The sequence below is a fragment of the Streptomyces sp. 17_S59 genome (assembly GCF_056930295.1).
In genome coordinates this window covers 3,637,065-3,694,735 of record NZ_JBXOWD010000001.1, presented here as the reverse complement: position 1 = coordinate 3,694,735, position 57,671 = coordinate 3,637,065, and the positions used below count along the sequence as shown (strand labels likewise).

Here is a 57,671-nt window from a genome sequence, read left to right as displayed (position 1 = left end):
CGCGCCTTCGCGCCCGTGATCGAGCGCAACGGCGGCGGCGCCGTCGTGAACGTCATCAGCGTCGGGGCCTTCGGCGGCACGCCCTCGCTGGGCGCCTATCCGGCGTCCAAGGCCGCCCTGCTCTCGATGACCCAGGCCGTCCGGCAGGACCTGACGCCGCGCGGCATCGGCGTGCACGGCGTCTTCCCCGGCCCCGTGGACACCGCGATGCTCGACTACGTCATCGGCCACGAGCCCGTCTTCGGCGACTTCCCCCGGGCGACCCCGGCCGAGGTGGCCCGGGCCACCGTCGACGGCCTGCGGTCCGGCACCGAGGACATCTTCCCCGACCCCTTCGCCGCCGAGGTCGAGGCCGAGTGGCGCGCCGACCCGCGGGCGCTGGCGGAGCGGCTGGCCGCGATCACCTGACGGCGGCGATCAGCCGACGGCAGCGGGCACCCGGGTGGGTGTGCGGCGCGGTGTGTGTGCGGCGGGGGCCGTCCCGGGGGACGATCGGCCCATGGAGCACTCCCTTCGGCTCGCACAGCAGCCCGAGGCCGACGCGCTGCTCTCGCGCAGCCCGCTGGCCGCCCTGATCGGGATGCTGCTGGACCAGCAGGTCCCCATGGAGTGGGCCTTCACCGGTCCGTACACGATCGCCCGGCGCCTCGGCGGCGACGACCTGGACGCCCACGAGATCGCCGCCCACGACCCCGAGGCCCTGGCGGCCCTGTTCTCCGAGAAGCCCGCCGTGCACCGGTACCCGGGTTCCATGGCGAAGCGGGTCCACCTGCTGTGCCAGTACCTCGTCGAGACGTACGACGGCGACGCGAGCGCGGTCTGGCGCGACGCCGCCACGGGCGCCGAGCTGCTGCGGCGGCTCACCGCGCTGCCCGGCTTCGGCAAGCAGAAGGCCCAGATCTTCCTCGCGCTCCTCGGCAAGCAGTTCGGCGTGCGGCCCGAGGGCTGGCGCGCCGCGGCGGGACCGTACGGGGAGGAGGGGTCCTTCCGCTCGGTCGCCGACATCACCGGGCCCGAGTCCCTGGGCAAGGTCCGTGCCTACAAGCAGGAGATGAAACGAGCTGCCAAGAAGGCAGCCGGGTAGGGCGTGTCCGGCGGGTCGGTACGGGCCCCGCGGCGCGTCGCCGGGCCGCTGCCCCCGGCGGCCGGAAAACTGACCCCATGAGCCCAGCTGCCAAAGCCTTCCTCAAGGGCGGTCCGGAGGACCTGCCCCAGCGGATCGTCCCGATCACTCCGCCCGGCAACGAGCTGAAGATCCCGCACCGCGGCGGATACGAGCACTTCAAGGCCACCGCGCGGCACGAGGAGACGGTCGAGGGCAGGCTGCCCGTCTACGAGTGGTGGGAGCGGACCGAGGTCGCCGAGTAGGGCGGACGGAAATTCGTCGTTCACAGGTCCCAACCATCACTCCCGGTATGCGGCCGATTGTCACCTTCGCGCTCCCGTGCCATGGCTGCGCCGGGAGCCGCTTGCCCGGTAGGCTTTCCGTGTGATCTTCAAGCGCATCGGAAACGGGCGGCCGTACCCCGACCACGGCCGGGAAAGCACCCGCCAGTGGGCGGATGTTGCCCCTCGCCCGGTACGCCTTGACCAGCTGGTGACCACGAAGCAGCAGCTCGACCTGGAGACGCTGCTCGCGGAGGACTCGACGTTCTACGGGGACCTCTTCGCCCACGTCGTGAAGTGGCGGGGCGACCTCTACCTGGAGGACGGGCTGCACCGCGCCGTGCGGGCCGCACTGCAGCAGCGCCAGGTGCTGCACGCGCGCGTGCTGGAGCTGGACTGAGGCAGCCCGAACAGTTGTCGCGGACGGCAATTGGCCCTTTCGGGTAGGGGTCCGCGCAACCCATTGATCATCTAGTAGGCAGCGGCTCCACCCCGCACTACGCTGCGTTCATGAGCATGCTCACCCCTCCAGGCATGGGTGGTAAGTACCGCATCACGGGCCATCGGTTCCCGCACATGCGCCGCCCCCGGAACCGCCGCAGGATCGTGCTCGCCGTCGTCGCCACGGCCGCCGTGCTCGGGCTGGCCGGGTGGGGGACACTCCAGCTGGTCGACGTCTTCGGCGGCGGCAGCAGGACCGAGGCCGCGGCGGCCCGGAAGAAGGACGGCGACTGCAAGAGCGCGCCGGACGGGGCGCGGGCGGCCGGGCACCGGGCGCCGAGGGAGCTGCCCAAGCCCGGCGACATCACCGTCAACGTCTACAACGCCACCCCGCGCGGGGGGCTCGCCAAGATCACCGCGGATGAGCTGGAGCGCCGCGGATTCCGGATCGGCAAGGTCGGCAACGCGCAGGCCGACTACGACAAGAAGGTCACCGGGACGGCGGTGCTGCTCGGCGCCCCCGGCGCGGTCGACGGGGCGCTGAAGGTGCTGGGGACGCAGCTGAGCGGCGCGGAGGCGCGGAGCGATCAGCGGGAGGGGCAGGATGTGGACCTTGTGCTGGGCGATGCGTACAAGGGGCTGACGGGGAAGGAGGAGGCCGATCGGGTGCTGGCGGAGCTGGAGGACCGGGGCGGGGTCGATGCGTCGCCCTCGGGGAGCGCCAGCCCCAGTGCCGGTGGGTCGGCGTCCCCTTCGGGGGGTGCGAGTCCTTCTCCGAAGGGGGCGGCTGGGGCCAAGTGCTGAGGGGGCGGTGTCGGGGCCTCCGGCGGTTCTTTCCCCACCCCGCCCCTTCCCGCTGTATCCGATATGCGGCTCCGCCGCAGGGCGGGGGCTCCGCCCCCGGCCCCCCGGTCCTCAAACGCCGGACGGGCTGAACAGGGTCAGCCAGCCGTGCCGTACATGCGGTCGCCCGCGTCGCCGAGGCCCGGGACGATGTAGCCGTGCTCGTTGAGGCGCTCGTCGATCGAGGCCGTCACCACGGTGACCGGGGCGCCTTCCAACTCGCGCTCCATGACCTCGACGCCCTCCGGCGCCGCGAGCAGGCAGAGTGCGGTGACGTCGTCCGCGCCGCGCGCGATCAGCTCGTTGATGGCCGCGACCAGCGTGCCACCGGTGGCGAGCATCGGGTCCAGGACGTAGACCTGGCGGCCCGAGAGGTCGTCGGGCATGCGCGTGGCGTACGTCTCCGCCTTGAGGGTCTCCTCGTTGCGGATCATGCCGAGGAAGCCGACCTCCGCCGTGGGCAGCAGCCGGACCATGCCGTCGAGCATGCCGAGGCCGGCCCGCAGGATCGGCACCACCAGCGGGCGCGGGTGGGACAGCCGGACGCCCGTGGTGGCGGTGACCGGGGTCTCGAGCCGGACCTGCTCGGTGCGCACGTCGCGCGTGGCCTCGTAGGCGAGCAGGGTCACCAGCTCGTCGGCGAGGCGCCGGAAGGTGGGGGAATCGGTGCGCTTGTCGCGCAGGGTGGTGAGCTTGTGCGCCACCAGGGGGTGGTCGACGACGTGGATCCGCATGACACCGACATTAACCGAGCTTTAACGGGCCGGCTCCCGCCCGTACCCCGCCGACTGTCTGTCGCCGCCCTGGCATCAAACCACCACTTAGGGGGAAAGTGGGCACGTACGCCCGGTCTGTCGCCGGGCGAGGACCTCGGCGCGAGGTGGTGCTGCCCATGGCCGGCCATGACAGGCGAACCGAAGAACCGCGGGAGCCGAAGGAACGCATAGCGCCCGATCGGCCGACAGGACCGGCGACGGGGGCGGACTGCCCGGAGGACCCGGCGGAGGGCTCCGAGAGCGCCGAGGACCGCAGGCGCCGGCGCGCCCAGTTCCTCCGCGAACTGAACGAGGCCAAGGAGCTGCGCGACCGGGTGCAGCCGCGCAGGGCCCGGGCGGCCCGCATGCGCCAGCAGCTGAGAATGCGGACCTTCCGCTGGTAGGCCGCCGGCGGGCCGTCCGGTCCGGTCCGCAGCCGTCCGTACGGACCCCAGGGGGCCGCGCGTGAGGGACATCTCTTCGGACTGCTGCACGACGCAGCGCGGAAGACCTCTCGCAACGCCCGGGTTTCTGCCACGATTCCGAGTGGGCGGGGTGGTCCCCGTCCGACCCGGCACCGCCTATGACCAGTGGGAGAGTCACGGTGTACTTCGCCGCATTGCTCGCGCGCACCGAAGACGGGTGGCTAGCGAGCGACACAGAACTCGACAACGTGGAAACCCTGGCCGATCTCGTCGACCTGGCCCGAGAGGCCGCGGTGGACGACGACACGGTCCTGGCGCTCATCGAGCAGGAGGACTCCTGGTTCGGCGTCGTCCGCGTGGACGGCGAGGACGACCCGCGCGTCTTCGTCTCGGACGCGACGGTCGCCGGCCGCAGCTCGTACGGCGCGATGCTTGTCGACGAGCTGATCGGCCGCGACGACACCGGCGCCGACGATCTCGACACCCTCGACCTCGACGGCACGGAGGACGGCGAGCCCGAACCGGAGGAGGACGCCGACGACGCGGCCGCGGCCGCAGCCATGCCGTCCGGGCCGCTGGGCGACGAGCACCTGCTGTCGGACCTGGGGGTCGACGGCAAGGAGCTGCTCGCCCTCGACGGAGACGCGCTCAGCTCCATCGCCGACATGCTGGGCTGCACCGAGGTCCTGGAGGCCGTCCGCTGACGCCACCCGGACCGGGTTCGCCCACACTGGTGCCATGAACGAAGCCGTCCCGGACCTCTCGCACGAGCGCGATCCCGTACGCGACCCCTGGCTCGCCCCGATGCGGGCCGCCCTGGCGGAGGCCGTACGGGCTCCCGGCACCGGCGACGTGCCGGTGGGCGCGGTCGTGCTGGCCCCGGACGGCTCCGTCATCGGTCGCGGCCGCAACGAGCGCGAGGCCACCGGCGACCCCACCGGCCATGCAGAGGTGCTCGCCATCCGCGAGGCCGCGCGGGCCGTCGGTGAGTGGCGCCTGACGGGCTGCACCCTGGTCGTCACGCTGGAGCCCTGCACGATGTGCGCGGGCGCGATCGTCCTCTCCCGCCTGGACCGGGTCGTCTACGGCGCCGCCGACGAGAAGGCAGGCGCGGCGGGCTCCCTCTGGGACGTCGTCCGCGACCGCCGCCTCAACCACCGCCCCGAGGTGATCGAGGGCGTCCTCGCCTACGAGTGCGCCGATCTCCTCACCCGTTTCTTCCGGGCGCGCCAGGGCGTGTCCGGTGGGCCGGTGCGCTCCCCATGAGCATCGTCACACCGCTTCCCCCGGGAACCGATTTCGGACCACGGCCCACCGTCCGCTAAGCTCTCTCTCGGTAGCGTGTCCGAGCGGCCTAAGGAGCACGCCTCGAAAGCGTGTGAGGGGGCAACTCCTCCGTGGGTTCAAATCCCACCGCTACCGCCAGCAACACCCCTCCAGTCCGTGGAAACGCGGATCGGAGGGGTGTTTTGCGTGCGGCCGGGCGAGCGCGGGTACCGGAGAGCCATGAGCCTGATGGGACGTGAGCGGCCGTTCCTGTACGCCCTGGGGCCGAGCGCTCAGGAAGCGCTGCTGCGCCTCGGCACGGACCGCCGGTTCGAGCCGCAGCAGCACATCCTGTGGGAGAACGGCCGGGACACCCATGTGCTGGTGCTCCTGGAGGGCTGGGCGGTCGTCTCGACGACGACCGAGCGCGGCCCGGCCCGGCTCATCCTGGCGCTGCGCGGCCCCGGGGAGCTGATCGGCGAGATGGCGATGCTCGACGGCTCGCCGCGCAGCGCCACGGCCACCGCGCTCGGGCCGGTGCGGGCGCGGGTGCTCACCGCGGACCGGTTCCGCCGCTTCGTCACGGCCGAGCCGCAGGCCAACGGGCTGCTGATGGCGCAGCTCGCGGCCCGGCTGCGCAGCGCCGACGCGGAGCGCCGCTCGCTCGCCTCGCTCACCGTGCTCCAGCGCCTGGCCGCGCGGCTGCTGGAGCTGGCCGCGCTGCGCCCCTCCCCCACGGCTGCGGAGGCCGTCCTGGTGGACCTCGCCCAGCACGACCTGGCGGACGCGGTCGGCGCCACCCGGGAGGCCGTGGCCAAGGCGCTGCGGCTGCTGCGCGACGCGGACGTCGTGCGCACCCGGACGCGCCGCATCGAACTCGTGGACCGCACGGTGCTGCGCCTGCTCGCGTCGGGCGGGAGCTTCGAGCCCCAAGGCCGTACGTTCTGACGGGAATTGAGTGCCATCTGTTGTCAACCCCCTGGCGTGGGGCTTGCGGTGGCACGCACCGAGCGCGCGTAATTGACGCGTTCCCGATGTTTCATCTCGATGTGTAAACGGCCACATACCGAAGGCGCGAGAGCGGGGATGCTGGCGGGCATCCGAATCGGAGGGGCGTACGGAGATGTACGGATGAGCGACGGTGCTGTCTACAAGTTCCTGATGAGCGTGGACGCGCGGGAATCGGGCCAGTACCTGGACGGCGCGAAGCGGCGGATGCGGCAGCGGATCTACGAATACGCCGAGGGGGCCTTCACCGCGGTCGGCGTGGGGACGGCACTCCTGCACCGGGAGGACCGGGGCGACGGATTCGTCGCCGCCGTGGACGCCAGGGTGCCGCCCGTGCAGCTGGTCGGACCCTGGCTGACTGAGATCCACCAGCGGCTGCTGGCGGGCAACGAGGACCTCGCCAGGCCGCTGGGCCTGCGGGTCGCCTTCCACGTCGGACCGGTGCAGCACGACGGCGAAGGCGTGTCCGGCGAGGCCATGGACCTGGTCTGCCGGCTGGCCGACTCGACCGTGACGAAGGACGTCCTCGCGCACTCCGGGCGGGACCTGGTGTGCGTCGTCTCCGACGCGCTCCACTCGGCGGTGGTCCGGCACGGCGGCCGGTTCGTGGAGCCCTCGGCCTACCGCTCCGCCCGGCTCGTCCTCAAGGAGGGCCCGGTCACCGCGTGGTTCCACGTCCCCGGTGAGCCCCGGCCCGTACTGCCCGGGGACCCGGGCTTCGGGGACGGCGGGGAGCCGCACGCGGCCGCGGAGGAACCACCCCCGCCCACGGAGCCGCCCCCGGACGGAGCGGGGACGGACGACGACTGGCCGGTGCCCGAACACGGCGGCGACGGCGCCCACTTCGGCATACGCGCGCAGCGCGACAGCATCGTCGTGGACCGCGGCACCTTCCGCGGCCCCACCGCCTTCGGCGGCGGCAGGTGACCGCGGACGCGCCGGACGGCCCGGCACCGGCACCGGCGGCCCCCGCCCCGGCACGGGACCCCGGGGACCGGGGGGACCGGGGGGACCGGGGAGACCGCCCGGGCGACGACCCCGGCCGCGGCAACGAGGACGGGAAGCCCGGGCCCCGGGAGGACGGGCACCGGGAGGGCAAGGAGCCCGACGGGACCGAGGAGCCGGACGGCAAGGACCGGCCGGGCGACGAGGACGACGAACGGGCCGAACGCGAACAGCGCCAGGACGAGCGCTTCCGCGAGGCCATGCGCGACCCGCTGGCCGACGAGGGCACACCCGGCGGCACCCGCGCCGCGACCCGGGCCCGCCGCCAGGCCCAGGCCAGGTTCCTCAGCGTCCGGGGCAACAGCAGCATCGTCGACCGCAGCCGTTTCGACTTCGCCCACATCGGCGACGTCTACGTGGGCGCCGGGCCGGCGCCCGGCCCGGTCTTCGGCGAGGTGCCCGAGGACGAGCTGGACCGGCTGCGCCAGGTCTACCGCGCCCCCGCCGCGTACCAGCAGCTCAAGGACGCGCTGCGCGGCCGCCGCGTCCTGGTGCTCGGCGGCCCGCCCGGCAGCGGACGGCTCACCACCGGGCTCTGCCTCCTCGACGAACTCACCTCGCGCCCGGGGAAGACCGCGAAGGACGCGAAGGGCACGAAGACCGCGAAGAGCGACCCCGGGGAGGAAGCCGGCGGCGGCCCGGACGCAGCGCCCGCCGCAGGCCGGATCAGGCGGCTCGACGCCTCCGCCCTCGCCCACCTCGTGCGCGACCTGCCCGCCCTGCTGGCCGGCGTCCCGGACGGCGGCGGCCTGCTGCTCCAGCTGCCGGAGACCGCCGGGGGCTGGCCCGTACCGCAGGAGCTGCACCTGGACGCCCTCGCGGCCGGGCTGGCCCGGTGCGGCGCCTTCGCCGTCCTGGTGGTCTCCCCGTCCTCGCCCGGCGGCGCGCTGCTGACCGGGCGGTACGGGCGGCACTGCCCGCCCGCGCCCGCCCGCGAGCTGCTCTCCTGGCACCTCACCCGCGGGCTGGCCGAGAGCCGGGACGGCAGTGCGGCGCTCGACCGGGCGGACCGGATCCTCGACCACCCCCTCTTCCTCCGGTCGCTGGGCCTGCGGCTCGACGCGCTGCGCCCCTCCGAGACCGAACTCGTCGCGGACCTGGTGGTGCGCCACCTGGACGGCGAACTGACCCGGGAACGGCTGCTGGACGCCTGCGGGGACGTGGCCCGCCGCCAGGCCGAGGAATGGTTCACCGGTGCCGGAGCGGGCGCGGGCGGCGGCGACCGGACCGCCGCGGAGCGGGAGGCGGGCCCGGGCGAGGCCGTCGCCGCGACGCTGCGCGAGGCGGCGTTCCGCGTCGCCCTCGCCGTGCTCGACGGCGAGGCGTTCAGCGCGGTGGCCGACTCCGCCGACCTGCTGGCCTGGGAGTTCCTGACCGCCCGGGACCCGGAACGGGCCCATGGGCGCCCGGTGTTCACGGAGAACCTGGAGGGCCTGCTCGCCGCCTGCCGCGCCGGTCTCGACGAGGGCGAGGACGAGAGCCTGGGCGGCGTCCCGGTCCCGGTGCGCACCGTGCACTACCGGGGCGAGGCGCTCGCGGGCGCCGTCCTGGCCGAGGTGTGGCACGGCCATCACGCCGCGCGCGCCCCCGTGGTGCGCTGGCTGCGCGCGCTGGCCGACGACCCCCGTCCCCAGGTGTGGACGCGCGCCGCCGTCGCGGCGGGCGAGCTGTGCACCGCCGACATCGGCTACGGCTTCGCCGAGCTGATCCGGCCGCTCGCCGCCGCGAGCACCCCGCGCCGCCGCTTCTTCGCCGCCACCGCCCTGGACCAGACCGGCAGCCGCGACCCGTACCGCCGTGCCGTCGGCGCCGTCGTACGGGACTGGGCCGACGGCACCGAGCCGGGGCTGCGCTGGACCGCCGCGCTGGTCCTCGGCTACGGGCGCACCGAGCACGACACCCGCGCCGCCGTCGAACTCCTGGGCAGGATCGGCACCCGCGACGAAGGGGCGCACCTCCAGGTCGCTTCGTACGCCCTGGCCCGGCTCGCCTCGGGCAGCAGGGCCGCCGAGGTGCTGACCTGTCTGCGGGAGTGGGTCTCGGAGGTGACCGGCGAGCACCGCGACCTCGCGCTGCTGAGCGCGATCCGGCTGGGCGCCGCCCGCACCGACGAGTTCTGGGAGCCGGAGGGGGCCTGCGGCGAGGAGGAGCCGCGGCCCCGGGCGGCGGCCGCGGCCCCGTACCCGAACGGCAGCCGCGACCGGCTGCCGCACGTCCGCGCCCTGCGGAACGGCTCCGCCCGCAGCCGGTCCGACATGCGGCAGCGGTTCGCCGCCCGCGCGGCGGTGCCCCGGGCGGCGACCGCGGACACCGACGCGGAGCTGGGCCGCCGCGCCCACTGGCCGCTGGCGCTCGCCCTCGCCGTGGCGGTGCCCGGCGCGGCCGTCCCGCTCGCCGAGCTGCTGTGGCGGACGCTCGACAGCCATCTGGCTGCCGAGGCGGCCATGGACAACCTGGGCGACTGGCTGCGGGCGGCCGAGAAGGACGCGGCCGCCGACGGGGCGGACGCCGGAGAAGTGCTGCGGGGGCTGCTGTGGTTCCTGCCCCAGCTGATCCGCGGCCCGCGCGACTGGCGGCGCCTGGAGTGGGTGCTCCACGGGCTGACCACCGCGCCCGACGAGCCGCTGCCCGCGGCCTTCGGGCACCGGGTGCTGGACGAAGTGGGGGCCGTCCTGCGCGGCCGGGAGGAGGGAAGGGCCGGACATGAACGGTGACGACGACGGCCGGGACGCGGAGCGGGCGGCACCCGGCGGAAACGACAAGATCGAGCAGGCGGACGAGGGCCGCCCGCTCCGTCCCGGTCCTCCGGACGGACCGGCCGACCCCGATGCCGTCACCGGGCCGGTGCTGCGCGAGCACGTCCCCGTCGGCCGCTTCCGGCACGAGGGCGGGACCCGGGCCGCATCGGTCGTCTTCTACAGCGACGGCGGCTGCGAGATCGTCACCGTCGACGGGACCGTGCAGGTGCGCCCCAAGCGCTGGTACGCCCGGGTGATCAGCGTCTGCGAGGTGGCCTGCGGACGCCAGGTGACCGCCTTCGAGACGGAGTTGCCCGCTGCGGGCGCGGCCACCTTCTTCCGGGCGAAGGTGACGCTGCGCTGGCGGGTGACGGACTGCGAACGGGCCGCCAGGAGCGGGCTGCGCAACGTGGAGAAGGACCTCGGGCCGGAGATCGCGTCCCGGCTCCAGGAGGTGTCCGGGCGGTACGCGGTGGGGGACGCGCAGCGCGTGACCCAGGCGATCCGGGCCGACATCGCCGCTGGCCGGTGGCGGGGCCTGGGCGCCGACGTGGGCCTGTCCGTCGAGATGTTCGTCGACGTGGGCACCGACCAGGTGCACCTGGACCAGGTCGCAGTGGCCCGCACCGACCAGGCCGAGGCGCGGCGCGTCGCCGCACGGCTGCCGGTGTTCGAGCAGATCGCCCAGGGCAGCTCCGCCGACCGGCTCGCCTATCTGATGGCCTCCGGCACCCTCGAGGACGCCCAGCAGCTGCTGCGGATGGTGCGCGAGGACGAGGCGCAGGGCCGCACCGAGACCCGGGCGTTCTTCCTGCGCATGCTGGAGCAGGGCCGGATCACCAGCCCCGAGGTGGAGTCGCACCTGCGGACGCTGATGCTCCCGGACCAGCTGCCCGCCGGCACCCCCTACCCGCCGCGGCCCGTCCCGCCCCCGCCGGCCCTCCCCGGCGGCAGCACCCCGCCCGGACCGCGCACCCTGCCCGGTCCGCACGCCGGGGACGCCGGGAACACCGAGGACGCCGACGTGGACCGGCCCTGGCCGGGCGACGAGGGCCCGGCCCGCACCGGCCGCGTCTGGAACGCGGGTTCCTGGCTGGACGAGGAGGAGGACGGCCACCAGAGGCGCGGCACCGAGGGCGCCGACCGGGCCGAGGCCCCCCGCGACCCCTGGGACACGGAGGCGCGGAGCCCGTACGAGCCCCCCGAGCCGCCGTACGGGCCCCCGTCCGGCAGCCGCCGGACGGAGCGCCGCGACTACTGGGACTCCGAGGACGAGGAGGAACGGAGGTGACCGAGGAGCAGGGGGCCGGGTTCGTGGCGGGCCGGCTGCTGACGGTGGTCCGGGACGACGTGGCGCGGGCCGATACCAAGGCGTCGGTGCTGCTCTCCTTCGTCCTCGCACTGCCCGCCCTGCTGGTGAGCGCCGACCGGCTGCCCGCCCGGCCGTCGGCGGCGGGCACGGTCCTGCTGGCCCTGGCCGCGCTCGCCTGGCTGCTCGGGGCGGCCCAGCTCGTCCGGGCGATCCTCCCGCGCAGCGGGACCGAGCGCTCCGGGCCCGGCATCACCTTCTACGCCGACGTGCTGACGCTGCATCGGGCCTCTGGCACCGCAGGCGTGCTGGCCGCGGCGGCCGAGGCGGGCGGGGACCCGGCGGCCTGGCTGATCACCCAGGCGGTGGACCTGAGCCACATCCTCGCCGAGAAGTACCGCTGCATCCGCTGGGGGGTGTGCTGGCTGCTCGGGGGCGTGGTGTGCGTCACCGCCGGGCTGCTGACCGCTTGAGCGCCCCGGGCCCGGGGGCCACCGGGGGCGAACAGACGCACGGAACGCAGGAGTTCGGGAAGAAGCGGGGGTAGGGAAGTGAGCGGAAGGAACTGCGGCGCCGGGGCGCCAGGAGGTGTCCGGTGGGCCGGCCATCCTCTGGCCGGACGTGCCGTGCGGGGCGCCGCGGCGGTGCTGGCGGCCGGGCTGCTGGCCGTGGCCGGACCGATGGCGCAGCCCGGCGCGTACACCACCGTGGCGGCGGCCGCTGGCTCCGAACAGCCGGTCGATCCCATCGAGATGGCCATCGCGGTGGACGAGTCGGCCAGCCTGAGCGACGCGGACGTGGCGCGCGAGCAGGACGCCGCCGCGCGCATAGCCGAGAGCGAGATATCCACCCGCTCCCGGCTCACGGTGCTCGGCTTCGGCGACGCCGAGAAGAGCGGGCAGCACCCGGTCGACGAGGTGTGCGCCCCGCAGACGCTCGACGCGGTGGCCCGCGACCGGATCGGCGACTGCCTCCGCAAGCTCGCCCGGCGCCGCCCGGACCAGGGCGCCGGAACGGACTTCCCCTCTGCCATCCGGCAGGCGGTGGACCGGATCGGCCAGGCCCCCTCCGGCACGCCCCGGATCCTCTTCCTGCTCACCGACGGCAAGCTCGACGTCGCCGACAGCATCTCGTACGGCGCCGGACCCGGCGTCGACCCCCGCACCGTCCAGCAGAACGGCGAGCGGCAGCTGGCGGTGGAGCTGGCCAAGGCCAGGGACGCCGGAGTGCAGATCTGGCCGCTCGGCTTCGGCGACGACCCGGACCTGGACCAGCTGAAGTCCATGGCCGCGGGCGGCTACCAGGGCGCCTGCGTCAATCTGCCGCAGGCCCGGCCGCGGGCCGTCAAGGTGGCCGCCAAGGCGCTGGGCAACGCCCTCCAGGACGCCTTCGCCACCGCCCGCTGCCTGATCCACAACGACTCGCAGACCACCTCCTCGCCGGGCGACGTGACGCTGCGCATCTCCCAACTGGCCACCCTGGCCAGCATCGTGGTCTCCAAGGGCGACGCCAAGGTCACCGCCACCTACTACGACCCGCGGGGCGAGAAGGTCGACCCGAACCACAACGCCGACGGCTCGACGTTCCAGCTCTCCGGCGCCGGACAGGAAGTGGAGTCGCTCCAGATCACCAACCCCCGGCCCGGCGACTGGAAGGTGCACCTGGACGCTCCCCCGGAGCACCGCTCCGAGCTGGCCACCGTCGGCGTCCAGTGGCGCGGCGCGCTGCACTCCTCCATCACCATGAGCCCCACGTCGCCGCGGGCCGGCGAACGCGCCGTCGTCGCCCTGCGGTTGCAGACGCGCGACGACCAGCCGGTCACCGACGCCCGCGACCTGGCGAGGCTGGACGTCTCCGCCCAGCTGACCGGCGACGGCTTCGACGCCCGGCCGATCTCCCTCCACGACGACGGCCGGGACGGGGACGCGAAGGCGCACGACGGGGAGTTCACCGGCAGCGTGCAGATCCCCGGCTCCGCCAAGGGCACGCTCCAGGTGGCCGGGGTGCTCGCCGCGATCGGGCTCACCGCCGACCACCGGCCCTTCCCCACCCAGGTCGCCGTGCCCAACCCCGACGTGCGCGCCGGGCTCGAGGTACGGGACGCGACCGTCCACCCCGGCGGCTCCCTGCCCGTCGTCGTGAAGGCGGTCAACACCTCCTCCACCGCCCGCACGCTGCGCCTCGACGTGGCCGACGCCGCGCCCGGCGACCTCACCGTCTCGCCGTCCCGGATCGACCTCGCGCCCGGCGACTCCACGACCGTGCGGGGCACCCTCCGTGTCGGCCCCGGCGGCCCGCGCTCGCTGGCCGGAAAGGTGCAGGTCACCGACGCGACCAAGGACGGCCAGGTGCTCGACGCCAGGCTGGTCGCCGTGAAGGTGGTGCCGGTGCCCGGCCTGCTCTCGCGGGTCTGGCACGACTGGTGGGGGGCGATCGTGCCGGGCGCGATCGCGCTCGGCTGCCTGGCGGCGTACGCGGTCTGGGCCCTGCGCGACCGGAAGCGGCGCGGCGACCCCGGCGGGCTGGTGCTCAGGCTGCTGATCCCGGACGGCGCCGGGCTGCGGGAGGGCAACCCGCTGACCGTCGGCCCGGGCGGGGCCGTCCCGTACCGCTTCGACGTGGCCGACGAGACCACCGACTGGCCCCGGCTCGAACCCCGGCCCACCACCGGCCGCTACCACCTCCGGCGCGACCGCCGCGACGGCGGCGCCCTGCTGCGGGTGCCCGGCGGCGCCGAGGAGAAGGTGCCGGTCGGCGGCACGGTCCCGGTGCCGGAGAGCAGGGCGGAGCTGCGGATCGAGCGGGGCTCCGGCGGCGGGCGGCGCGACCGCGCCCGCCTGCGCGGCCTCACCGCCCTGCTGCGCCCCAAGGCCAAGAGCACCGGAACCTCCTCCGGCGGCCCCGCGCAGCCCGGCCCCGGCCACCCGGACCGCCCGCCGGAGGAAGGGACGGCCTGGCCCCCGAGCGGAACCCCCGCCGCTCCCCCGCCCTACCACCCCGACCTCTGACCGCACCCCATAGAGCCCGAACCACACGACCCGGGTGCCGTCCGGCACCCGGCAAGGGGGACGACGACGATGAAAATCTTCCAGCCGATGCTCTTCGTCGGCCTGGGCGGCACCGGCGGCCTCGTCGGTGCCGAACTCGAACGCCGGCTCCGCGCCGAGCTGTGCGGTCCCGACGGAACCGCGCTCATCGGCGCCGGCACCGGCGGCCGGAGGCTGCGCCACCAGCTGCCCACCTGCCTGCAGTTCGTGTACGCCGACTTCAGCGAGGCCGAACTCAACCAGCTCCCGCACCTGAGCGCCGAGGACCGCACGGTGCGCCGGGCCTACGCCCGCACCGCCCGGGCCACCCACGACCTGCTGCCCGCCGGCTACCGCAGCTCCCCCGAGGTGACCCGGATGCTGCGCGCCGTGCTCCGCGAGGAGACGGCCGGCTGGTTGCCGCCCTACGAGGGCGAGCCCAAGGTCGCGCCGCTGCACAGCGGCGCGGGCCAACTGCCCACCGTGGGGCGGGCCGCGCTGTTCGGCAGCCTGCGCAGCGGGATCGCCCCGGTGGCGGGACCGCTGATCCAGGCGATCGAGGAGATCAGCAAGTCCGGCGGCGAGCTGGAGGAGCTGGGCGGCGGGCCGATCCGCGGCTGCGACGTCTTCGTCGCCTTCTCCGTCGCGGGCGGCACCGGGGCCGGGATCTTCCTCGACTACCTGCACCTGATCGGCCAGGCGTTCAAGCAGAAGAACTTCGAGGGCGCCCGGATCTATCCGCTGGTCGTCATGCCGTCGGCGTTCCCCCCGGAGAACGGGGGCGGCCGCGCCGCCGAACTGAACGCGGCGCGCGCCGTCGTGGACCTGTTCCGGCTCGTCGACGAGCAGAACGTGCCGGACGTCGAGGCGGACCTCGGCGACTCCGGGCAGCTCGCCGCGCTGCGCATCCGCTACCCCGAGATGCACCCGGTCCGGCTGCCCACCGGCATGGTGCCCACCGCGTTCCTGTTCAGCCGCACCTCCGGCATACGCCCGAACGACCTGCGGCGCTCCATCGCCTCCCTGGTGATGTCGCTGACCGGCACCGAACTCGGCGACGGGCCGGGCCACGCCGACGACGACTACCAGACCTTCGCGTCCAACTTCATCAACCGGGGCGTCACCCGCCGCATGCGGGCCGCCAGCGGCATCGGCCACCAGGGCGTCTCGACGAGCCTGGTCGCCTCCATGACCGCCCCGCTGGACGAACTCGCCGAGCTGGTCTCCGCCCGGATGCTCGCCCAGGCCGTGCCGCGGCTGCTGGACCGCTCGGTGCCCGGCTCGGCGGGGACCGCCCCGCTGGTGAGCCGGCTGTTCACGAGCGCCGGTCTCGGCGAGCTGTGGCGCCGGGAGCCCCTGAAGTCGCCGGACCCGCCGGCCGTCCTCCCCCGGGGCGGCCCCGACATCGAACAGGCGCTGCGCGACCGCGTGGAGGCGATGCAGCGGCTCCTGACCGACCTGGAACAGCACGCCGCCCGCCGGACGCTCGCGATGGCCGAGGCGTTCGCGCCGCGCACCGCCGCCGAGCAGATGCTGCGCGAGACCGACCTGTTCCGGCTGGAGGCCGTCGTCCGGGGCGCGCCGGGCGACTCCGACCCGGTGGCCGCCCTGGGCTTCCTCGGCATGCTGGAGAACCGGCGCCGGGAGCCCGCCCGGCCGCCCGGCGTCTCCGTCCAGCCGCCCCCCGTGCCCCGGATCCGCGGCCGGCTCGCCGGCCTCTCCCGGCCGCGCTGGGGGGACGACGACGTGGCCGCCGCCCTGGAGGAGCAGAACCGCTGGTACCAGTGGCGGGCCCGGGACGTCTGGCACCGGGCGTGGAACGAGCAGGAGCCGCGCTGGCGGCAGGCCGCCGACGACCTGCGCAACGACATGTCCCTGCTCGTGGAGGCCTGCCGGGCCTTCCTCGACGAGCAGCGCGGCTCGTACGCGGCCCAGGTGCGGGAGCTGTACGACGACCGCACCGGCGTCTCCTACTTCCTGCCCCCGCAGGCCAGCCTCGACCACTTCTACGAGGACCTGGCGGAGCGTCTGACCGACAGCGAGGGCCTGCGCCCCAACGACCACGAGGACGCGCTGCTGCTGCACCTGATCGACGCGGACCGCTGGCAGGCCGCCTTCGCCGCCGGTCGCCGCTCCCCGGCGGCAACCGTCGACCGGCTCAAGGGAGTTCTCAAGCAGCGCGTCGAGAAGGCCTTCGCCGAGCGGGGCCGCGACCAGCGCGCCAGGCCCCTGATGCCCAGCCTGGGCACCCTGCTCTCGGCGGCCGCGGGCGACGCCAAGGCCGCCGAGCAGGTCAGCCAGGGCGCCCTGCGCCAGTTCGGCTACAAGCTGGCCGGGCTGCTCCCCGCCGGATTCACGCCCGAGGGCAACGGCCCGCTGAAGGTGCTCATCACCTACCCCAGCGCGCACAGCAAGGAGGCCGCCGAGAACTACCTCAAGGGCGCCATCCACCTGCCGGCCGCGCGCCACCGCACCGTCGAGTGCCGGGCCGTGGACACCGACTCCATCAGCGTCGTCCTCTTCCGCAGCGAGATGAGCCTCACCGAGGTGCCCGAGGCGCGCCATGTGCTGCGCCAGTGGGCCCGCGCCCAGCAGGACCCGAGCCCCGACGACATGCTCCGCTGGCGGCAGCGCCTCGGCTGCCGGGACGACTGGCTGGCCAGCACCGAGGAGGACCGCAAGCACATCCTGCACCGCCTGCTGTGCGCCATGTGGAACGGCCAGGTCGACTACCAGGGGGACCTCGCGTCGCCCCACCGGGTCCGTATCCGCCTCCACGACGAGGCGGGCCCCCGGACGCCCGCCATGACGCTCCGCCTGGACGCCCACCGCGGCGGGATCTCCAGCTGGGCCGGGCTGCTGCGCGCCTACGAACGCTGGGCGCTGCTGGACGAGTCCACGGGCGACACCATCGTCGAGGACTACTGCCGCGAGCTGATGAAGGTCCTCCCGGAGGGCCTCTCCGCCTCCGGCAGCCGACCCTCGCCGCTGTACGCCGCCTTCGTCGGCGAGGTGGCGCCCCGCCAGCTCGCCCTGCTCGACGAGCACGAGCGCCACTACGGCGACAACGCCGAATGGCTGCGCCCCCTGCGGCAGTTCTGGGCCGAGACCCTCCCGGACGCCCTGGACGTCCCCTTCCCCGAGGGGCGGCCCGCGGTCCGGCCGACGCTGCGGCTGCTGGAGGAGTGGGTGAGCCGGACGGACGGGCCCGTGCCGCCGGGGAGCGGGAAGGCGCCGCCCGCGGGGGCGCCGGGCACCGGACCGGAGCACGGCGGCCGGCGGCCCCACGGGCCGGCGGGGGCGTGGCCGGGCGACGGGCACGGCGAACCGGTGTGGCAGGCGGGGAGTCCCGGGGCCTGGGCCCGGGCCGGCGGGGTCGCCCCGGCGCCGGAGCGGCCGTACGGAGAGCCCGCCCGGCCGCGGCCGGCCGAGGAGCCCTGGCCCCCGCCCCCGGTCGCGGGCCGCCCGGAGGCGCCGCAGCGCCCCGCCGGGACCGCACGGCCCGCCGCCGCGCCGGACGCCCCGAAGACGGCACCCTGGAACGGCTTCTCCCCGGGCCCCGACTCCCCAGGCCCCGGCGGTGGTTCGCCGCCCGGGCCGCCCGAGCCGGAGTGGCCGGTGACCGGCGGCGGCCGGGCCACGCCCCCGGACGCCCCGGCCGCGCCCACGGCCGGGCGCGCCGCCGCCGCGTACGACGGCTCCATGGCCCCGCCCTACGCGCCCTATCCGGACGAGCCGCCGCCGGACGACGGCTGGCCCGGGGACGAGTCCTCGGTCCCGTGGGGGCTGTCCGACAGCGACGGCCGGGCCGACCCGGACGACGGCCCGTACGCCGCGGACGGCCGGGACGACGCGGGCGGGACCCGCACGGCGCGGGACGGAGGCCGGGAGTGACCCGAGTGGTGAACGCCGCGGGCCGCACGGACGAACCCTTCGTCGTGGCACTGGACTTCCGCTCGCCGCACGAGCGCCCCGACGGCCCGGACCGGCTGCGCGAGTCCGTCGCCGCCCGGCTGCGCCGGGAAGGCGCCGCGGAGCCGGAGCACCCCCGCTTCCTCATCGTGGACACGCCCGCCGGGCTGAGCGGGCACGCGGCCGCGTACGAACTGGTCATGGGCTATCCGGCCGACGTCCCGGTCCGGGTGGTCTGCCTGGCCGTGGGCGACCTGCCGGACGACCCCGGGGAGCCCGGGGCGGGGCGGCTGCGGCTGGCGTCGGCGCTGCGCTCCTCGGGCGTCGGGGTGCTCTGGGCCGCCGACCCGCTGGCCGCCCCGGACCCGGCGGCCGCCGGCGAGGAGGAGCGCGCCGCCGCGCTCGCCGCCCTGGTCGAGCTGCTGCGCACCCCCGAGCTGTACGACCGGGTGCTGGCGGGCCTGTGCCGGTCCCCCGCGGCCACGGCCGCCCCGGCCCTGCGGGTGCTGGAGCACGACCTGTCGGCCGGGGCCCGGGAGCGGGCCTGGGACGGCGCCCTGGCCCGGTTCGCGGGCGAGCCCCGGGAACCGGCCGCCCCCGCCCCGGCGGACGTGCGGCCCCGGGACCTGCCCGGGCGGCTCGCGGAACTGGCCGAGGGCGGGCCGCTGCCGGCCGGGGAACGGCTGCGGATCCCCAGCGGCCCGGCCGACCGGGCGCACCGGGCCTGCGCGCAGCCGCTGGGCGAGGCGGAGCGGGCCCGCTCGGAGCTGGCCGCGCCGCGCGGGCTGTGCCTCGGGCGGCCGGTGGCGGAGCGGCTGACCCGGGCGGTCGGGGACGCGGCCGCGGCGCTGGGCCGCTACCGCGCCCTGGTCGCCGGGGCGCTGCGGGACAGCGGCGCCCTCGGCACCCCGCCCGGGGAGGCCGCGCTGCGGCTGCGCGACGCCGGGATCGCGCCGCCGTCCGCCGGGGAGCGGCCGCCCGCGCGGCCGGCGGAGGAGGAACTGGGCCGGTTCACCGTGCAGATGCTGGACGGTGGCCTGGATCTGCGGACCGCCGCCGATCGGCTCACCGCGCTGGCGGAGCAGGTCGCCCCGCTGCCGGCCGGCGGGCGGCTGCGGGAGCTGGAGCAGCGCTGCCCGGAGGGGCTGCCCGGGGCGGTGCGGACCGGGCACCCCTTCCGGTTCGCCGGGACCGGGCCCGGATCGCTCGTCCCGGTGGCCGTGCTCGCCCTCCTCGGCGTCCTGTGGCCCTGGCCCGGCACCCTGCTCGTCCTGCTGCCGCTCGCCGTGCTGTCCGGCGGGCACCTGCTGGCCGCCCGCGCCCGCCCGGGGCGGGGGGCGGGCGGTCCGGCGCTCCTGGCGGGCGGCGCCCAGACGGCGGCCGCGGCCGCGGGCGCGGCGGGCGGCCTGCTCGCGGGCCGGTTCCTGGACGTGCCGGCGTGGGCCGCGCTCGCCGGGACGCTGCTGGCCCTGCTGCTCAGTGTCGCCCTGCTCGCCGTGCGGTGGGTCCGGGCCGTGGACGACTGGTGGGACGGCAGCGGCGCCGCCGCCCTCGGCGCCGGACTGGCCGGTGCCGACCATGTGCTCGCCGACGCCGTGCGCCAGCAGTGGTGGGCCGCCGCCGAGCGCACCCGCTGCGCCGACGGCGCGCGCGCCCTGGCGGGTGCCCTGCGCGCCGCCGTCGGCGGCCCCGGGGAGCCGGACGGCCACCCGTGGGACACCACGGGCCCGGACCACGGCGAGGAGGAGTGGCCGGACGACGGCTGGCACGACGACGGCTGGCCCCGGGACGGGACGCGGGAGGAGGGTCTGAAGCCCGGCGGCCGGCCGGACGGGCCGGTCGGCCCCCCGGCCCCTGCCGCTGAGGACCCCGCCCCGCCCTGGCTCGACCGGGGCACCGGCGACGGCGGCCCGGACCTGCTGCCCACCCTGGTGGCCGACCTCGCGGACGCCACCGTCGACGCGCTGCGCCGCCACTGGGGCGAGCACGCGGCCCCCGCCGCCGACGGGCCCGCCGCCACGCCCGAGCAGGCCGTCCGGCAGGCCATCGCCACGGCCCACCGGCACGTGAGCCGCTACGGCGTGGTGCCGGGGCCGCCGTACGCCAGGCCGGACCGGCGGCGTGGCGATCCGATGTCCCTGCTCGGCATGGGACGGCAGCGGCTGCGGGAGGCGCTCGTCCCCGAGCTGGCCGGGCGGCGGCTCCAACCGCTGTGCTCCCCGGCCCAGTCGGCGCTGCTCAGCAGGGACCCGGACGCCGCGCGGCTGATCCGGTTCGCCCCCGAGGCCGTCCGCCCGGTCCTAGTGCCGGACGACGGCCAGCCGCTGGACGACGGCGCGGCGGACGCGGCGTGGACGGCCTCCGGCAGGTTCGTCGGCGCCCTGAGACTCACCCCGCTGCGGACGGGGACGGTGGAGACGGTGTGGGGCCGGGCCCGCGGCCCGGAGGACGGCAGTGGGGGATCCACATGGTGAACGACCATCAGCGGACGCGCAACGGAGCGGAGCAGTGGCCCCCGCTCGCCGTGGAAGCCGTCCCGCCCGAGGCGCCGGCGGCGGAGGACGAGGGGGAAGAGGGGTCGGACGAGCTGTCCTTCGTCTCCCCGCAGGGCACCCTGCACCGCGTCCGGGCCCGCTTCGAGCCGGACCTGACGCGCGCGGTGCGCCCGCCCACGGTGGCCCGCACGGTCCACCTGAGCGGCGGCCGGAAGGGCTTCCAGGTGCGGCTGCCCGCCGCCGAGGCGGGCAGCCGCACCGCGTACGGCCTGCTGGAGGCGGAGACGGCCGCCGCGCTCGCCCTGCACCGCGCCTACTCGGGCACCCGCTTCCGGGGGCTCTTCCCGACGCCCGTCGGCCACGACATGAACGCGGCCGAGCCGTTCGTCCTGTACGCCGCCCCCCGGGGCCGGCCCGTGTCCTCGCTCGCCCACGGCGTCTCCACCAGCGAACAGCAGGTCATCGAGCGGGACCTGGTGCTGGCGGTGCGGCTGATGGAGGCCGTGGGGCTGGTCCACCGGGGCATCGTGCCCGCCGCCGTCCGCTGGGACCAGCGGCACGGCGTCCAGCTGTGGGACCTCGGCTCCGCCGCCCGGACCGGCAGCCCCCGCACCCCGTACGGCGTGCCCCCTTACGCCTCGCCCGAACAGCGCGCCGGGGCGGGCGACACCGACGCCCGGGACGCCCTGTGGAGCGTGGGCCAGGTGCTGCACCAGCTGGTCACCGGACGGCCCGGAAACCCGGACGGCCCGGCGCCCGACCTCGCCCGGCACCGCTCCCTCGCCCACTCCCTCGCCCCGGTCTTCGCCCCGCGCGCCGCCGACCGGCCCACTGCGGCCCGGCTCCTCGACCTGCTCATGCCGGACGCGGGCACGGAGTTCCTCGCCGCCGACCGCTCCGACCCGATGCAGCCCTACCGCCGGGAGTTCGACGAGGCGCTGGCCCGCAAGCACGCCTCGCTGCGCCGCTCCGCGGGACCGCCCGCGCCCCCGCCGCCCCCGCTCCCGCCGGCCGGCGTCGAGCAGCCGCCCACGACCCGCAGGGCCCGCACGTGGTTCCACGGAGGAGGGAACCACCGGTGACCACCGCGCCCCCCGAGCCCGGCCGGACCGTCCCCGACCGGGAGATGCTCTGCCCGTTCTGCCTGGAACTCGTCTCCTACGACGAGCGGCAGCTGTTCGTCCGGGACGACAAGCAGCAGTACTCGGCCCTCGACATCGGCCGCCAGAGCAACGCCCTGCGCCGCTCCGACACCCTCCGCTCCGCCTACCAGCGCTGCCCCAACACCGACGGGGTGCCGCCGCACTACATCCCCGTCCCCTACCTCACCCACGGGAGCCCGCTCACGGTCGCCATGGTCGGCGACTCCGCCACCGGCAAGACCCACCTCCTCACCCAGATGATCAGCGAGATCCACGACGGCGGCCTGGAGCGGTACGGCGTCACCTGGCAGTCCGTCAACCCGCAGGACCACCGGACGTTCATGACGGAACGCGTCGAGCCGCTGCGCGCCGGGCAGATGCTGGAGCACACCGCGCCCACCGGCTTCGCGTCCTTCGTCGAGGCCCTGCTGCTCACCGGGCCGGACGGCACCACCCGGCCGGTGGCCTTCTTCGACCTCGGCGGGGAGGACCTCAAGCGCACGGACGCCCTGCTGCGGTTCATGCTCGGCGTCGACGCGCTGCTCTTCGTCGTCGACCCGCTGCGCGCCCTGCCGCTGCCCTACCTGGACCCGCTGCGCCGCGGCGCCGACCTCAGCCACACCCGGGGCGGCGACCCGGCGTTCCAGACCGTGCTGGACCGGCTGCCGCGCACCGGGCAGTACCACGGAGTGGCCGCCGGGGTGGTCGTCAACAAGTGCGACCTGCTGCGCTTCGAGCCGCCGGTCGACCGGTGGCTCGCCGAGCCGCCGCCCGCGCGCGTCTCCGCCGCCCGGTTCCGCGAGGAGAGCCGCGACGTGTACGCGTTCCTGCGCCACCACGCCGGCCCGGCCTGGGTCCGGCCGTTCGAGAGCGTGCTGCGCTGCACCCTGCACTTCGCCTCGGCCACCGGCAGCCAGGACCGCGACGGCGCCTTCGTGCACGGCACCACCCCGCGCCGGGTGCTCGAACCGCTCGTCTCGGTGCTGTCCATGTGCGGGGCCCTCGGGTCCGGCGGGCCCGACGGGCCGACCGCGGTGGGGATGTGAGCGGATGACGTACAACGGTGCGCAGCACGAGCGGCGCGCGCCCGAGGCCGCGGTCCAGCACGTGGTCTTCCGCTGGGCGGGCAACCGGAGCGGGCTGGGCGCGGGCATCTCGGCGGTCGCCCGGTCCTGCGAGGAGCGCCTGGCCCACGAGATGGCCGCCGAACTCGGCTCGATCCTGCGGGTCAGCGGAGGGGAGCAGCGGACCAGCACCGTCCGGCTGGTGTGGCGGGGACGGGTGGTGCTGCTGCGCCGCACCCCGGGCGAGGACCGGCACCACAGGGGCAGCACGGTCTGCCACGCCCTCGTCGGCTCGCCGGACCAGCTCGGGCACAAGTTCTGCCTCGCCCTCGGCGCCCTGCCCTGGGCCGAGGAGGGCTGGGCCGGACGGGCTGCGGGCCGGATCCCCGCGATCCCCTACCAGTGGCTCCGCGGCCGCGCGGACGCGGCCGAACGCGGGCTGGCCTCGGCCATGGAGCCGGTCGCCGGGCCGCTGGAATGCCTGGTGGCCCAGCTGCTGCGCACCCCGTCCGGCCGCGTCTCGGCGCGCTCGGCGGAACTCCCCGCGCTGCCGCCCGCCGCCGCCGGGTCCGGCGGGCCGCCCGACCCGGCGCTGGTCGTCCTGCTCGGCCTGTGCGGCGTCTTCGGCGAGTGGCTGCAGGGCGACTGGACGTACGCCACGTACGACACGGTGGACTCCCACCCCCTGCGCGTGGTCTTCGTCCCCTCCTGGCGCGCCTCGCACGAGGAGGACGTCCGGCTGCGCCGCATCGACCTCACCGACCCCGGCACGGACCGCGCCGCGGGCCTCGCCCGTGCGCTCGTGGACCACTTCCTGGCCCACGTCGAGGCCGCGGGGACGACGCTCAAGTACCGCCGCCCGCTGCGCGAACCGTCCATGCCGCCCGGGGAGTTGACCGACGAGGAGCGCTACGACGAGGTCGCGTGGGCCCTGGACGGCCGCCCGCCGCGGGCACGGCCCCGGCCTGTTCCGGCAGAGGTCACGCCCGTCGAACTGCCTGCCGGTTCGCCTGCCGACCTCCCTCCCGACTCGCCTCCCGACCTGCCTCCCGACTTGCCCGCCGACCCGCCGGGGCTCCCGAGTGAACTCCCCGACGACAGCGGGCCGTTCAATGCCTTCCGGCCGCCCGAGGACGTCCCGGACGAGGCCGGCCACACCACCGTCCCGCCGCCGGACACGCCGCCACCGCCCACCGTTCCGCCGCCACCGCCCACCTCACCCATGACCACCGCTCTCCCCGCCCTCCCCGGACCGCCGTGGACCGAGGAGCCTCCCGACGTGCAGCCGCGCTGGGCGGGCGCCTGGGAGGCTCCGGGCAGGGCGCCGGCCGCCGTGGATCTGCGCTTCGAGCAGGATCACGCCTTGCCGGTGGACATCCTCGGGCGGAGGCCGACCCTCTCGACCAAGCGGCTCGGAAAGCGGCGCCCCCGGCACAGCTACGACGGCCACGCGCTCGAACGGTTGATCAACGACCTCCGCCAGGCGGCCGGCAGCGACTACCCCCGGCCCGAACTCAGGCGGAAGGTCGGGGAAGAACTGGCCAGGGCCAGTGACAACACCCTGCTGCTCATCCTTCAGAATCGTCTGCCGTACGCCGCCCTGAACCTGGTGCTGGAGACACTGATCGGCCTCCAGCGCACGGACGGCGAAGTCGAGGCGCTGGCCGAGCGGTTGGTGCAGCTCAAGTTCATGCCGACTCCGTTCCCGGAGGACGAGTCACTGCGCGACCTCCACATCGAGCGCTCGGTCAAGCTGGGCTGCTGGCTCTTCCACTGGCTGAGCGAGCCGCTGGCCAGGGGACGGCTGGCCGCCGAGGTGGCGGCGCTGCTGAGACAGCTCGCGGCCTCCCGGGACGACAGGGAACGGGAATTGCTGAGAGTGCTTCTCATCTACGCCGAGCCCGCCCAGCTGCCCGAACTGCCCGGTCCGGTGTGGCAGGCGGTGGCCCGGGGCCTGTACGAACGGGACCGGTAGCCGCGGAGGGTGCCCGGCGGACGCGACCGAGCCTATCCGGCCGTCGCCGCCGCGCTCAGCCCGCTGTTCGGACAAACAAAGGGCGTCCCGGCACGATCCAGGGCGCCGCCAGGGAAGGGATCCGGCCTCATCCCGGTACGGACCAATAGCCCCGGACCACCTCGGGGACCGGACCGAACGGTCCTGCTCAACGGCCGTGCACCGCATTGGTTCAGTCATTCGATCGTTTCCGGACCGTTGCCGGATCCGGCTCCTTGTGGCAGGGGTGCGGCCGACCGGACGATCGGTCCCCGTCGGCCGCACGGACCTGCCGTGCGGCCCCTCCGAGGAGGATCCTGTGAGCGATCGACTCAGTCTTGCCCCTGATTCCGCACGGCAGTTGGCGACCACCACCAAGACCACCCCGCAGATGCGCGGCATCACGCCGCGCTACGTGCTGCGCGCCCTGCCCTGGGTCGACGTCGAGTCCGGCGTCTACCGCGTCAACCGCCGCCGGACGTTCATCATCGGCGACGACCGGATCAGCTGCTACAGCGAGGGCGGCGCTCACCACGTCGTGGCCGAGGACCTGCGCGAACTGTCCTTCCTCCGCGACGCGGACGGGGCGCTGCTCAGCGAGCTGGCGGGCGCGTTCACCGAGGTGCCCTTCGAGGCCGGCCAGGTGATCGCCGACGAGGGCGGCACCTGCGACAAGCTGTGGGTGATCGTCGTCGGCCGCGCCGAGAAGCGGGTCACCGGGCGGTACGGCGAGGACGCGCTGCTCGAGGTGATCGGGGACGGGCAGTTCTTCTGTCCGGACTCCTGGACCCGATGTCAGCCCTTGCCGTTCCGCGTCAAGGCGCTCACCTCCGGCGTCGCCCTGACCGTCGAGCGCTCCGCCCTGGACGCGCTGGCCGGGCGGGACGCGGGCCTCCGGGCCGCGCTGGACGCCCACATCGCCGGGAACGGGCCGGCGCCCGGCTCCGAGGTGCCGGTGGACCTCGCCGCCGGGCACGTCGGCGAGCCCGAACTCCCGGGCACCTACGTGGAGTACGAGGACACGCCGCGCGAGTACCACATGAGCCTCGCCCAGACCGTCCTCCGCGTGCACACCCGCGTCTCCGACCTCTACAACGCACCCATGGACCAGACCAAGGTCCAGGCCGACCTCACGATCCAGGCGCTGCGCGAGCGCCAGGAGTCGCTGGTCCTCAACCACCCCGAGTTCGGTTTACTCAACAACGTCGCCCCCGGCCAGCGCGTGCAGACCCGCACCGGCGCACCCACCCCCGACGACCTCGACGAGCTGCTCTCCCGCGTGTGGAAGCAGCCCGGCTACTTCGTCGCGCACCCGAAGGCCATCGCCGCCTTCGGCCGCGAGTGCACCCGCCGGGGCGTGCCGCCGGTGGTCGACACCCGGTTCGGCAGCCCGCTGATCACCTGGCGCGGCGTGCCGCTGCTCCCCTCCGACAAGATCGGCTTCTCGGGGCAGGGCGGGGCAGGGGTCACCCAGATCCTGCTGATGCGGGTCGGCGAGGCCGAGCAGGGCGTGATCGGGCTGCGCCCGGCGGGCGTGCCGGACGAGGTGGAACCCGGCCTGTCCATGCGGAACATGGGCACGGACCGCAAGGCCATCACCTCGTACCTGCTGACGGCGTACTTCAACGCCGCCGTGCTGGTCGAGGACGCCCTCGCCGTCCTGGAGAACGTCGAGGTGTCCAAGTTCCATGACTACGCCTGACGTGACTGCGCCCGACGTGACTGCGTCTGGCGTCCGTCCGTACGAGCGCCAGGTCCCCGACACCCGCTCGTACGAGCAGCCCGCCACCACGGCGCCGCAGTCCACCCCGCCGCGGGGCGCGGGCTTCGACCCCGAGGCGGCCCGGCGGGACGTCCCCGTCCTGCACCGGACCGTCAACGGCCACCCGCTCGTCTGGCTGGACAACGGCGCCACCACCCAGAAGCCCCGCCAGGTCGTCGAGGCGCTCGGCACCTACTACAGCGCGGCCAACTCCAACATCCACCGCGGCGCGCACACCATGGCCCGCGAGGCGACGGACGCGTACGAGGCGGGACGGGCGAAGGTCGCCGAGTTCCTGGGGGCCGAGTCGCCCGACAGCATCGTCTTCACGCGCGGCACCACGGAGGCGATCAACCTCGTGGCCCAGACCTGGGGCCGGGCCAACCTCGGCCCCGGGGACGAGATCCTGGTGCCGGTGCTGGAGCACCACTCGGACATCGTGCCCTGGCAGATGATCGCGAAGGAGAAGCGCGCCCGGGTGGTGCCGGTGCCGCTCATGCCGGACGGCAGCATCGACCAGCACGCCTTCGCCGACCTGCTGTCCTTCCGCACCCAGCTCGTCGCGATCAGCCATGCCTCGAACGTGCTGGGCACCGTGCCGCCCGTCAAGGAGATGGCGGCGCTGGCCCACCGCTACGGGGCGCGGGTGCTGGTGGACGGGGCGCAGGCGGTGGCCCACTTCCCCGTCGACGTACAGGAACTGGGCGCGGACTTCTATGTGTTCTCCGGACACAAGCTGTTCGCCCCCACGGGCATCGGCGCGCTCTACGGGAAGCCGGAGGTGCTGGCGGGCATGCCGCCCTACCAGGGCGGCGGCAACATGATCGACCAAGTCACCTTCGAGGGCAGCACGTTCGCCCCCGTGCCCCACCGCTTCGAGGCGGGCACCGGGCACATATCCGGGGTGATCGGGCTGCTCACCGCCATCGACTGGCTGACCGGCTTCGACCGGAACGCGGTCGCCGCCTACGAGCAGGGACTGCTGGCCCACGCCGAGCAGGCCCTGGCCACGGTGCCGGGGCTGGAGATCCTGGGCTCCGCGCCGGGGAAGATCGCGGTGCTCACCTTCACCCTGGCCGGCCACGACCCGGTGGAGGTCGCCCGGTCGCTCGACGCGGAGGGCATCGCCATCCGGGCCGGCCACCACTGCGCCCAGCCGTCGCTGCACCACTACGGGCTGGACAGCGCGGCACGGGCGTCCCTGGCGCTCTACAACACGCCGGAGGACGTGGACCGGCTGGTGGGGTCGCTGCTGCGACTGCAGGGGAGCAGCGGCTGACCGGCTCGTGAGCCGGGCCGTACGCCGGGTCCGTGCGCGGGGTCGCTCCCCGGGCACGGACCCGGTCCGCGTTCCCGCGTGCGTTCTCCGCATGCGTTGTCCGCGTGCGCTCTCCGCCGCTCTCCGCGCGACAAGTCCGCGCTCGTCCTGTGCAATACGGATATACGGACAGACAAGTACGTATGCGCACGCATCGCACATCCCACCCAGCGAGGAGCAGACCTCCGTGCCCGGTGACGAGGAGACCCAGCACCTCCGCTTCCATCTGCTCGGCCCCATGCGGGCCGAGCGGGACGGCAGACTCCTGCAACTCGGCCCGCCCCAGCAGCGGGCCGCCCTCGCGTTCCTGCTGCTGCGCGGCGGGGACGCCGTCACCGTGCCCGAGCTGATCGACGCACTGTGGGGCGCGGAGCCGCCCGCCCGCGCCACGACCACGCTGCGCGGCTACGTCTCCGGGCTGCGCGCGGCGCTCGAGCCCGAGCGCCCGCCCGGCGGCCGCGCCCGGCTGCTGGTCGCGACCGGCGGCGGCTACGCCGTGCGGGCCCCGGCCGGGGCGCTCGACGCGACCGTGTTCGAGGAGCACGTGGCGGTCGCCGCGGCCGCCCGCGAGGCGGGCGACACCGCACGGGCGCACGAGCGGCTGCGCGCCGGGCTCGCCCTGTGGGACGGCACCGCGCTCGCCGCCCTGCCCGGCCCCTGGGCCGGGCGCGAGCGGGCCCGGCTGGAGGAACTGGGCGTCGCCGCGCGCGAGGACCTCTTCGACTGCGCCCTCGCCCTGGGCAGGGATGCCGACGCCGTCAGCGGGCTGCGGGCCCTCGCCGCCGAGCAGCCGCTGCGCGAGCGCACCCGGGCCCTCCTGATGCTCGCCCTGCACCGTGCGGGCCGGCAGGCCGAGGCTCTGGCCGTGTTCGACGGCTTCCGGCGGCGGCTCGCCGACGAACTGGGCACCGCCCCCGGCGCCGAACTCACCCGGGTGCACGAGCGGATCCTCGCAGGCGACGCCCCCGCCGGGCCCGCCCCGGCCGCCCGCGGAGCGGCACCGTCCCCGGTGCCCGCGGACTCTCCCCCCGTGCCCGAGCCGCACGGCGGCGCCCCCGCCGACACCCTGCCGGACCCCGGCCCCTTCACCGGCCGCGAGGCGCTCGCCACCGAGGTGCGCGAGGCGCTCGCCGGGGACGGCCGGACCCCGGCGCTCGTGGTGCTCACCGGCCCCGGCGGCGTCGGCAAGACCGTCCTGGCCGTGCACGCCGCCCGCGCGGCGCGCGCCGGTCACCCCGATGGCCTGCTCTTCCTCGACCTGCGGGGCTGCGGCCCCCAGGCCCTGGACACCGGCGCCGCCCTGGACCGCCTCCTGCTGGCGCTCGGCATCCCCGGCGACGCCCTGCCCGACGGCACCGAGCGGCAGACCGCCCGCTACCGCTCGCTCCTCGCCCAACGGCGGACGCTCGTGCTCCTGGACGACGCCCGCGACGCGGAGCAGGTGCTCCCGCTGCTGCCGGGCGGGTCGGGCTGCTCGGTGCTGGTCACCGCGCGCACGGAGCTGCCCGGCCTGCCGGGGGCACGCCACATCCATGTGCCGGTGCCGGAGGAGAAGGAGGCGCTGGCGATCCTGGCCTCGCTCGCGGGCGACGTAGGGGGTGGCGGCGCGCCGGAGGCCGCCCGCGAGGTCGTCACCGCCTGCGGACGGCTGCCGCTGGCGCTGCGGATCGCCGCCGCCCAGCTGGGCCCCCGCACCGCGTGGACGGTCGCCGACCTCGCCGCCCGGCTGCGCGACGAACGGCACCACCTGAAGGAGCTGCACGCCGCCGACACCACCGACCTCGCCGCCGAGGCCGCCTGCCGCGTCGCCCACGACGCCCTCGGCACCGGCGCCGCCCGCGCCCTGCGGCTGCTGGCACTGCCCGACGCGGCCACGCTCGACGCCGCTTCGGCGGCCGCGCTCGTAGGCGCCGCCGAGACCGCCGAACCGGTGGACGCGGCCGAATTCGCCGAGCTCGCCGAACTCACCGCCGCCGGGCTGCTGGAGACGCCCGCCCCGGGCCGCCACCGCTGCCACGACCTGGTGCGGCTGTTCGCCCGGCGGCAGGGCGAACGCACCGACAGCCCGCCCGTCCGGGACGCGGCCCTGCTGCGGCTGCTCGACCACCAACTCGCCACGGCCGTCACGGCCCTGCGCCGCCTCCACCCCGACCACCCCGCCCCCCGCCACCTGCTGCACCGCCTCACCACCACGGGCCTCCCCCTCCCCGACGCGGACGCGGCCCGCACCTGGCTGCACGAGGCCCACCCGGACGTGCTCGGAACGGTCGCCCAGGTGCTGCACCTCGACATTCCCGCCGCCCTGCCCCCCGCGCTCGACCTGCTCACCGTCCTGGAGCCGCTGCTCCACGACAGCGCCCGCCGCCGGGACCTGACCGGGCCCGCCCGCCGGGCCCTCGAAACGGCCCGGCGCGCGGACGACGCGGGCGCCGCCGCCCGCGCCCTGCGGCTGCTCGCCGCACCCGCCCACGGCCCCGACACCTACGAGCGCGCCGAGCGCGACCTGCGGACGAGCCTCCGGCTGGCCGAGGAGGCCGGGGACGAACTCGTGCAGACCCTCGCCGCGCACGAACTCGGCGCGGTCCTCCTGGCCGCGGGCCGCCCCGACGAGGCCCTGCCACCGCTCCTGCGCGCCGGGGAACGCCACCGGGCCGAGGGCGCGGTGACCGGCGCCCTGACGGCCCTCGCGGACGCGGCCGTCGCCCAGGTCGCCCTGGGACGGGCGGAGGAGGCGCTCACGGGCATCGAGGACGCGCTCGCACGCGCCGGGGAGCTGGGGCACAACCCGACCCTGATCCACGTCCTTCACCAGACGGGACGCGTCCACCAGCGGGCCGGCCGGTCGACGACGGCCGCGGTCGACCGGCTGCGCGAGGCACTGGCGCTGGGCCCCGGCCCCCGCCGGGAGGCGCTGCTCCGGGCCCGGCTGGCCCACTGCCGGCTGGACCAGCGGCAGCACCGCGAGGGGCTGGCGGCCGCGGACGAGGCCCTGACGATCGAGGCGTCACTGGGCGACACCCACTGCCGCGGCACGGCCCTCACGGCCCGCGGCCGCGCCCTCCTGGCCCTGGGGGAGCCCCGCCTGGGACTCGGCTGCCTCAGAGAGGCACTGGAGGTCCTGGAAGCCCGCGGGGCGGAAGGCGAAGCGCAGGAGGTCCGCCGCCTACTGGACCGGGAATCTCCCCCACCCCACCCCTTCCCGTAACCGGGGCTACGCCCCCGGACCCCCGCTCCTCAAACGCCGGAGGGGCTGAATTTGCCCCCGGAACGGGGGTCTGGGGGCGAAGCCCCCAGTTTCGGGAAGGGGCGGGGTGGGGAAAGGCGCCGCAGGCACCCGCACTGCACCCGCGCCACTCACCACCCCCTACGCCGACACACTCCCCACCGCCGCCCCCGGAAGCGCGTCCACCCACGTGAACGCCCCCTCCACCCCCGCAATGCGGATCACCTTCGACACCATCGCCCCACCCCGCACCACCCGAAGCCGCGCCCCCACCCCCCGAACCCGCGCCCGCGCCCGCGCCCGCATCAGCAGCCGCACCCCGCTCGCGTCCAGAAACGTCACTCCGCGCAGGTCGATGACCAGGTCCCCGCGCCGCCGCCCCGCCACGGCCTCGATCCGGGGCCCCAGCACCTGCTCCGCCAAGATGTCCAGCTCGCCTGACAGTTCGATGACCACCGCCCGCCCCGCCACGCGCTCCCGCATGGTGAAGGCGAGCTCGTACACGCCCATGGCGAATCCCACCGCCCTCCCTCATCGGGCACATCGTGTGCCCTTGTGGTGCCCCGGCGGCGGGCCGATATCACCTCCCGCGAACGCCCGGAAGCCCCGGCTCCGAACCCGTGCGCGTATCGGTTCGGAGCCGGGGCTTCCGGCAGACGCAGGACACGGACTCCAAGTCCGGCCGCGGTCGGGGGGATGCTCGCGGCCGGACCCCGCAGAGGGGCCCGCGTCCCTGGCCACCGGATTCCTGCCAGATCCCGTCGGCCTCCTCCATCCTCCGCCTCCCCCCGCCCCCGAAAGGCCGACGAAGGGCCCCGTTTGCAGGGTCTTAGGTCCTTAAAGGCGGTGTCAGTGGTGTGAGTACCTCCACACCGTTCGTCCGCACGGCACAGGCGCGCTTTCCGGTCATCCGCACATACGCACGGATAGACTCTCGCGACCGCAGACGGGACAGCAGGGGAGGCAGCGCGTCATGGTGCAGACGAAGAAGGTCGTGCTCTGGGGACTCGGCATCTTCGTGGCCTACACGATCATCCATTCCCCCGCCCGGGCGGCCGAACTCGTACAGATAGGCTTCGAGGGCATATCGGACGCCGCCAAGAACATCGGCGAGTTCATGACCCAGCTGATCAACTGATCCGAAGAGGGCAGCCTGTGATTCGCCATCTGGTCCTGTTCAAGCTCAACGAGGGCGTCGAGCGCGACGACCCCCGCGTCGTCGCCGGAGTGAAGGCGTTCGAGGAGCTGGGGGACGCCATTCCGGAGCTGCGCTCGTGGGAGTGCGCCTGGAACGTCACCGACCGGCCGATCGCCTACGACTACGCCATCAACTGCTCCGTCGAGGACACCGACGCGCTCCAGCGGTACCTGGACCACCCCGCCCACCAAGCGGGCGTCGCCCAGTGGCGCGAATTCGCCACCTGGGTGATCGCCGACTACCCCTTCTGACGGCCGCCCGGACACCCCTTTCACCGCCCCTCACCGCCTAGGTGAGGGGCGGTTTTCGTCGTCAACACGACGAAAACGAGGTGCTTGCCACCACGGACATGTCTTGTGATGCTATGACCGCTTTTGACCGATGAGTTGACCAAAAAAGGGTGGTGACCGTGCCGGCCCGTACAGCGCCCGAAGCCCCCCTCCGGCGCGACAAGCCCATCGACGAACCGGACAGCACCGAAGCCACCGGCGAGCAGCCCCGCACAGGCGCCGGCCAGGAGGACCGGACGGGCCGGGAGACCCCCGAGGACCCCGACGGCCACGACGCCCCCGACAGCCACGACACCCCCGACGGTCCGGACGGGCCCGCCGACCGCACCCGGGAGAGCCGGGGCGCCGACGCCCGGGCGCTGACCCAGGTGCTCTTCAAGAAGTTCGCCCGCCTCGAGCCCGGCACGCCCGAGCACGCCCGCGTACGCGCCGCCCTGATCGAAGCCAACCTCCCGCTCGTGCGGTACGCCGCAGCGCGCTTTCGCAGTCGCAACGAGCCGATGGAGGACGTGGTCCAGGTCGGCACCATCGGACTCATCAACGCCATCGACCGCTTCGACCCCGACCGGGGCGTGCAGTTCCCGACCTTCGCGATGCCGACCGTGGTCGGCGAGATCAAGCGGTACTTCCGCGACAACGTCCGCACGGTGCACGTCCCGCGCCGCCTCCACGAGTTGTGGGTGCAGGTCAACGGCGCCACCGAGGACCTGACGGTGCTGCACGGGCGGTCGCCCACGACGGCCGAGATCGCCGACCGCCTGAAGATCGCCGAGGACGAGGTGCTGGCGTGCATCGAGGCGGGCCGCTCGTACCACGCGACCTCGCTGGAAGCCGCCCAGGAGGGCGACGGCCTGCCCGGCCTGCTGGACCGGCTCGGCTACGAGGACCCGGCGCTGGCGGGGGTCGAGCACCGCGACCTCGTGCGCCATCTGCTCGTACAACTGCCGGAGCGCGAACAACGCATCCTGCTGCTGCGCTACTACAGCAATTTGACGCAGTCCCAGATCAGCGCGGAGCTGGGGGTGTCGCAAATGCATGTGTCCCGGCTACTCTCACGGAGCTTCGCCCGGCTGCGTTCCGCAAATCGAATCGATGCCTAACCCTTCCGGGTGACACCTCCCCCGAGGTCATGGGGAAGATAAGTCGACTTGACGCTACAGCGTGTTGCCGACATGTGACATTCTGCTGGAACTGCGTTTGCCACAGCGCAGCCTCCGGTATTCAGGTGGAGGCTGAACCCCTCGGCCGTATTCTCGGCCGGGGGCGTCCGCTGTGACCCGTCCGCGACCTCAAGGGGGTGGCATGTCCGTAGACCTGGGCAGCGCAAAGGTGCTCGCCAACGACGCACCGCACACCGTGCTCGACGACTGCGAACCCATCGACACCCGCACCCTCTCCCGCTCCCTCTTCCTGCGACTGGCCACGCTCGAGCGGGACAGCCCCGAGCGCACCTACGTCCGCGACACCCTCATCGAGCTCAACCTCCCCCTGGTGCGGTACGCCGCCGCGCGCTTCCGCAGCCGCAACGAACCCATGGAGGACATCGTCCAGGTCGGCACCATCGGCCTGATCAAGGCGATCGACCGGTTCGACTGCGAACGCGGTGTCGAATTCCCGACGTTCGCCATGCCGACCGTGGTCGGTGAGATCAAACGCTTCTTCCGTGACACCAGCTGGTCCGTGCGCGTCCCGCGGCGCCTCCAGGAGCTGCGGCTGGCCCTCACCAAGGCCAGCGACGAACTCGCACAGAAGCTCGACCGGTCGCCCACCGTCCCGGAGTTGGCCGTGTGCCTCGGGGTCTCCGAGGAGGACGTCGTCGACGGCCTGGCCGTGGGCAACGCCTACACCGCCAGCTCGCTCGACTCCCCCTCCCCCGAGGACGACGGCGGCGAGGGCTCGCTGGCCGACCGGCTCGGCTACGAGGACACGGCGCTGGAGGGCGTGGAGTACCGCGAGTCGCTCAAGCCGCTGCTGGCCAAGCTGCCGCCGCGCGAGCGGCAGATCATCATGCTGCGGTTCTTCGCCAACATGACGCAGTCCCAGATCGGCGAGGAGGTCGGCATCTCCCAGATGCACGTCTCCCGGTTGCTGACGCGCACGCTGGCTCAGCTCCGCGAGGGCCTCATCTCCGACTGAATCTCCGGCCGGACGTCCGACTGACGCCCGGCATATGTACAGCTGACGGAGCGTCAGCCAGACTGGGCCGATGCGCCGCTCTCTCCGCGTGCTCGGCGTGCTCTGCCTGCTCTGTCCGGGAGTACTGGCCACGGGCTGCGGCGGCAGTCACCGCGAGGGCCACATCGCCACGGGGGCCGTCGGATCCGGCTCGCCCGGGCCGGGGGACGGGGCGGTGCCGCCCACGGGTGGCGTGGAGTACGTACCGCTGCCCCCGGACACCTCTTCCGCTTCCGCCACGCCCTCGGCTCCCCCGACTGCGCGGTCGCCCGGACCGGGCCCGCCACGCGCCTCGAAGGCCCCCGCCACGAGCGGCGGCCCCAGCCGTACGAGCGGCAGCGGCGGCACCACACCCGCCCGCCCGCCGAAGCCGCCGGCCCTGCTGGACGCGAGCGAACCGCGGCGCGAGCCGGCCGACCGGCGCTGGTGCGAGCAGGTCGCGCTGACCTTCACGAACACGGGCGGCACGGCTGCCACGGACGGAACCGTCACGCTGGGCACCCACATCATCGGCGCCCTGGGCACGGACTGGACGACGGTCACCACCACGTTCCCCCTCCCGACCCCGATAGCCCCGGGCCGGCCTGTGGACCACGTGTGGACGGTGTGCGTGGACGCGTGGCGAGTGCCGGTCGGGATGCGGGTGGAGACACGGGACGTATCACTGAGCTGGCGCTGAACTTTCCCCGATCCCGCCCCTTCCCGAAACCGGGGGGCAAGCCCCCGGACCCCCCGGGCCCCTCGCGCTGCGCGCGGGGGCAAGGCTCGGGGGCTCCGCCCCCGGACCCCCGGTCCTCAAACTCCCCCAGCTACCGCTGGGAGGTGCCCCCGGACGGGCTGGTTTTCCAGCCCGTCCGGCGTTTGAGGCTGCGCTCGATTTGCGGCTCCGCCGCGCGGCGCGCGCAGCGCGGTCCGGGGTCCGGGGCGCAGCCCCCCACGCGGCGGAGCCGCACATCGATACAGCCGGGAAGGGGCGGGATCGGGGAAGGAACCCCCAGCCTCAGCCCACGCTCACCCCAGCGCCAGCCACACCGCCCCCACAACCACCGCAATCGCCACGATCACGCCAATGATCATTCCCGCGCCCGGCCCGGCGCTGCCCGCGCGCCGCGACGGCGCAGGCGCCGCGGCCCGGCGCCCGCCCGGCGCCACCGGGCCCGCGCCCGGGCCCGCGCCCGGGCCCTCGTCGACGAACGCACGGAACATCTGCGTGCTGCCCGCCGGGTCGTAGTTGCCGTCAGGGTTCTGCTGGTGGGGGTTGGCCATGGGCCAGGACCCTAGCGAAAGCCCACCCCCGCAGGGGCACGGGGCTGGCCCTTTACGGCCCCCCGGCCAAGGCTTGGCCGGTCCTTTACCCCATATGGCCCACTTTTCGTTTGCCTTCAGCAACCAACCTTCCGTATGGTTGCCCGGAGCAACCGAAATGCCAGCAGAAATACCGACCGAGAGACCCGGGAGCCGAAGAGCCCATGGCCGCACAGGAGCAGTACGAGGAGCTGGCACGCCAGCTCAGCGCCATCGGCGCCGTCAAGCGCGGCCTGAGCCGGGTCCTCCCCCGGGACTGCTCCCCCGCCGCGGCCGTGATGCTCACCCTGCTGAAGCAGCACGGCGAGATGCGCATGAGCCGGCTCGGCGAACTGCTGTCCATCGACGCCTCCGTGACCAGCCGGCACGTGGCGTACGCCACCGAGCGCGGCTGGATCGACCGGCAGCCCGACCCGCTCGACAAGCGGTCGCGGCTGCTGAGCCTCACCCCCAGTGGAGAGCAGCTGCTGCACGACGTCTCCGAGCGCTACACCGAGGCCCTCGCCCTGTGCCTGCAGGACTGGTCCGACGACGACATCGGCCACCTGATCGGGCTGATGAAGCGGCTCCGCGAGAGCTTCGGGGAGAGCTTCGGCGACTGCCGGCCCCGGATCCCCGTCACCACCACCCGTACACCCGTCTGAACCCGAAACGAGAAAGGAAGTCCATGGCCAAGTCCACACCGGCAGGTGTGCGGGACGCCTCCGGAGGCCCGGCGGCGGCCGCGGCCTCCACCGAAGCGGCGCCCATGTCGCACCGTCAGATCATGGAGGCGCTCTCCGGGCTGCTGCTCGGCATGTTCGTGGCGATCCTCTCCTCGACGATCGTCTCCAACGCGCTGCCCGAGATCATCCACGATCTGCACGGCAGCCAGTCCGCCTACACCTGGGTCGTCACGGCCTCGCTGCTCGCGATGACCGCCTCCACCCCGCTCTGGGGCAAGCTCTCCGACCTCATCAGCAAGAAGCTGCTCGTCCAGCTGGCGCTGGTGGTCTATGTGGCGGGCTCGGTCGTGGCCGGTCTGTCGCAGAACACCGGCATGCTCATCGCCTGCCGCGTCGTACAGGGCATAGGCGTGGGCGGCCTGTCCGCCCTGGCCCAGATCATCATGGCCGCGATGATCTCCCCGCGCGAGCGCGGGCGTTACAGCGGCTACCTCGGCGCCACCTTCGCCGTCGCCACCGTCGGCGGCCCGCTGCTCGGCGGCGTCATCACCGACACCGACTGGCTCGGCTGGCGCTGGTGCTTCTACGTCGGCGTGCCCTTCGCGGTCATCGCCCTGATCGTGCTCCAGAAGACGCTGAAGCTGCCCGTGGTCAAGCGGAAGGTGAAGGTCGACTGGCTCGGCGCCTTCTTCATCACCGCCTCCGTGACCCTGCTGCTGATCTGGGTCACCCGGGCCGGCAAGGGCAAGGACTACGACTGGATCTCCTGGCAGAGCGGCGTCATGGTCCCCGGCGCGCTGCTGCTCGCCGCGCTGTTCGTCCTCACCGAGGCCAAGGCGAGCGAACCGATCATCCCGCTGCGGCTGTTCCGCAACAAGACCATCGCCCTGGCCTCGCTCGCCAGCCTCTTCGTCGGCGTCGCGATGTTCGCCGGCACCGTCTTCTTCTCGCAGTACTTCCAGCTGGCGCGCGGCGAGTCGCCGACCATGTCCGGCGTGCTGACCATCCCGATGATCGGCGGCCTGTTCGTCTCGTCGACCGTCTCGGGCCAGATCATCACCAAGACCGGCCGCTGGAAGGGCTGGCTGCTCAGCGGCGGCGTCCTGCTCACCGCGGGCCTGGGCCTGCTCGGCACGATGCGGTACGACACCCCGTACTGGCAGCTCGCGGTCTACATGGCGCTCACGGGCCTCGGCATCGGCATGATGATGCAGAACCTCGTGCTCGCCACGCAGAACCAGGTCGAGCCGAAGGACCTCGGTGCGGCCAGCTCCGTGGTGACCTTCTTCCGCTCCCTCGGCGGTGCGGTCGGCGTCTCCGCGCTCGGCGCGGTGCTCGCCACCCGGGTGCCGGACTACGTCAGGGACGGCCTCGTCAAGCTCGGCCCGAAGGCGGCCGCGGCCATGGGCCACGGCGGCAGCGGCGGCGGCATCCCGGACCTCAAGTCCCTGCCCGCGCCCATCCGGACGGTCATGGAGAGCGCCTACGGACACGGCATCGCCGATGTCTTCCTCTACGCGGCGCCCTGTGCGCTGATCGCCTTCATCGTGACCCTCTTCATCAAGGAGGTCGCCCTGAAGGGCAACGGCGGCGGTGCCGCCCCGGCGGCCGGCCCGGAGGCCGCCCCCGAGCCGGCCCGGCAGGCCGGCTGACGGACCCGGGCGGGCCGGACGGCAGGTCCGGCCCGCCGGGCCACGGCCCCGGTGGCGGTGCGCGCGGAAAAGGCAGGGGACGGCCTGCGCGCACCGCTTCCGGGGCCGTGGCATTGCCGCGGCCCCGGCGCGCTCGCTACGGCTGCTGTGACGTGCTGCCGCCCCGGTCCCGCATGACCTCGATGCCCGCGATCACCGTGTCCAGGGCCACCCGGAAATCGCGGTCGCGCATCTCCTCGACGTTCGAGGTGGGGACCGTCTCCGCATAGGACACGACGTCCTGGTACGTCTCGGCGAAGTCGGAGCGGTCCAGGAACACGTCCATGACCCGCTTGTAGTGCTCGTCCTGGCTGATGCCCGCCTCCCGGCAGCTCTCCTTGTAGGACACCTCGATCGTGGCGAACCCGTAGACGAACTGGAAGAGCGCGGACAGCACGCCGGACACCAGCTCCGCCGGGACTCCGCTGCGCCGCATCACGGCGAGGATGGCGTTCGAGAACTCCAGGGCGTGCGGGCCGATGTTGAGGTACCGGCCCAGCAGCTGGGGCACCCAGGGGTGCCGGACGAGCGACGTGCGGTACGCGAGGGCCATCTCGCGCAGCTGGTCGCGCCAGTCGGTGGTCTCGTCCGCGGGGTCCGGGTAGGACATCTCGCCGGCCACCCGGTCCAGGGCGTACTCCAGCAGGTCGTCCTTGTTGGCCACGTACCAGTAGACCGACATGGCGGTCACGCCCAGCTCGGCGGCGAGGCGGCGCATCGAGAACTTGGCCAGGCCCTCGGCATCGAGCAGGCGCACGGTGGCGGCCACGATCCGGTCCCGGTCCAGGCCGCCCTCGCCGGGACCGCTCCCCTCGGCCGCCTTGCGTTTCGGGGCGGGCTTGTCCGACAGCCAGATGCTGTTCCGGGGGTTCTCCGCACGACTGCCGCTCGCCATCGCGGGGACTTCCTTTCGCCTGCTTGCTTGTCCGAATGCTAAAGGTGCGGGTCCGGGAGGGGTGCGCCGACCGCCACCTCTCCCGGACCCGTCGTACGTACCGCCTACTGATCCTTGCGCTCCGCCCGCCACAGCAGCACCGCGGCGACGATGCCGCCCGCCAGGACCGCCGCGGCGCCGACCAGCTGGCTGGACTGCACGCCGGACGCGAACGCGTCCTCGACGGCGGAGCGGTCCGCGCCCGTGGTCGCCCTCGACAGCGCCTCCGGCAGGGAGCCCGCCCCGGCCGCGACGGCCGGAACCAGCGCCGCGAAGCGGGAGTTGAGCACCGCGCCCAGCACCGCGACACCGAGGCCGTTGCCGCACTCCTGCAGGGTGCCGTTTACTCCGGCGCCCACGCCCGCCTTCTCCGGCGGTATCGCGGACATGACCGCGTTGGCCATCGCCGGCATGGAGAGCGCGATGCCGACGCCCATCAGGACCAGGCCCAGGAACATCCCGGCGTAGCCGTGCGCACCGAGGACCGCGATCGCCGCGAGACCGGCGGCCAGCAGGCCCATGCCACCCCCGATGGCGACCGGCGTGCCCACCTTGGGCAGCAGCCGGGCGCCCACGCCCGTCAGGTTGAGGACGACGATCACCAGGGCGAGCGGCGTCATGCGCAGACCGGTCTCCAGCGGGTTGTACTTCAGCACGAGCTGGAGGTGCTGCGTGAGCAGGAAGAACGAGCCGCCCATGCCGAAGGCCACCAGGACGCCGCCCGCGACCGCGCCGACGAAGCGGCTGTTGCGGAAGAAGTGCATGTCCAGCATCGGGTAGGGGATGCGGCGCTCCCACACGGCGAAGAACGCGAGCACCACCACGCCCACGGCGGCGGAGCCGAGCACACGGCCCGAGGTCCAGCCGTGCTCCGGACCGGAGATGATCGCGAAGACGACGCCGGTCATGCCGATCGTGGAGAGCAGCGCACCGAGCACGTCGGGCCGGTCGCCCTGCGGGTTCTTCGACTCGGGCACCCACTTGAGCACGGCCAGCAGGCCGATCACCGCCACGGGCAGGTTGATCAGGAAGATCGAGCCCCACCAGAAGTGGTCGAGCAGGGCCCCGCCGATGAGCGGGCCCGCGGCGAAGCCAAGGGAGCTGACCGCACCCCACAGCCCGATGGCCTTGGGCCGCTCGTCCGCTTCGAAGACCTGCACGACGACGGCCAGGGTGGTGGTCATCAGCAGCGCGCCGCCGACGCCCATGCCCGCGCGGGCGGCTATGAGCTGGCCGGCGCTGTCCGAGAGGGAGGCGCCGAGCGAGCCCAGGCCGAAGAGGACGAGGCCCGCCGCGAGCATCTTCTTGCGCCCGTAGCGGTCGGCCGCGTTGCCCGCGGTGAGCAGCAGCCCGGCCTGCACCAGCGAGTAGGCGTTGAGCATCCACTGGATGTCGGAGGTCGCGGCGCCCATCTCCTCGGTCAGGGAGGGGATCGCGACGTTGAGGATCGTGTTGTCGAGCAGCACGGTGAGCTGCGCGAGGCAGATGACGCCGAGGACCAGCCACCGCGTGGGATTGCGGTGCGACTGCTGCCGCTCGGTGGAGTCCTGCGGTGGTTGTGTGTCCGTCGCCGTCATGCGAGTCCCCCTTGTACGGTGTACGACTGGTGATGTCGTACACCGTACAAGACCTCCTCTACGGCGTACAACTCTTTATTTCCGGGGGCTCTTCTCCGGCGCGGTCAGGTCGTAGAAGGCGACGCCTCCGACGGTCCGCTCCTTGAAGTGGGCGGTCACCCAGGCGGTGATCTCCGCGGCGTGACCGCGGCCCCCGCGACCGCCGCCGCCGGCGCCGCGCTGCTCGCCCGTGCCGGAGGCGATGAAGTAGTGGATCTTTCCGGCCTTCACATCCGCCCGGAACTGCCGCAGCGTCGGGGACGGGTCGCTGCCGTTGAAGCCGCCGATCGCCATCACCGGGCGCTCGGTGGCCAGCTGGTAGCCCGCCGCGTTCTGCGAACCGACCGTCGCGGCGGCCCAGGTGTACGAGTCCGCGTCCTTCTCCAGCAGCGCCTTGGCCGCCGCGCCCACCTTCCGGCCACCCAGCAGCCCGCCCATGCCGCCGGGCATGCCGCCGTGCGCCTCGGCGGCCCCGCGGGCCCCGGGCCCGCCCGGGAAACCGGGCATCCCGGGCGGCATGCCCTTGGGCATCCCCTGGGGCATCCCCGGCGGGTTCATGCCGCCCTTCCCGCGCCGCTGTTCACCGGCCGGACGCCCCTCGCCCCGGGCGTTCCCCCGGGCGGTTCCCCCGAAGTGCCCCATGCCGCCGAAGCGGTCACCCCGCACCGCGGGACCGGCCGTCACGATCGAGCCGCCGTGCGGGGTGTTCACCGTGTTCAGCGTGTACGCGACCGGCGCCGCGAGCGAGACCGAGACGGCCAGCCCCGCCGCCACCTTCGCCGGACGGGTGCCCGCCCGCGGCGCGGCGAGCACGGCCGCGGCCGCGATCACGCCGCCGACCAGCACCGCCCACCGCAGCCACGGCAGCCAGTGCGGGGTGCGGCCCAGCAGGACGTACGCCCACGCGACCGTCCCCCCGACCACCACCGCCGCGAGCACGTTCGCCCGCCGCTCCCACAGCACCATGGCGCCCATGCCGACGAGCGCGGCGATGTACGGCGCGAGGGCCACGTTGTAGTACTGATGGAAGATCCCGGACATGAAGCTGAAGACCGTGAAGGTCATCAGCAGGGCCCCGCCCCAGGCCAGGAACGCGCTGCGGCGCGGATTGCCCACGCGGCCGCCCTGCCGGGTGAACCACACGCCGGCCGCCAGCAGCACGAACGCCGCGGGCAGCAGCCAGGCGATCTGGCCGCCCATGTCCGTCTCGAACAGCCGGGTGATGCCCGTCTGCCCCCAGCGCCCGCCGCCACCGGGGCCGCCCGGGCCGCCGCCCACGCTGCCCGTCTCGTTGCCGTTGATCCGGCCGAGCCCGTTGTAGCCGAAGGTCAGCTCCAGGAAGCTGTTGTGCTGCGAACCGCCCACGTACGGACGGGAGGAGGCGGGCATCAGCTCCACGATCGCCACCCACCAGCTGCCCGAGACCACCATCACCAGCCCCGCCAGCAGCAGTTGCCCCACCCGGCGCAGCGGCCGGGCCGGTGCGCACACCGCGTACAGCAGAGCCATGGCCGGCAGGATCAGCCACGCCTGGAGCGTCTTGGTGAGGAAGCCCAGCCCGAAGCAGAGTCCGGCCGCCAGCAGCCAGCGGGTCCGCGCGTCCTCCAGCGCACGCAGCACGCACGCCACCGCGCACACCATCAGCAGGCACAGCAGCGCATCGGGGTTGTCGAAGCGGAACATCAGCGCGGCGACGGGCGTCACCGCCAGCACCGCACCCGCGAGCAGCCCGGCCGGCCGCCCGAAGTGCCGGCGCACCGTCGCGTACAGCACCCCGACCGCGGCCACGCCCATCAGCGCCTCGGGCACCAGGATCGACCAGGAGCTGAGCCCGAAGAGACGGACGGACAAACCCATCGGCCACAGCGCAGCGGGCGGCTTGTCGACCGTGATGGCGTTACCGGCGTCGGACGAACCGAAGAAGAACGCCTTCCAACTGGCGCCGCCCGCCTGGGCGGCGGCCGCGTAGAACTGGTTGGCGTAGCCCGAGGCGCTCAGGTCCCAGAGGTAGAGGACGGCCGTCGCGCCCAGCAGTGCGAGGAGGGCGGGCGAGGGTCGGCGGAGGGTCATCGGGCGCTCCCATGGCTGATGCTCGGGCTGTTGCTGTGGCTACTGCTCTGGCTGTTGCTCGGGCTGCCGTTCGGAAACACCCAGGCGCGCAGCAGCAGGAAGCGCAGAGCGGTCGCGGCGAGGTTCGCGGCGACGAGTACGGACAGCTCGGTACCGTGCGAGCTGCTGCCACCGGCCATGTCCAGGGCGGCCAGCGAACCGCTCGTCAGCGCGAGCCCGATCGCGAAGACGACGAGCCCCTGCGCCTGGTGCCGCACGGCCCCGTCGCGGCCCCGTACCCCGAAGGTGAGGCGGCGGTTGGCGGCGGTGTTGGCGACCGCCGTGACCAGCAGCGCCAGCGCGTTCGCCGGCTGCGGGCCCACGGCCGTACGCAGCAGCGAGTACAGCGCCAGGTACGCGAGCGTGGACAGCACGCCCACCGCGCAGAAACCGAGCAACTGACGGGCGAGCCCGCGCGGTACACCGGGCACCGTACGGTCGCGCGGATCGTCGCCGAACGGGCGCGCCAGCCGGTCGAGCGGCAGCCGGCCCGTCGCCAGCGCCCGCCCGACCCGCCAGACGCCGCGCAGGTCCTCGGCCGCCGTGTGCACGATGTGCACCGAGCTGTCCGGGTCGTCGACCCAGTCCACCGGCACCTCGTGGATCCGCAGCCCCGCCCGCTCCGCGAGCACCAGCAGCTCGGTGTCGAAGAACCAGCCGGTGTCCTCGACCATCGGCAGCAGCAGCTCGGCCACGTCCTTGCGGATCGCCTTGAACCCGCACTGCGCGTCCGAGAACCGCGCCGCAAGCCCGGTGCGCAGGATCAGGTTGTAGGCCCGCGAGATGAACTCCCGCTTCGGCCCCCGCACCACCCGCGAACCGCCGGCCAGCCGCGAACCGATGGCAAGGTCCGAGTGGCCCGAGATCAGCGGCGCGACGAGCGGCAGCAGCGCGTTGAGATCCGTCGACAGGTCGACGTCCATGTACGCCAGCACGGGCGCCTCGGAGTTCGACCACACGGTCTGCAGCGCACGCCCGCGCCCCTTCTGCTCCAGCCGCACGGCCGTCACCTCGTCGAGCGCATCGTCGAGCGCGGCGGAGACCTCGGGGGTCCGGTCGGTGCTGGCGTTGTCGGCGATGGTGATCCGGAAGCGGTACGGAAAGCACTCCGTGAGGTGCGCGTGCAGCTGGAGTATGCACCGTTCGAGGTCCGCCTCCTCGTTGTACACGGGGATGACGACATCGAGCACGATCGTTCCCGGACCGACGGGGGCCCGGGCCGGCAAGGTGGTGGTCACCGGTGGTGGCTGGGTCATGGACCCGACCCTGTCGGCCCGCGCTGTCCCGGGCGTGTGGCTGTCCTGTGGACAGGCTGTGAGTACGGCACGGAGCAGGCGACTTACCCGGCCTCACCCCGCGCCCCGGGGCCAGGGCTTGCCCGCCCCATCCACCCTCGGGGGTCCGGGGGCAGAGCCCCCGGTTACGGGACGTGGGGGTGCCCCCTCTGGGGGAGGGATTGGGGGATCTTCCCCGCCACAACGGCGACCGGCCCGGACGCCGCATCCCGGCGGTGCCGAACCGGCAGCCGCACCGCAAAAACGGTCCGTCCCGGCACACTCACCACCGTCACCTCCCCACCGTGCGCCGCAACAACGGCCCGCACAATCGCCAACCCCAACCCCGTACCGCCGCCCACCGTCCGCGCCCGCGCCACATCCCCCCGCGCAAACCGCTCGAACACATGCGGAAGCAGCTCGGCCGGAATCCCGGGCCCGTCGTCCTCGACCTCGAGGACCACGGACCCGCCGTGCCCCAAAGCCCCCGGCGCCACCCGTACCCTCGCCGTCACCGTCGTCCCCACCGGCGTATGCGTACGGGCGTTGGCCAAGAGGTTGACCAGCACCTGGTGGAGCCGGGCCGCGTCCCCCGGCACGGAGACGGGCTCGTCCGGCAGGTCCAGCCGCCACTTGTGCCCGGGCCCGGCCGCACGCGCGTCGCTGACGGCGTCGATGACGAGCGGGGAGAGGTCCAGCTCCTCCCGGTCCAGGGGGCGGCCGTTGTCGAGACGGGCGAGCAGCAGCAGGTCCTCCACCAGACCGGTCATCCGGCGCGCCTCGGACTCGATGCGCCCGAGGGCGTGCCGGGTGGCGGGACCGGACTCCTCCGCGCCGCGCCGGGTGAGTTCGGCGTAACCGCGGATGGAGGCGAGCGGAGTGCGCAGTTCATGACTGGCATCGGCGACGAACTGGCGCACCCGCGTCTCGCTCTCCTGCCGCGCCGCCAGCGCCGAACCGACGTGCCCCAGCATCCGGTTGAGCGCCGCACCCACCTGACCGACCTCGGTACGAGGGTCCGCTTCCGCTTCCGGTACGCGCTCGTGCAGGGCCACCTCACCGCTGTGCAGGGGCAGTTGCGAGACGCGGGTGGCCGTCGCCGCCACCCGCCGCAGCGGGCGCAGGGCGATCTTGGTGATGGCACCGGCCGCGAGCCCGGCGGCGACCAGCCCGGTGGCGCTGACGCAGACCTCGACCAGGATCAGGGTGTCCAGCGTCTCCCGCACGGCGGTGGTGGGGATGGCGACGAGATAGCCGGTGCCGTCGGGGGCGGCGGGCACATACGTGGCGCGGTAGTGCCCCCGCCCGGGCAGGGCGACGTCGTGCGGGCCGCCGTCCCGCGGCACCCGGCCGAGCGCGGCGGCCTGCCCCGGGGTGAGCGCCACCACGGAGTCCTCGGCGCGGCCCGGGTCCCAGGAGGCGCTGACCGCCGACTCGAGCACCCGGCCGTCCCGGCCGAGGAGGGCGCCGACGGTGCCGATGGGCCGCCCGGGCCCCTTGACGAAGCGCAGCCGGTCCCCGCCGGAGTGCCCCGGCGGCCCCGCCACCCGCATCGCCACGTCGCGCAGCTGGGTGTCGAGCTGCCCGTAGAGATAGCTGCGCAGCACGATGGTGGTCACCGTGCCGATCACGGCGCACACGATGGCGACGAGGGCGACGGTCGAGACGGCCAGCCGCGTGCGCAGCGACCGGGGGCGGCGGAAGCGCCGGGTCCGGGGCGTCACGCGGAGGCGACGGGAGCGGCTGAGGCGACGGGGGCGACGGCGGGCTTGATGAGGTAGCCGACGCCACGCCGGGTGTGGATCATCGGCAGCCGCCCGGCGTCGATCTTCCGGCGGAGGTAGGAGATGTACAGCTCGACGACGTTGGCCTGGCCCCCGAAGTCGTACGACCACACGCGGTCGAGGATCTGCGGCTTGCTGAGCACGCGGCGCGGATTGCGCATCAGGAAGCGCAGCAGCTCGAACTCGGTGGCGGTGAGGTGGATCTCGGTGCCGCCCCGGGAGACCTCGTGACTGTCCTCGTCCAGGACCAGATCCCCCACGGTCAGCACGGACTCGGCGCGCGGCACCGCCGCCCGCGACCTGCGCAGCAGCCCGCGCAGCCGGGCGACGACCTCCTCGAGGCTGAACGGCTTGGTGACGTAGTCGTCGCCACCGGCCGTGAGGCCCGCGATGCGGTCCTCCACGGAGTCCTTCGCGGTGAGGAACAGCACCGGGACGTCGGGCTGTTCGTGGCGCAGCCGGCCCAGGACGGAGAGGCCGTCCATGTCCGGGAGCATCATGTCCAGGAGGACCGCGTCGGGCCGGAAGTCCCGGGCGGTACGGACCGCTTCGGCGCCGTCGGCGGCGGACCGCACCTCCCAGCCCTCGTAGCGCAGGGCCAGGGAGAGCAGGTCGGCGAGCGGTGCCTCGTCGTCGACGACCAGAACGCGGACGGCACTGCCGTCCTCGCGCAGCAGCTGGGTGCGCCCGGTGGGCGGGGCGATGGTCATGGTGCCCATGGTGGCGGCGCCGGGTGAGAGGGCCCTTTCGGAATTCTGTGAATCGTCTGAGAAACGGCCCGGGCTCCAGGGCCGCAGCCCCCTCGAGAAACGCCACAGGCCCGGTACCGAAGTACCGGGCCTGTGGTCACAGTAGCGGGGACAGGATTTGAACCTGCGACCTCTGGGTTATGAGCCCAGCGAGCTACCGAGCTGCTCCACCCCGCGACGGTCGAGACAATCAACCCTGGGATTCAGGGCCGATCACTCGGCTGTGCGCTCGGCAGGATTCGAACCTGCAACCTCTTGATCCGTAGTCAAGTGCTCTATCCGTTAAGCTACGAGCGCTTGGCTTCCCGGCGTTTTCGCGCCGGTCGGCGTTGCGGGAACAACATTACATGAAGCTCGCCGCCAGACGAAATCCATTGCCTCGACCCCGCCTGACCTGCGAAAACGCAAAAACCCCGGCCGTCACGAGGACGACCGGGGCCCGGCTGCGGAGGCGGAGGGATTTGAACCCTCGATGGGCTTTAAGGCCCAAACCGCATTAGCAGTGCGGCGCCATAGACCGGACTAGGCGACGCCTCCAGCACACCCACGCGGGCGCGAGTGTTGCGTTGCAGATGATGACACAGTCTTGCGGCTGTCCACCAATCGCACCCCTACGGTACCGGGCCCGCGGTGTCCTGGGCAAAGGCGTTCGCGGCGCGCAACGCGGGGCGTCCGGGCGCGTTAGTCCGCATGAGGGGCACTCGGCCGTGTGTCCGGCGCCGGTCCGGCGGGCCCGCCCCCGCACCGCACGAACCACTCTCGCCCCAGGAGCCCCCGCATGCCCCTCCGCCGCCTCGCCCTCGCTGCCGCCCTGGCCACACTCGCCGCCCCGGCGTTCCTCGCCGTCCCCGCCGCCTCGGCCGCCCCGATCCCGCTGGGCGAGCCGTCCCACGGCGACCACCTCACGGTCACCGTCACCGACAGCGGCAGACACGGCCGCACCTACGAGCTGTACTGCCATCCGGCCGGCGGCACCCACCCGCACCCCCAGCAGGCCTGCGACCAGCTCGACCGGCAGACGCAGTGGGGCAGGGACCTCTTCGCGCCCGTGCCCAAGGACCAGATGTGCACCATGATCTACGGCGGCCCGGAGCGCGCCCACGTCACCGGCAGCTGGGCGGGACGCCCGGTGAACGCCGACTTCCAGCGGACGAACGGATGCGAGGTCGCCCGTTGGAACAAGTTCTCCAGCCTGCTCGGCGACTCGAAAAGCTCGCCGAAGGAGCCGTCGAAGGAATTGCCGAAGAGCTGAGCCGGAGGCGTCCCGAAGGTTCCGCCGATGGCGGACACGAGGGGCATGTCCGGCCTGCCCGAGACGCCCCGGAGGGGCCCGGTGGCAAGCCCCGGCCCACCCGTCATCCGCCGTCGCGCCCGTCACGGCAGCCCTTAGACTTCCCCTCAATGACTCGCCCAGGGGCGGTACGGACCCGCCCGGAGCGGTCGGCAAGATTGCGGTAACCAGGGAGGAAGCGTCGTCGTGAGCAGCAGGCCATCCCGAGGCGCTGCTCGCCTCGCAGCCATACTCGACGCCCTTCCCGATGCCCTGTTGCTGGTGAACTGCAACGGCACCGTGGTCAACGCCAACCACATCGCCCTGGAGGCCTTCGAGGCGCCCGGCACCGGTCTCGTCGGCCGCGGGCTGCTCGACCTGCTGCCGGAGTTCGACTCCCGGCGCATCCCCGGCGGGCTCCGGCCGCCGCGCGACGATCCGGACAGCGGGCGCACCCGCCCCACCCGGATGATCGCCCGGCGCACGGACGGCGCCCAGTTCCCGGTCGAGGTCACCAGCGCCAACCTCGACGGCCGCACGCCGTTCGCCGAGCCGAGCGCCTCCTACGACGACGAGCTGCTGATGCTCGTCGTCCGCGACCTGACCGGCACCCTGGACACCGAGGCCGAGCTCGCCCGCTCCCAGCGCCAGACCGAGATGATCCTGCGCGCGGCGGCGGAGGGCGTCGTCGGCGTGGACACCGCCGGCAAGGTCGTCCTCGTCAACCCCTCCGCGGCGCAGATCCTCGGCTACCGCGCCAGCGACCTCGGCGGGCGCGAGCTGCACCCGCTGATCCACCACTCGCGCGCGGACGGCACCCCGTTCCCGTACGAGGAGTCGCCGATCGCCGACACGCTGCGCTCCGGCCGCAAGCACCGGGTGCGCGGCCAGGTGCTGTGGGCCAAGGACGGCCGCGCGGTGCCGGTCGACCTGACGACCGCGCCGGTGCGGGACGGGGACCAGCTGGTCGGCGCGGTGATGACCTTCACCGACCGGCGGCCCTACGACGCCCTGGCCGCGCGCCACACCCAGCTGATGGAGCTGCTGGACAGCTCGCTGCGCGGCCCGCTGGACCAACTCCGCGCCGAGCTGGGCACCCTGGCCGACGACCCGGCCGGGCAGCTCTGGCCCGAGGCCAACCAGATCCTCCACCACCTCGCCGCCGGATACACCCGGATGAGCACGCTGGTCGGCAATGTCCTCGCCTACCAGCGGCTGGACTCCGGACAGGACAAGCTCACGCGGGAGAAGTCCGCGCTGGACGAGGTCGTCGCGGCGGGCGTCGAGGGCGCCGTCGAGCTGATCGGGCCCGGCCGGGCCCAGTTCGCCGTGCACGCGCCGGCCATCGAGGCCGAGGTGGACGCGGAGCGGTTCGCGCTGGCGCTGGCGCATCTGATCGCGGACGTGGCCGGGGTCGACTCGACCGGCAATGCCCCCGCTTCCGGTTCCGTTTCCGGGGACTCGACGATCGTGGTGGCCGCGGCACAGCGCGGCGAGGTCGTGCGCATCGAGGTGCGCGGCCCGTACCCGGGCGGCGACCCCGTCCACGGCCCCCTGGTCCGGGGCATCGTCCGGCGCCACGGCGGCGTGCTCCAGACGCACGACGTGCCGGGCGCGGCGGGCGGCAAGGCGTACGTCCTGGAGGTCCCGGTGTCCGCGGAGGCGGGCCCGGTGCCGGCCTCGGCGGAACGGCGCGGCCCGGACACCGAGAACCTGACGACCGTCATGCCGATGCCCGCGCAGCGCGGCCGGGGGACGAACCCGGACGCACCGCGGGGCGGCGCGGCCGCGCAGGGTGCGAGCGGCGCCGGGAACGCCGGCGCGGGTACCGGCGGCGATGCTTCCCTCGGGGGGCAGCAGGGCACGGCGCGTGGGCATGTGGCGGGTGTGCCGGGCGGCGACGGCCGGGGCGCCGGCGGGCCGGGCCCGGCGGGCGACGGCATGCCGGGGGCACCGGGGATGCCTGGGCCCGGCGTGCCGGGCGTGCCGGGCGACGGCCGGGGTGCCGGGGCGCCGGGTGCGCCGGGGATGCCCCGTGCCGGGGCGCAGGGCAGCGACAGCCGGAGCGCCGGTGTGCCGGGCGTACCGGGGATGCCGGGTCCCGGCGGCCCGGGAACCGACGGGCCCGGCGCGCCGGACACCGAAATGCCTTATATGCCGGGTGCGCACGGGGCCGGAGTGCCGGGTGCGCGTGGCCAGGCCGAAGGCCGGGGTACCGGCATGCCGGGTGCACCGGGCGGCGACAGCCGGGGCGCAGGTATGCCGGGTACACCGGGGATTTCCGGTGCCGGTGTGCCGGGTGCACACGGACAGACCGACGGCCGCGGCCCGAATGGCCCGGGTGCCGGGGCGGCGGATGTGCAGGAGGCCGACGGCCGGGTTGCCGGTGGCCGGGGTGTGCCGGGCGCCGGCCGGCAGGCAGCGCCGGGTGCCGGTGGCCCGGGAGCCGATGAGCCTGGTGCGCCGGATGCCGGAGTGCCGCATGTGCCGGTGATGGCCGGGGCTGGTGCGCCGGGTGCGCAGGGCCGGGCCGCCGCGGGCCGGGGCCCGGAGGGCGGGGCGCCCGCCCCGTCGCCCTCCGCGCCCGCGTCCCCGTACCCGGCTGCGGACGGCGACGGGCCGGACCGGCCGCAGGGCACGGGCCGCCGGGCGCGCCGGGCCGAGGCGCCCGTCGCCTCCGACGAGCAGAGCACCGAGCACCGGCCGACCGGCCGGCGGCGCGGCCCCGCCCGCCTGGAGGAGGAGTCCGCCGAGGCCGTGGCCAACGTCTCCGGCGCCGGGCTCGTACCGCCGCAGGCGACCGGCGCTCCGACGGGCCGCCGGGCGCGCCGCGAGGCGGCCGCCGCAGCTTCCTCCTCCGCTTCCCCTCCGGGTTCCGGTTCGGATTCCGGTTCCGCCTCGGGGGCGGAGCCGGACGGGTCCGGGGCGCCGCGCACCGCATTTGCGCTGCCCCCGGCGGACGCCGACCGGACGCCCGGGACGGAGCCTGCCCCGACCGGGCGCCGGGCGCGGCGTGCCCTCGTGGAAGCGGCGCCGGAGTCCCGGATCCCGGGCCAGTCGACGACCGAACCCCCGGTCGCGCGCACGGCGTTCGCGCTGCCTCCGGCGGACGCGGACCGCAAGCCCGACGCCCCGGAGAACGGTGCGTCACCGGCCCCCGCCGCCATCCCGGTGCCGCAGGCTCCCGGGCACGGCCACGCCGTACCCCCGCAGGGCGGCCCCGAGGCCCCGGGGGCACGGCGCCCCGCACCCCGGGCCGAGAGCGCGGGGCACCCGGACGGAACCGCCTCCCCGCAGCCGGGCCCCGCTCCGGCCCAGGGCGATGCGCCCGGATCCGGACCGGCCGCCACCGCGCCGAAGGCGCCGCAGGGCGCCCCGGGCCCGTACGCCTTCGAAGCACCCCGCGCCGAAGGTTCCGCTTCCGCCTCCGCTTCCGGCCCGGCCGTCCTCGACCCGGCTTCCGACCCGGCCGCCGCCGGAGCGGCGCCCGCGCCCACCGGCCGGCGCCGGGCGCGGCGCGCGCTCGCGGAGGAGCCGGGCGCGGCGGCACAGCAGCCGGGCGACGCGCCCGCGGCCGCCGTCACCGCGCGGCCGATCAGCGTGCGCACGCTCGGTCAGGGCCCCGGTGCGGGCGACACCCCGGCCGCCGGGACGCCGTCCGCCGGTTCGGGCCGCCGCCGGAAGCTGGCCAACCCCGCCGAGGGCGAGCGGGAGGCCCAGGCGCAGGCCCAGGTCCAGGCGCACGCCCAGCTGAACGGCGATCGGGTCCCGCCCGCCCCGCCCGCCCCCGGCGCCGCGCGCCCGCATCCGCTCGGCGCCCCCGAGGGACGCGCCTTCACGACGCGGACCCCGGACGAGGGCGCCGAGGGGCCCGAGCCGCTCGACGGGCCGAACGGCGCGGTCGAGGTCGTGGAGTCCGTACGCCCGCCGATGGACGACGAGTTGCCGCCGGAGCCGCTGGACAACCCGCGCAGGCTGCTCGTCTGGCCGGCCCCGGACCCGGCCACCGAGCAGGCGCTGACCGAGCGCGGCTACCGCCCGGTGATCGTGCACTCGCGCGAGGAGGTGGACGCGCAGACCGCCGCCTACCCGGCCGCGCTGTTCGTCGACCCGCTGACCGGTCCGATCACCCGCGCCGCGCTCCAGTCGCTGCGCGAGGCCGCCGTCTCGGCCGGGGTGCCGGTGCTGGTCACGGCCGGTCTGGGGCACGCGACGCGGGAGGCCGCGTACGGGGCCGACCCCGCCGTGCTGCTCAAGGCGCTCGCGCCGCGCGACAGCGAGATGCACCCGCCCCGCGTGCTGCTGATCGAGGAGCACGAGCCGATCGCCAACGCGCTGACCGCGACGCTGGAGCGGCGCGGCATGCACGTGGTGTGCGGGGCGACGGACTCGGAAGCGGTCACGCTGGCCGCGCAGACCAGCCCGAACCTGGTGGTCATGGACCTCATGCAGGTGCGGCGCCGGCGCGCGGGCATCGTGGACTGGCTGCGCGGCAACGGCACGCTGAGCCGGACGCCGCTGGTCGTCTACACGTCCGCGGACATCGACCCGGCGCAGCTGCCGCGGCTGGCCTCCGGCGAGACGGTGCTGTTCCTCGCGGAGCGGTCGACGAGCGAGGAGGTCCAGGGGCGGATCGTGGACCTGCTGGCGAAGATCGGCACGAACTGACGGGCGTCAGGCCTGGCGACAGGACCGGCGCCGGGCCCGGCGTCAGGCCCGGCCGGTGAGGCGGCGCGCCGCCGTGCGGACGGACTCGTGGAGGCGCGCCACGTCCTCGTCCGTGTCGCCGACCAGCACACGGCGCAGCTGCGGCTGGACCGTGGGCCAGGACGCCAGCGCGATCATCAGGAAGAGCAGGTCCTGGGCGGGGATGTCGGAGCTGATGACCCCCTTCTCCTGCGCCTCGGTGAAGGCGGCGGCCTTGCGCGCGTAGTGGCTCCGGCGCTCCTCCTCGTGCGGGATGCCGCCCGTCCCGTACTCCAGGCCCTCCCAGAAGACCAACCGGACCAGATCCGGGTTGGCGCAGTGGTAGTCCATGAGGCGGTCGATCCAGCCGTCGGGGTCCTCGGCGTCGACCGGGATCGCGACGGCCAGCTCCGTCAGGCGCTTCTCCAGGACCTGGGAGAAGAGTTCCGCCTTGTTGCCGAAGTAGGCGTAGATCAACTGCTTGTTCGCCCTGGCCTCGCGGGCGATGCGGTCGATGCGGGCGCCCGCGATGCCGTGTGCGGCGAACTCGGCGGTGGCCGCCGCGAAGATGCGGGCCTTGGTGGCTTCGGGGTCCCTTACTGCTGCCATGTGCACAGAGTAACCAACTATTCGGTTGACAGCGCGGGCCGAGGTTTGCGAAATTTCTCAACCAACCGGTTGGTTGCACGTTCGTCAGCACATGCATTCGTCAGCAGACGCAGACCGACAGACCAGGGGGACCCCACCGCATGACCGGCACCGCACCGTCGTCCATACGCACGCCAGAGGCCGCGAAGGCACAGGGGGAGGCCCCGCCCCCGGCCCCGGCCGCGCACCCCGGACCCCGGCCCGCCGTCCTGCTCTCCGTCATCGCCCTGTGCACGGCGGTGACCGCCGCGAACATCTATCTGGCCGCCCCGCTCCTCGGCCTGATCGCCCGCAGCTTCGGCGTCCCGCCCTCCGGCGCGGGCTGGATCGCCTCCGTGTCCCAGCTCGGCTACGCCGTCGGCCTGCTCGTCTTCGCCCCGCTCGGCGACACCGCGGACCGCCGCAAGCTCGTGGGCGGCCTCTCCGCCGTGGCCGGCGTCGCGCTCGTGGCGGCCGCGCTCGCGCCGGGCCTGCCCGCCCTGGCCGCGGCCGTCCTGGTGGCCTGCGCCGCCACGGTCGTCCCGCAGCTGCTCGTCCCGCTGGTCGCCGAGCGCGCACCCGCGGACCGGCGGGCGCAGCACGTGGCGGCCGTGGTCGCCGGGCTGTTCACGGGCATCGTCGCGGCACGGGTGCTCGGCGGGATCGCGGGCCAGGCCTTCGGCTGGCGCGCCGTCTTCTACGGCGCAGCGGCGCTGACCGTCGCCGTCGGCCTGGTGACGGCCGCGCTGCTCCCGGCGGAGACCCGCCCGCGCACCGCCGCCAACCCCCTCAAGGCCATCGCCGGCCTGCCCGGCCTGTTCGCCTCCTCCGCCGAGCTGCGCGCGGTGTGCCTGCGCCAGGCGGGCCTGATGGGCGCCTGGAGCGCGCTGTGGACGACGCTCACCCTGCTGCTCACGGCCCCGAGCCCGTACCACCTCTCGCCCGGCACGGCGGGCCTGTTCGGCCTGTTCGGCCTCGTCTCCACCGCCACCGCCCCGGTCTCCGGCCGCATCATCGACCGCTTCGGCCCCCAGCGCACGGCCCTGATCACGTACGTCCTCACCGCGGCGTCCCTGCCGCTCTTCCTGCTGGGCGGGCACTCCCTGTGGGCGCTGTGCACGGCGGCGGTGCTGATCCACGCGGGCCTCATGGCCGGCCAGGTCGCCAACCAGACCCGCGCCCTGGCCGCGACGCCCAAGCCCGCGGCTGCCAACACCACTTACGTGGTCTCCGCCTTCATCGGCGGCGCAACCGCCTCGGCCCTGGCCGCCCCGGCCTTCGCCCACTGGGGCTGGCAGGGCGTCTGCGCGATCGCGGCGGCGTGCGTGGCGGTGGGCTGGTTCGGGGGGCTGCTGGTGGGTCGGACGGGGCGGGGGTAACACCCCCTGGGCTACAGGTCCAGCACGGCCCTGACTGCCGTGGCCACGCGCTCCATGTCGGCCGGGCTCAACTCGCCCAGGTACTTGCCGTCCTCGAACCGGTTGGGGCGGAACTGGGAGATGTCGGGCGCCATGACCACGCCGGCGAGCGGCTCGCTGATCGGCACCGTGACCAGCGTGTCCAGGGCATCGGCCAACTCGCTGACCAGGGCGCACACGATGCCGCCGGGGTGCAGTCGGATGACGGCGGAGTTCTCGAGGACGAGGACCGTGCGCTCACGCCCGACCGTGGGGATGCGCCACACCTGGCCGCGCTCGATGTCCCTCACGCGGCATCCTCCTCGGCGGCTTCGAGCACGTCGTCAAAACCGTCGGACTGTCGCAGCCGGTGGTATTCGCGCATCGCGTCGCTGAGCAGCTTCTCCTCCACGGCCTTGGAGAGGAACTCGGAGAGGTTCCCCTGGCTCGCCGCCTTGGCCCGCTCGGCCAGATCGGGCGGCAGCGTGATACTGAGCTTCACCCTGGGTGGCGTCATGCCATCGACCCTACCGATGTCATGACGCCCGTACCACCCACTTCGTCGCACGGACTCATCTCTTCCGGGTAGTGACTTACCGACGGATACCCCAGCAGAATCGCCGGGAACGAGCCTCGCGTAATGACGCGCAGATTGGGGAGGCCCCCGGTGCAGAGCACGATGCAGGACGTACCGCTGACCGTTTCGCGGATCTTGGCCCACGGGTCGAGAGTCCACGCCAGGGCGCAGGTCACGACCTGGACGGGCGAAGGTGAGCCAGAGCGGCGCACCTTCGCCGAGGTCGGCGGACGCGCCACGCAGCTCGCCCACGCGCTACGCGGCCTCGGCGTGCGCGAGGGCGAGCCCGTCGGAACGCTCATGTGGAACAACGGCGACCACCTGGAGGCGTACCTCGCCGTCCCCTCCATGGGCGCCGTGCTGCACACCCTCAACCTCCGGCTCCCCCCTGAGCAGCTCGCCTGGATCGTCGGGCACGCCGCCGACCGCGTCGTCATCGTCAACGGCTCGCTGCTGCCGCTGCTCGCGCCGCTGCTCCCGCACCTCGACAGCGTCGAGCACGTCGTCGTGTCGGGCCCGGGCGACCTGTCCGCGCTGGCCGGCTGCCGCCCGCAGGTGCACGCGTACGAGGAGCTGCTCGCGGGCCACCCGGCCGGCCACTACGACTGGCCGGAACTGGACGAGCGCCGTGCCGCCGCGCTCTGCTACACCTCCGGGACGACCGGCGACCCCAAGGGCGTGGTCTACAGCCACCGTTCGATCTACCTGCACGCGATGGAGGTCAACGCGGCGGCCTCCTTCGGGCTGATCCCGGGCGAGGTCTGCCTGCCCGTTGTGCCCATGTTCCACGTGAACGCCTGGGGCCTGCCCCACGCCGCGTTCATGGCGGGGGCGTCGCTGCTGATGCCCGACCGGTTCCTCCAGCCCGCTCCCCTCGCGGACATGATCGTCGCCGAGCGGCCCACCGTCTCCGCGGGCGTCCCGACCATCTGGCAGGGGCTGCTGGCCGAACTGGACGCCAGGCCCCGGGACATGTCCTCGCTGCGGACCGTGATCAGCGGCGGCTCGGCCTGCCCGCCCTCCCTGATGAAGGCGTTCGAGGAACGGCACGGCATGACGCTCGTCCAGGCGTGGGGCATGACCGAGACCTCGCCGCTGGGCACGGTGGCCTTCCCGCCGCCCGGGCTGAGCCCGGAGGAGGCATGGGCGTACCGCGTCACGCAGGGGCGGCTGCCCGCCTCGGTGGAGGCCCGGCTGGTCGGCCCCGGCGGTGACCTCCTGCCGTGGGACGGCGAGTCGGCCGGCGAGCTGGAGGTGCGCGGCCCGTGGATCGCCGCGGCCTACCACGGCGGCGCGCAGGGCGAACCGCACCGCCCCGAGGACAAGTTCAGCGAGGACGGCTGGCTGCGCACCGGCGACGTCGGCACCATCACCCCGGACGGCTTCCTCAACCTCACCGACCGGGCCAAGGACGTCATCAAGTCGGGCGGCGAGTGGATCTCCTCGGTCGAGCTGGAGAACCACCTGATGGCCCACCCCGAGGTCGCGGAGGCCGCCGTGGTGGCCGTGCCGGACGAGAAGTGGGGCGAACGGCCGCTGGCGGCCGTGGTGCTGAGGGACGGCTCGGCGGTCGACTACGAGGGGCTGCGCGCCTTCCTGGGCGAGCGCATCGCCCGCTGGCAGCTGCCGGAGCGCTGGACGGTGGTCCCGGCGGTGCCGAAGACCTCAGTCGGGAAGTTCGACAAGAAGGTGCTGCGCAGGCAGTACGCGGAGGGCGAGCTGGTGGTGACCACGCTGCGCTGAGCGGAAAGCCGCCCGGCGCAGCGTGACAGAACGTCAGCACGTCGGACAGACGTCCCTGCCCGGCCGGCGCATCACGACACCGCTCGCCGCCGCGCGGGCGGGAGCAGCGTCAGGTGCGCGCCCGGCCGCCCGGCCCGGCGCGCGTCGGCGCGGCGGACGTCGGGCCGACACGCACCGGCCGGGCGGCGGAAGCCGGCGGTCCCGGCCGCCGGCCGCCAGTGGTCGCCGCCGCGCTTCGCCGCGTACATGGCCTCGTCCGCGGCGCGCAGCAGCTCCGAGAGGGCCGCGCCGGGCCGCCAACCCGTGTGGCACAGGCCGATGGAGGCCCGCGGGGACAGGGTCACCCGGCCCGTGCCGAGCGGCGCCGAGAGCCTGGCCGAGAGGTAGGTCATCTCGGCGTCCGGATCCGCGTCCGGCGCGAGCCGGACCACGGCGGTGAACTCGTCGCCGCCCAGCCGTGCGGCGAACCC

Annotated in this window: 45 protein-coding genes, 4 tRNA genes and 1 pseudogene (2 of these 50 cut by a window edge); 34 read left to right on the top strand and 16 right to left on the bottom strand. The window is 74.5% G+C overall.

Annotated features, from left to right (window positions below):
- The 5 genes from AC1Z4A_RS16470 to AC1Z4A_RS16450 form a co-directional block, all read left to right on the top strand.
- A protein-coding gene (locus tag AC1Z4A_RS16470) for an SDR family NAD(P)-dependent oxidoreductase (RefSeq protein WP_483679669.1) crosses the window boundary here: on the top strand, positions 1-408 show its 3' portion. 345 nt of this gene lie to the left of the window's left edge; the window shows 408 of its 753 coding nt (coding positions 346-753); its start codon lies off the left edge, out of view; its stop codon occupies positions 406-408.
- 91 nt (positions 409-499) lie between these two features.
- Complete coding sequence (locus AC1Z4A_RS16465; protein ID WP_483679668.1) at positions 500-1,084, top strand: HhH-GPD-type base excision DNA repair protein; 585 nt, start codon at positions 500-502, stop codon at positions 1,082-1,084.
- 77 nt (positions 1,085-1,161) lie between these two features.
- Positions 1,162-1,368: a DUF5988 family protein gene (locus tag AC1Z4A_RS16460; protein WP_483679666.1), complete on the top strand. Its 207-nt coding sequence runs from the start codon at positions 1,162-1,164 to the stop codon at positions 1,366-1,368.
- Positions 1,369-1,489: 121 nt separating this feature from the next.
- The gene (locus tag AC1Z4A_RS16455) at positions 1,490-1,786 is read left to right on the top strand and encodes a type II toxin-antitoxin system VapB family antitoxin (protein ID WP_004929488.1); all 297 of its coding nucleotides are present in this window, start codon (positions 1,490-1,492) and stop codon (positions 1,784-1,786) included.
- A 110-nt stretch (positions 1,787-1,896) separates the two neighbouring features.
- The gene (locus AC1Z4A_RS16450) at positions 1,897-2,631 is read left to right on the top strand and encodes a LytR C-terminal domain-containing protein (RefSeq protein WP_483679663.1); all 735 of its coding nucleotides are present in this window, start codon (positions 1,897-1,899) and stop codon (positions 2,629-2,631) included.
- Between the two features lie 137 nt (positions 2,632-2,768).
- Here AC1Z4A_RS16450 and upp read toward each other — a convergent pair whose 3' ends face one another.
- Positions 2,769-3,404, bottom strand: a complete 636-nt coding sequence (gene upp, locus AC1Z4A_RS16445) for a uracil phosphoribosyltransferase (RefSeq protein ID WP_483679661.1) — start codon at positions 3,402-3,404, stop codon at positions 2,769-2,771.
- A 158-nt stretch (positions 3,405-3,562) separates the two neighbouring features.
- Here upp and AC1Z4A_RS16440 point away from each other — a divergent pair, with 158 nt between their 5' ends.
- From AC1Z4A_RS16440 to AC1Z4A_RS16355, 18 genes are all read left to right on the top strand, one after another.
- Positions 3,563-3,829, top strand: coding sequence for a hypothetical protein (locus tag AC1Z4A_RS16440; protein ID WP_483679659.1), 267 nt, complete (start codon positions 3,563-3,565; stop codon positions 3,827-3,829).
- Between the two features lie 200 nt (positions 3,830-4,029).
- Positions 4,030-4,554 (top strand): tRNA adenosine deaminase-associated protein, encoded by a 525-nt coding sequence (locus AC1Z4A_RS16435; RefSeq protein WP_483683611.1) that lies wholly within the window; start codon positions 4,030-4,032, stop codon positions 4,552-4,554.
- Positions 4,555-4,588: 34 nt separating this feature from the next.
- Positions 4,589-5,116, top strand: a complete 528-nt coding sequence (tadA, locus tag AC1Z4A_RS16430; protein WP_483679657.1) for a tRNA adenosine(34) deaminase TadA — start codon at positions 4,589-4,591, stop codon at positions 5,114-5,116.
- 69 nt (positions 5,117-5,185) lie between these two features.
- A tRNA-Ser gene (locus AC1Z4A_RS16425) sits at positions 5,186-5,275 on the top strand.
- An 81-nt stretch (positions 5,276-5,356) separates the two neighbouring features.
- On the top strand, positions 5,357-6,064 hold the full coding sequence (locus tag AC1Z4A_RS16420) for a Crp/Fnr family transcriptional regulator (RefSeq protein ID WP_483679655.1): 708 nt from the start codon (positions 5,357-5,359) through the stop codon (positions 6,062-6,064).
- Between the two features lie 183 nt (positions 6,065-6,247).
- Positions 6,248-7,051 (top strand): hypothetical protein, encoded by an 804-nt coding sequence (locus AC1Z4A_RS16415; protein ID WP_483679654.1) that lies wholly within the window; start codon positions 6,248-6,250, stop codon positions 7,049-7,051.
- Positions 7,048-9,843, top strand: a complete 2,796-nt coding sequence (locus AC1Z4A_RS16410; protein ID WP_483679652.1) for a hypothetical protein — start codon at positions 7,048-7,050, stop codon at positions 9,841-9,843. The genes AC1Z4A_RS16415 and AC1Z4A_RS16410 overlap by 4 nt, the downstream gene beginning before the upstream one ends.
- Positions 9,833-11,158 (top strand): hypothetical protein, encoded by a 1,326-nt coding sequence (locus AC1Z4A_RS16405; RefSeq protein ID WP_483679651.1) that lies wholly within the window; start codon positions 9,833-9,835, stop codon positions 11,156-11,158. Before AC1Z4A_RS16410 ends, AC1Z4A_RS16405 begins: the two co-directional genes overlap by 11 nt.
- Entirely contained in the window at positions 11,155-11,649 is a 495-nt protein-coding gene (locus tag AC1Z4A_RS16400) for a Pycsar system effector family protein (RefSeq protein ID WP_483679650.1), read from the top strand. Before AC1Z4A_RS16405 ends, AC1Z4A_RS16400 begins: the two co-directional genes overlap by 4 nt.
- A 153-nt stretch (positions 11,650-11,802) precedes the next feature.
- Positions 11,803-14,184: a vWA domain-containing protein gene (locus AC1Z4A_RS16395; protein ID WP_483679649.1), complete on the top strand. Its 2,382-nt coding sequence runs from the start codon at positions 11,803-11,805 to the stop codon at positions 14,182-14,184.
- Positions 14,185-14,253: 69 nt separating this feature from the next.
- On the top strand, positions 14,254-18,096 hold the full coding sequence (locus tag AC1Z4A_RS16390; RefSeq protein ID WP_483679647.1) for a tubulin-like doman-containing protein: 3,843 nt from the start codon (positions 14,254-14,256) through the stop codon (positions 18,094-18,096).
- Positions 18,093-20,588: a hypothetical protein gene (locus AC1Z4A_RS16385; protein ID WP_483679645.1), complete on the top strand. Its 2,496-nt coding sequence runs from the start codon at positions 18,093-18,095 to the stop codon at positions 20,586-20,588. The genes AC1Z4A_RS16390 and AC1Z4A_RS16385 overlap by 4 nt, the downstream gene beginning before the upstream one ends.
- The gene (locus tag AC1Z4A_RS16380) at positions 20,582-21,691 is read left to right on the top strand and encodes a protein kinase family protein (protein WP_483679644.1); all 1,110 of its coding nucleotides are present in this window, start codon (positions 20,582-20,584) and stop codon (positions 21,689-21,691) included. Before AC1Z4A_RS16385 ends, AC1Z4A_RS16380 begins: the two co-directional genes overlap by 7 nt.
- On the top strand, positions 21,688-22,797 hold the full coding sequence (locus AC1Z4A_RS16375; RefSeq protein ID WP_483679641.1) for a hypothetical protein: 1,110 nt from the start codon (positions 21,688-21,690) through the stop codon (positions 22,795-22,797). Before AC1Z4A_RS16380 ends, AC1Z4A_RS16375 begins: the two co-directional genes overlap by 4 nt.
- A gap of 4 nt (positions 22,798-22,801) precedes the next feature.
- Complete coding sequence (locus tag AC1Z4A_RS16370) at positions 22,802-24,790, top strand: hypothetical protein (RefSeq protein WP_483679639.1); 1,989 nt, start codon at positions 22,802-22,804, stop codon at positions 24,788-24,790.
- Between the two features lie 337 nt (positions 24,791-25,127).
- Entirely contained in the window at positions 25,128-26,510 is a 1,383-nt protein-coding gene (locus AC1Z4A_RS16365) for a family 2B encapsulin nanocompartment shell protein (protein ID WP_483679636.1), read from the top strand.
- Positions 26,497-27,849, top strand: coding sequence for a SufS family cysteine desulfurase (locus tag AC1Z4A_RS16360; RefSeq protein ID WP_483679635.1), 1,353 nt, complete (start codon positions 26,497-26,499; stop codon positions 27,847-27,849). The genes AC1Z4A_RS16365 and AC1Z4A_RS16360 overlap by 14 nt, the downstream gene beginning before the upstream one ends.
- A gap of 226 nt (positions 27,850-28,075) precedes the next feature.
- Complete coding sequence (locus AC1Z4A_RS16355; protein WP_483679633.1) at positions 28,076-31,093, top strand: AfsR/SARP family transcriptional regulator; 3,018 nt, start codon at positions 28,076-28,078, stop codon at positions 31,091-31,093.
- Positions 31,094-31,252: 159 nt separating this feature from the next.
- Here the strand turns inward: AC1Z4A_RS16355 and AC1Z4A_RS16350 are convergent, their stop codons facing one another.
- Positions 31,253-31,621, bottom strand: a complete 369-nt coding sequence (locus AC1Z4A_RS16350) for an STAS domain-containing protein (protein WP_483679631.1) — start codon at positions 31,619-31,621, stop codon at positions 31,253-31,255.
- 463 nt (positions 31,622-32,084) lie between these two features.
- Here AC1Z4A_RS16350 and AC1Z4A_RS16345 point away from each other — a divergent pair, with 463 nt between their 5' ends.
- The 5 genes from AC1Z4A_RS16345 (at position 32,085) to AC1Z4A_RS16325 (ending at position 35,453) form a co-directional block, all read left to right on the top strand.
- Entirely contained in the window at positions 32,085-32,249 is a 165-nt protein-coding gene (locus AC1Z4A_RS16345; RefSeq protein WP_483679629.1) for a hypothetical protein, read from the top strand.
- 17 nt (positions 32,250-32,266) lie between these two features.
- Positions 32,267-32,560, top strand: a complete 294-nt coding sequence (locus AC1Z4A_RS16340) for a Dabb family protein (RefSeq protein WP_483679628.1) — start codon at positions 32,267-32,269, stop codon at positions 32,558-32,560.
- Positions 32,561-32,712: 152 nt separating this feature from the next.
- Positions 32,713-33,699 (top strand): RNA polymerase sigma factor SigF, encoded by a 987-nt coding sequence (locus tag AC1Z4A_RS16335; RefSeq protein ID WP_483679627.1) that lies wholly within the window; start codon positions 32,713-32,715, stop codon positions 33,697-33,699.
- A 202-nt stretch (positions 33,700-33,901) separates the two neighbouring features.
- Positions 33,902-34,735, top strand: coding sequence for an RNA polymerase sigma factor SigF (locus AC1Z4A_RS16330; RefSeq protein ID WP_483679626.1), 834 nt, complete (start codon positions 33,902-33,904; stop codon positions 34,733-34,735).
- A 70-nt stretch (positions 34,736-34,805) separates the two neighbouring features.
- Positions 34,806-35,453 carry a hypothetical protein gene (locus AC1Z4A_RS16325; RefSeq protein WP_483679625.1) on the top strand — a complete coding sequence of 216 codons (648 nt, stop codon included), beginning with the start codon at positions 34,806-34,808 and terminating at the stop codon, positions 35,451-35,453.
- A gap of 332 nt (positions 35,454-35,785) precedes the next feature.
- On the opposite strand, the gene AC1Z4A_RS16320 is transcribed toward AC1Z4A_RS16325, so the two are convergent.
- Entirely contained in the window at positions 35,786-36,040 is a 255-nt protein-coding gene (locus tag AC1Z4A_RS16320) for a hypothetical protein (RefSeq protein ID WP_483679623.1), read from the bottom strand.
- Between the two features lie 203 nt (positions 36,041-36,243).
- Between AC1Z4A_RS16320 and AC1Z4A_RS16315 the strand changes: the two genes are divergently transcribed.
- Together AC1Z4A_RS16315 and AC1Z4A_RS16310 are read left to right on the top strand one after the other, a co-directional pair.
- Entirely contained in the window at positions 36,244-36,723 is a 480-nt protein-coding gene (locus tag AC1Z4A_RS16315; protein ID WP_483679622.1) for a MarR family winged helix-turn-helix transcriptional regulator, read from the top strand.
- 104 nt (positions 36,724-36,827) lie between these two features.
- Positions 36,828-38,369 (top strand): annotated as a pseudogene (locus tag AC1Z4A_RS16310) (MDR family MFS transporter); the annotation flags it as partial.
- Positions 38,370-38,532: 163 nt separating this feature from the next.
- Here AC1Z4A_RS16310 and AC1Z4A_RS16305 read toward each other — a convergent pair.
- The 9 genes from AC1Z4A_RS16305 to AC1Z4A_RS16265 form a co-directional block, all read right to left on the bottom strand.
- The gene (locus AC1Z4A_RS16305) at positions 38,533-39,330 is read right to left on the bottom strand and encodes a TetR/AcrR family transcriptional regulator (protein ID WP_483679620.1); all 798 of its coding nucleotides are present in this window, start codon (positions 39,328-39,330) and stop codon (positions 38,533-38,535) included.
- Positions 39,331-39,434: 104 nt separating this feature from the next.
- Positions 39,435-40,946, bottom strand: coding sequence for an MFS transporter (locus AC1Z4A_RS16300; RefSeq protein ID WP_483679617.1), 1,512 nt, complete (start codon positions 40,944-40,946; stop codon positions 39,435-39,437).
- A 75-nt stretch (positions 40,947-41,021) separates the two neighbouring features.
- Positions 41,022-43,055 (bottom strand): glycosyltransferase family 39 protein, encoded by a 2,034-nt coding sequence (locus AC1Z4A_RS16295; RefSeq protein WP_483679616.1) that lies wholly within the window; start codon positions 43,053-43,055, stop codon positions 41,022-41,024.
- On the bottom strand, positions 43,052-44,350 hold the full coding sequence (locus AC1Z4A_RS16290) for a bifunctional glycosyltransferase family 2/GtrA family protein (protein WP_483679615.1): 1,299 nt from the start codon (positions 44,348-44,350) through the stop codon (positions 43,052-43,054). The genes AC1Z4A_RS16295 and AC1Z4A_RS16290 overlap by 4 nt, the downstream gene beginning before the upstream one ends.
- Positions 44,351-44,514: 164 nt before the next feature.
- The gene (locus tag AC1Z4A_RS16285) at positions 44,515-46,092 is read right to left on the bottom strand and encodes a HAMP domain-containing sensor histidine kinase (protein ID WP_483679613.1); all 1,578 of its coding nucleotides are present in this window, start codon (positions 46,090-46,092) and stop codon (positions 44,515-44,517) included.
- Positions 46,089-46,862 (bottom strand): response regulator transcription factor, encoded by a 774-nt coding sequence (locus tag AC1Z4A_RS16280; RefSeq protein WP_483679611.1) that lies wholly within the window; start codon positions 46,860-46,862, stop codon positions 46,089-46,091. Before AC1Z4A_RS16280 ends, AC1Z4A_RS16285 begins: the two co-directional genes overlap by 4 nt.
- A 142-nt stretch (positions 46,863-47,004) precedes the next feature.
- Positions 47,005-47,078 (bottom strand) — tRNA-Met (locus tag AC1Z4A_RS16275).
- 47 nt (positions 47,079-47,125) lie between these two features.
- Positions 47,126-47,198: transfer RNA gene (locus tag AC1Z4A_RS16270), tRNA-Arg, on the bottom strand.
- Positions 47,199-47,347: 149 nt separating this feature from the next.
- Positions 47,348-47,438: transfer RNA gene (locus AC1Z4A_RS16265), tRNA-Ser, on the bottom strand.
- A gap of 241 nt (positions 47,439-47,679) precedes the next feature.
- Here AC1Z4A_RS16265 and AC1Z4A_RS16260 point away from each other — a divergent pair.
- Entirely contained in the window at positions 47,680-48,153 is a 474-nt protein-coding gene (locus AC1Z4A_RS16260) for an SSI family serine proteinase inhibitor (RefSeq protein ID WP_483679610.1), read from the top strand.
- Between the two features lie 225 nt (positions 48,154-48,378).
- Positions 48,379-52,839, top strand: a complete 4,461-nt coding sequence (locus tag AC1Z4A_RS16255) for a response regulator (protein ID WP_483679608.1) — start codon at positions 48,379-48,381, stop codon at positions 52,837-52,839.
- A 42-nt stretch (positions 52,840-52,881) separates the two neighbouring features.
- Here AC1Z4A_RS16255 and AC1Z4A_RS16250 read toward each other — a convergent pair whose 3' ends face one another.
- On the bottom strand, positions 52,882-53,466 hold the full coding sequence (locus tag AC1Z4A_RS16250) for a TetR/AcrR family transcriptional regulator (protein WP_483679607.1): 585 nt from the start codon (positions 53,464-53,466) through the stop codon (positions 52,882-52,884).
- Between the two features lie 140 nt (positions 53,467-53,606).
- On the opposite strand from AC1Z4A_RS16250, the gene AC1Z4A_RS16245 reads away from it, so the two are divergent.
- Positions 53,607-54,863 carry an MFS transporter gene (locus tag AC1Z4A_RS16245; RefSeq protein WP_483679605.1) on the top strand — a complete coding sequence of 419 codons (1,257 nt, stop codon included), beginning with the start codon at positions 53,607-53,609 and terminating at the stop codon, positions 54,861-54,863.
- Positions 54,864-54,874: 11 nt separating this feature from the next.
- On the opposite strand, the gene AC1Z4A_RS16240 is transcribed toward AC1Z4A_RS16245, so the two are convergent.
- Both AC1Z4A_RS16240 and AC1Z4A_RS16235 read right to left on the bottom strand, forming a co-directional pair.
- Positions 54,875-55,192 carry a type II toxin-antitoxin system PemK/MazF family toxin gene (locus AC1Z4A_RS16240; RefSeq protein ID WP_483679604.1) on the bottom strand — a complete coding sequence of 106 codons (318 nt, stop codon included), beginning with the start codon at positions 55,190-55,192 and terminating at the stop codon, positions 54,875-54,877.
- Positions 55,189-55,398: a hypothetical protein gene (locus AC1Z4A_RS16235; RefSeq protein WP_483679603.1), complete on the bottom strand. Its 210-nt coding sequence runs from the start codon at positions 55,396-55,398 to the stop codon at positions 55,189-55,191. Before AC1Z4A_RS16235 ends, AC1Z4A_RS16240 begins: the two co-directional genes overlap by 4 nt.
- A gap of 150 nt (positions 55,399-55,548) precedes the next feature.
- Between AC1Z4A_RS16235 and AC1Z4A_RS16230 the strand changes: the two genes are divergently transcribed.
- Entirely contained in the window at positions 55,549-57,201 is a 1,653-nt protein-coding gene (locus AC1Z4A_RS16230; RefSeq protein WP_483679602.1) for a long-chain fatty acid--CoA ligase, read from the top strand.
- Positions 57,202-57,272: 71 nt separating this feature from the next.
- On the opposite strand, the gene AC1Z4A_RS16225 is transcribed toward AC1Z4A_RS16230, so the two are convergent.
- On the bottom strand, positions 57,273-57,671 hold the 3' portion of the coding sequence (locus AC1Z4A_RS16225; RefSeq protein WP_483679601.1) for a GGDEF domain-containing protein. It continues 297 nt past the right edge of the window; only the last 399 of its 696 coding nucleotides appear in the window; the start codon falls outside the window, past its right edge; the stop codon is at positions 57,273-57,275.

Coding starts and splice junctions, on each gene's coding strand:
- AC1Z4A_RS16465 (WP_483679668.1), top strand. CDS start 500: ATGGAGCACTCCCTTCGGCTCGCACAGCAGCCCGAGGCCGACGCGCTG.
- AC1Z4A_RS16460 (WP_483679666.1), top strand. CDS start 1,162: ATGAGCCCAGCTGCCAAAGCCTTCCTCAAGGGCGGTCCGGAGGACCTG.
- AC1Z4A_RS16450 (WP_483679663.1), top strand. CDS start 1,897: ATGAGCATGCTCACCCCTCCAGGCATGGGTGGTAAGTACCGCATCACG.
- upp (WP_483679661.1), bottom strand. CDS start 3,404: ATGCGGATCCACGTCGTCGACCACCCCCTGGTGGCGCACAAGCTCACC.
- AC1Z4A_RS16440 (WP_483679659.1), top strand. CDS start 3,563: ATGGCCGGCCATGACAGGCGAACCGAAGAACCGCGGGAGCCGAAGGAA.
- tadA (WP_483679657.1), top strand. CDS start 4,589: ATGAACGAAGCCGTCCCGGACCTCTCGCACGAGCGCGATCCCGTACGC.
- AC1Z4A_RS16420 (WP_483679655.1), top strand. CDS start 5,357: ATGAGCCTGATGGGACGTGAGCGGCCGTTCCTGTACGCCCTGGGGCCG.
- AC1Z4A_RS16415 (WP_483679654.1), top strand. CDS start 6,248: ATGAGCGACGGTGCTGTCTACAAGTTCCTGATGAGCGTGGACGCGCGG.
- AC1Z4A_RS16405 (WP_483679651.1), top strand. CDS start 9,833: ATGAACGGTGACGACGACGGCCGGGACGCGGAGCGGGCGGCACCCGGC.
- AC1Z4A_RS16390 (WP_483679647.1), top strand. CDS start 14,254: ATGAAAATCTTCCAGCCGATGCTCTTCGTCGGCCTGGGCGGCACCGGC.
- AC1Z4A_RS16380 (WP_483679644.1), top strand. CDS start 20,582: ATGGTGAACGACCATCAGCGGACGCGCAACGGAGCGGAGCAGTGGCCC.
- AC1Z4A_RS16370 (WP_483679639.1), top strand. CDS start 22,802: ATGACGTACAACGGTGCGCAGCACGAGCGGCGCGCGCCCGAGGCCGCG.
- AC1Z4A_RS16360 (WP_483679635.1), top strand. CDS start 26,497: ATGACTACGCCTGACGTGACTGCGCCCGACGTGACTGCGTCTGGCGTC.
- AC1Z4A_RS16350 (WP_483679631.1), bottom strand. CDS start 31,621: ATGGGCGTGTACGAGCTCGCCTTCACCATGCGGGAGCGCGTGGCGGGG.
- AC1Z4A_RS16345 (WP_483679629.1), top strand. CDS start 32,085: ATGGTGCAGACGAAGAAGGTCGTGCTCTGGGGACTCGGCATCTTCGTG.
- AC1Z4A_RS16330 (WP_483679626.1), top strand. CDS start 33,902: ATGTCCGTAGACCTGGGCAGCGCAAAGGTGCTCGCCAACGACGCACCG.
- AC1Z4A_RS16325 (WP_483679625.1), top strand. CDS start 34,806: ATGCGCCGCTCTCTCCGCGTGCTCGGCGTGCTCTGCCTGCTCTGTCCG.
- AC1Z4A_RS16320 (WP_483679623.1), bottom strand. CDS start 36,040: ATGGCCAACCCCCACCAGCAGAACCCTGACGGCAACTACGACCCGGCG.
- AC1Z4A_RS16315 (WP_483679622.1), top strand. CDS start 36,244: ATGGCCGCACAGGAGCAGTACGAGGAGCTGGCACGCCAGCTCAGCGCC.
- AC1Z4A_RS16305 (WP_483679620.1), bottom strand. CDS start 39,330: ATGGCGAGCGGCAGTCGTGCGGAGAACCCCCGGAACAGCATCTGGCTG.
- AC1Z4A_RS16300 (WP_483679617.1), bottom strand. CDS start 40,946: ATGACGGCGACGGACACACAACCACCGCAGGACTCCACCGAGCGGCAG.
- AC1Z4A_RS16295 (WP_483679616.1), bottom strand. CDS start 43,055: ATGACCCTCCGCCGACCCTCGCCCGCCCTCCTCGCACTGCTGGGCGCG.
- AC1Z4A_RS16290 (WP_483679615.1), bottom strand. CDS start 44,350: ATGACCCAGCCACCACCGGTGACCACCACCTTGCCGGCCCGGGCCCCC.
- AC1Z4A_RS16280 (WP_483679611.1), bottom strand. CDS start 46,862: ATGACCATCGCCCCGCCCACCGGGCGCACCCAGCTGCTGCGCGAGGAC.
- AC1Z4A_RS16260 (WP_483679610.1), top strand. CDS start 47,680: ATGCCCCTCCGCCGCCTCGCCCTCGCTGCCGCCCTGGCCACACTCGCC.
- AC1Z4A_RS16250 (WP_483679607.1), bottom strand. CDS start 53,466: ATGGCAGCAGTAAGGGACCCCGAAGCCACCAAGGCCCGCATCTTCGCG.
- AC1Z4A_RS16245 (WP_483679605.1), top strand. CDS start 53,607: ATGACCGGCACCGCACCGTCGTCCATACGCACGCCAGAGGCCGCGAAG.
- AC1Z4A_RS16235 (WP_483679603.1), bottom strand. CDS start 55,398: ATGACGCCACCCAGGGTGAAGCTCAGTATCACGCTGCCGCCCGATCTG.